Genomic DNA, 54,260 nt, shown 5'->3' on the forward strand with positions numbered 1-54,260 from the left:
CACGGGGCTGCGCGGCGGACACGCCAACGTCACCGCTGAATGCCACGCCATTTTTGCAGAACTTGACGCACACAACTTTATCGGGCCTTTGTCGAGTCGCCCGCGATGGGAGGACTCTGCTTTGCCTCTCAATCCCACCCGGGAATAAATCCCCCGCCGCCAGCGTTATCTTGTTGCTTGGGTGGCCGGGCGGCGGACCGCTTCGCGCTGGCCGCTTGCGCCGCGCCGTGAAGGCGCGTTCAATCGGATGAACAAGGGCGACCTCAGAACCAGCGGTCATGGACCACAAGAAGGCAGCAATCCTGGGCGAGATACCACGCCTGCGCCGTTATGCGCGCTCGCTGCTGCGCGATCGCGATTCCGCCGACGATCTCGTTCAGGACTGTCTCGAACGGGCGCTTGTGCGGCTCGACAATTGGCAGACTGGAGAAAGCCCCAGGAGGTGGCTGTTTACGATCATGCATCATTTGTTCATCGACCAGATGCGCAAGGTGAACCGGCGCGGCGAAGCAGCGATCCTGCCGCTGGAAGCGCGCGAGGCGCAGGCAGCGCCCGCTGAGCAGGTGGAGAGCATCGCTTCGCGCGAGATCATCGACGCGTTGCAGGCGATCAGCCCCGATCGGCGCGCAGCACTGGTCATGGTCGCCATCGAAGGCTTTTCCTATGCCGAGGCCGCCAACATCCTCGGCGTCCCGGCCGGCACGCTGATGTCGCGCATCGCGCGCGGGCGTGACGAATTGCGCGGGTTGCTGGATGATGCCGCGCGTCGCCGGGCGATAAGGATCGTCGAGAAATGACCCGGCGCGACTTTTCCGAACGCGACATCCATATGGCCCTCGATGACGAGCTGCCGGTTGACGAGCGCGTGGCTTATGATGCCTGGCTCGAGGCCAATCCTGAAATGAAGGCGAGGAGCGTCCGCTATGTCGCCGACCGCGCAGCGCTGCGCGCCGCCTTCGCCGGCGTGCTCGACGAGCCGGTGCCGGCGCGGTTGCAAAATATCGTGTTCGGTGAGGCGCCGGTCAAGACGGCGGCATCGAGCTCGCGCTGGTGGCGGGCGGCTGCCGCAGCGGCGATGTTGGCCATCGGCGGTGTCGGCGGTTATGTCGCCGGCATCGACCATCTCGGTGTGGAAGACCCGGCCGAGGATCAACTCGCCGAGCAGGCGATCGCAGCCCATGTCCTCTATGCCGCCGAGCAGCGGCATGCGGTGGAAGTGCCGGCCAGCGACAAGGATCATCTGCAGACCTGGCTGTCCAACAGGGTCGGCCTGAAGCTGGTCGCACCGGATCTGGCGGCGCAAGGATTCCAGCTCGTCGGCGGTCGGTTGCTGCCCGCTGGCGAGAGCAAGGCCGCGATGTTGCTTTATGAGGACGCCAAGGGCGAGCGCATCTCGCTGTTCGTCACAGCGGAATCGGCCGAGAAGACCAAGGGCACTTATGGATCGGAAGAAGACGGCCCCGAGGCGATCTACTGGTTGGACAAGGGCTATGGCTGCGCCGTCGTCGGCTCGCTGCCGCGCGCGCAGCTGACTGCAGTGGCGAAGAGCGCCTACAGCCAGCTTGTCGCCGGGCTTGCCAGCTGAGCTGCGCTGTTTTTCAAAGCTTGCGTCTACAGCGCCGCGCGTCTTTGGACACGCAAAGGACGCTGTAGCACTTTAATTTGCGCATCATCCTTTCCGCAAATCGATTTCGATTTTTTGGGGATCATGCGCCGCCGAAACTGTAAAATTTCAGCCCGAACCGAGGTGCGATAGCGCTTGACGGATGCTGGCGCTTCGGCTGTGTTGTCGACACTTCTGACCAGGCCTTTCCAAGAATCCAATCGAGGTTTTCCAAGCCCGCATGCCTGCCGAGATCCGCACGGCCCGCGCGTCCGACGTCGATGACCTCGCGGCGATCGAAAAAGCTGCTTTCTCTGGCGACCGCATTTCCCGCCGCTCCTTTCGTCAGTTGATCGAACGCGAGACCGCCGAGATGCTGGTTGCCGAAAACGACGGCCGCATCGCCGGCTATGCGGTCGTGCTGTTTCGCAAGGGCAGCGGAGTCGCGCGGCTCTATTCCATTGCCACCGGACCGCTTTTCGGCGGGCTCGGCATTGGCCGCATGCTGTTGAAACGGGCCGAGGAAGCCGCCTTCGAGCACAACCGCATGATGCTGCGTCTCGAGGTGCGCGAGGACAACAGCCGAGCCATCCGCATTTACGAGCAGAGCGGCTACCGCAAGATCGGCCGCGAACCGGGCTATTACGAGGACGGCGCCACGGCGCTGCGCTACGAAAAGACCTTGCGCGGCGACATTCCGGTCGCCACTAGGGTGCCGTTCTACCAGCAGACCTGCGATTTCACTTGCGGCCCGTGCTGCCTGATGATGGCGATGGCCAATTTCGATGCCGGCTTCGTGCCCGACCCGGTGATGGAAATCCGTTTGTGGCGCGAGTCGACAACCGTTTTCATGATGTCGGGGCCGGGCGGCTGCGAGCCGTTCGGCCTCGCCGTTGCCGGCCACGAAAGCGGGCTCTCTGCCGAGATATATGTCTCCTTCCATGGTGCGCTGTTCCTGCAGTCGGTGCGCAGCCAAGACAAGCGCCGGGTGATGGAACTGGCGCAGGTCGACTTTCGCCGGCGCGCGGAACGTTACGGCATCCCGGTGAATTACCGTCCATTCGCCATCGACGATATCCGCACCGCAATCGCAGAAGGAAAACTGGTGTTGGTCCTGATCAGCGGCTTCCTTATGTTCGGCAAGAAGGTTCCGCACTGGGTGCTGGCCATCGGCGACGATGGCGACCATATCCTGATCCACGATCCCTGGGTCGAAGACGAGAGGCAGGAGACCATCCTTGATGCCGCCAACATTCCGGTGCCTTACGGCATCTTCATGAACATGGCGCAATTCGGCCGCGATGGATTGCGTGCCGCCATAATCCTCGGAAAGCGCTGAAGACAATGACCTGGGTCATCCTTACCGGCCGGCAGAACGATCTCGATCAGGTGGCGACACCGCACAAGATCATCACCAATCGCGACTATCTTGCGCATCCGGCGCTGTTTCGCGGCCAACGGCCGAAAGTCATCAACCTGTCGAACAATTACGGCTACCAAAGCCGCGGCTACTATGCCTCGCTGCTCGCCGGTTCGCGCGGTCACAAGGTCATTCCGACGGTCGAGACGATGATCGACCTGTCCGAGCGCAAGCTCTACGAGCATGCGCTGCCGGAACTGGAACTCGCGCTCAACAAATGCCGCAAGGATCTGGGCGGAGCCTTTCCGCAAAAAGTCTGCATCTTTTTCGGCATCGGCTCGTCGAAGATATGGGATCGCTTCGCCAAGCTTTTGTTCGACTGGTTCCGGGCGCCGGCGTTGGAAGTCCACATCACGGACAGCGCCGAATGGGCGTCGATCCGCAAGATCGGCTTCCATCCGCTGGCCAGGATGACCGAGGAGGAAGAAAAGCGCTTTCTTCAGTGCCTTGAGACCTACACCAGCCGCGAGTGGCGTGACACCAAGGGCCGCACGCCGGCTCGCTACACCTTCGCCACGCTGGTCGATCCGCATGAGGAGTTGCCGCCATCGGAGATCTCGTCGCTACGCTATTGGGCCAAGATCGCCGAGAAGATGGGCGTCGAAATCGAGCCGATCACCAAAAAGGATCTGGCCAAGCTCGCCAACTACGACGCGCTGTTCATCCGCGAGACGACTTCGATCTCCAATCACACCTATCGCTTCGCGCGCCGCGCCCAGCAGGAAGGCATGCCGGTCATCGATGATCCGCTGTCGATGATCCGCTGCACCAACAAGGTCTATCTCAACGAGCTGATGACCTACAACAAGGTGCCGGTGCCGCCGACGGTGATGATCGCCGGCATCTCGGACCTTGAAGTGGCGGCGCAGACGCTGGGCTTTCCGCTGGTGCTGAAAATCCCGGACTCGTCGTTTTCACGCGGAGTCAAGAAATGCGCTACCTTTGAGGAGCTGAAGACGCTTGCCACCGAATGGCTGGAGGATTCCGATCTCCTGATCGCACAGAAATTCATTCCGACCCAATATGACTGGCGCGTCGGCGTGCTCGGCGGCCAGCCGCTGTTTGCCGTGCACTACCTGATGGCCAAGAAGCACTGGCAGATCGTCAACCACAAGGCCAACGGCAAGCCCGACCAGGGCGGCATCAAGACCTTCACCTTGAAGGAGGCGCCGGTCCATGTCGTCGAGACGGCGGTGAGGGCGGCGCGCTGCATCGGCGATGGCCTCTACGGCGTCGACCTCAAGGAGACCAAGGACGGTGTCTTCGTCATAGAGGTCAACGACAATCCCAACCTCGACCATGGCTGGGAGGACTCTGGCGAAAAAGACGAGGTCTGGGTGCGGCTGACGCAGTGGTTCCTGGAGCGGCTCGACCGACAGGGACGGTAGCAGGGGGGTGTTTCCGATCGACGCCCCAGCTTTCTATCCGTCGCGGCGGGCACACTCCTTCGGCTCCCCGCCCGAGGACGGCGCAGTTATCCCCTCAGCATTTTTCAGTCGGCCGGCTGCACTGTTTGGCGCCGCGATTTCTCGATTGCCGCATACCGTTTGAGGAACGCGTTTTGCGCCCAGGTCACCGAACGCGGGGTGAAATCGAAGCGGTCGGCATTGAATCCGCGCGGCCGGCCGAAGAATTCGGTCGCCTCGGCGATCGAAAAGCCGGCAAGCAGCGTCGCCTCGAAATAGGCGGCGATCTGGTCCGCGCGCTTGATCTCCTTGCGCAGGCCCGCAACCGGTTCGACCGGCAGCGAAAACCGCAGATGGATGGCGTGCTGCAGCCTCAGCTCGCACTCCTTGTAGCTGCCGCCCATCACCGATTTGAACGGTGAGATCATGTCGCCGATGACATATTCCGGCGCGTCGTGCAGCAAAGCCGCCAGCCGCGCATCGGCTGGGGCGTCCGGCGCCAGCTCGCCGAAAAGCGCCTCGACCAGCAGCGAATGCTGGGCGACGGAAAAGGCGTGATCGCCGATGGTCTGGCCATTCCAGCGGGCGACGCGGGCAAGCCCATGGGCGATGTCCGAAATCTCGATGTCGAGCGGCGAGGGGTCGAGCAGATCGAGCCGCCGGCCCGACAGCATGCGCTGCCAGGCGCGCGGCGGCGCGCCGGGACGGTCGGCCGCCATCAGGCCTCCTCCGCGCCGACGGATTCCTGCGGGCCAACGGTTTCCATCGGAAAAGTGAATTTCGCCCAGGCCGGGATGGTGAGCGACACCGGGACGTCATCCGCCATGATCGGCTGGCCGGAGTCGAGCGCTGCCTTGACGCGGTCGACGCGGGCTATGGCGAGGCCCGCCGTGCCGGCAGCCGTGCCAAGCGTGCCGACCGGTCGCCCTGCAACTGTCAACTCTGTGCCGGGAGCGGGCAGGGGCCGTTCGGCCGAAACGATCAGCACCCGCCGTCTGGCGGTGCCGCGATGCTGCATCCGCGAAACCACCTCCTGGCCGACATAGCAACCCTTCCTGAAGCCGACGCCGCCGGTCTCGTCGAGCAGCACATCATGCGGGAAGGCGTCGCCGAGCTGATAGTCGCTGCCACTTTCGGCAATCCCATGGGCGATGCGCAGAGCTTGCCATGCGGCCGGATCGCCGCCGGCGGCCGTGCCGCCATAAAAGCGCGTCACGGACGCGTCGCGGAACCGCGCATCGGCAACCGAGTTTGAATCGAACTGCGAAGCAGTTGAATCATCCCCCCAAACAACAGCGACAAGCCCCTGATCTGCCTTGGCGATCTCGACCTTGGCGCGCAATTTGTAGAGCATCAGCCGGCGTATGAAATCGTCTGATATATCGGATCGGCATTCGAGGCGGAACAAATTCTCGCCAGCGCGGGAGATCAGGAAGTCGAACAGAATCTTGCCTTGCGGCGTCAGCAAAGCGCCCGGCTTTGCCTCGCCGGCAGGCAGTGCGTCGAGGTCGCTGGTCAGAATGTTCTGCAAAAAACTCTCGGCATCCGGTCCTGACACGGAAACGAGCGCGCGGTCTTTCAACTGGGCAAAGGGCATGGGCGGAAAAGAACCTGATCTTGCAAAACGGTCGGCCATTACGTAAGCCGCTGGCACTCCCCCCGCAAGAGACCGGATCAGCATGGCCACGACCTACGACCTCATCCTGACAGGCGGCACGGTGGTCAACCACGACGGCGAAGGCCGGCGCGACATCGGCATCAACGGCGGGCGCATCGCCGCTATCGGCGATCTCGGCCAGGCTTCCGCTGGCGAAACGGTCGACTGTCGCGGCCTGCACATCCTGCCGGGCGTCGTCGACAGCCAGGTGCATTTCCGCGAGCCGGGGCTGGAGCACAAGGAAGATCTGGAGACAGGTTCGCGGGCAGCGGCGCTGGGCGGCGTCACCGCCGTCTTCGAGATGCCCAACACCAACCCGCTGACCACCAGCGAAGCAGCGCTTGCCGACAAGGTTCGGCGTGCCACCGGCCGCATGCATTGCGACTTTGCCTTCTGGGTCGGTGGCACCCGCGAGAACGCAAAGGACGCCGGCGACCTTGAGCGGCTACCCGGTGCTGCCGGCATAAAAGTGTTCATGGGCTCGTCGACCGGTGACCTTTTGGTCGAGGACGATGAAAGCGTTGCCTCGATCCTGAGGAATACCCGCCGCCGTGCGGCCTTCCATTCCGAGGACGAATTCCGGCTGCGCGAGCGGCTCGGCGAACGCATCGAGGGCGACCCGGCCTCGCATCCGGTGTGGCGCGACGAGATCGCCGCCTTACGCTGCACCGAGCGCCTGGTGCGCATTGCGCGCCAGGTTCGCGCCCGCATCCACGTGCTGCACATCTCGACCGCCGAGGAGATTGTTTTCCTCGAACAGCACAAGGACGTCGCGACCTGCGAGGCGACGCCGCATCATCTGACGCTGAGCGCGGACGATTATGCGCAGCTTGGCACGCTGATCCAGATGAACCCGCCGGTGCGCGCATCGCGCCACCGCGACGGCATCTGGCGCGGCATTGCGCAAGGCATTGTCGATGTGCTGGGTTCCGACCACGCCCCGCACACGCTGGCCGAGAAGGCGAAACCCTACCCGGCCTCGCCGTCGGGCATGACCGGCGTGCAGACGCTGGTGCCGATCATGCTCGACCATGTCAATGCCGGCCGGCTGACGTTGCAGCGTTTCGTCGACCTGTCCAGCCACGGCCCGCAGCGTATCTTCGGCATGGCCAGGAAAGGCCGCATCGCCGCCGGCTACGACGCCGATTTCACGATCGTCGATCTGAAGCGCCGCGAGACCATCACCAATGCGCAGGCAGGCTCGAAGGCCGGCTGGACACCCTATGACGGCCGGCAAGTCACCGGCTGGCCGGTCGGCACCGTCGTGCGCGGCCGGCGTGTGATGTGGGAAGGCGAGATCGTCACCCCCGGACAGGGCAGTGCGGTGGAGTTTTCCGAGGCGCTGGCGGTATAGAGCGGCGGACTTTCAAATCGCATCGTCCCGCCGCTTATCTTCTGTTTGAGCATCGGATTTTCCCAAAACCGGTATCCACTCCGATGCTCTGGGCGGGCTTGAGGGTAGGAGAGGCTATGCCGCTCAGTCTCCGGCGACGAAAAACGTCCACTGTCCATCCGGGGTGATGCCGACGCGGTAGAAGATGTAGGCGCCGAACTGCTTCATGCTGTCATAGTCGCCGGCGGTGACGATCTTGAACAGCTCGACCCGCTGCCTGGCGTCGAGCTTGTCCAGCGGCAGCGCGAAGAAATATGGCCAGACATAGAGCTCCTGCGGCGTGCCGACATCGACATGGACATAGCCGGCACTGAGCACCTCTTCCAGGATGGCGAGGATTTCCTGGCCTTCCGCGTCGCCCGAAAGCCCTTTCAGGAAGGTGATCGGATCGCCTTCGATCTCGGCCAGCGACAATTGGGTCATCGCATCGCCCTGGCCGATCAGCGGCCGGAGTTTTTCGATGTCGCCGCTCTTGCAGGCCCCGATAATCAAGTCGTGCATGCGCCTGACCGGCTCCGGCAGCTTGCCGAGATCGTAGACGACCTCGGGCAAGGGTTCATCCGGGTCGACTTGCGGATTGGCTATGCCACCATCGTCTGTTGGCCCGCCCGGTTCGACCTGTTCCCGTTCGTCGGGTGGCGTCGGTTGGCTCGCCGCAGGCGGCGTCGCGCCGAGCGGGCCGGGCGTCGGCACCGCGGTTCCGGGCGGCGACATGTCGTCGTCGGCGGGCGGCGTGACTGGCGAGGGCAGGTCCTCGCGCTTGATTTCACTCAAAGCATAGGCGGGGCTGATTGCGAGGCAAAGCGCCAGCGGAAACGCGGCGCAAAAAGCGGCAAGCCGGATGCTGAGGGCCAAGCCACGCGGCTGGCCTGACGTCGAAAAATTCACCGCCTGCCTCTCCATGATTCCGTCCAGGTGCCCGGGCCCTTACAGGTGCCCAGGCCCGCCCAGGTGCCCGGGGCATGACGCCCAAGCGGCACGCCGTCATCGAAGAGCCTGATGCCAATCAGTGCCGCAGCCGTCCCGGCTCGAAGGCCCCAGCTATCACCTTTTCACGCATGCGGTCGAGCAAGGCAAGGGCTGAGGTCTCGCCATTGGCGCGCAGCATCTCGCCGAACGCGGTTTCGAGGGCCGCCTCGGCGATGATTTCCGTCTCGATTCCGGCCGAAAGCCCTTCCGCCCAGGCCTCGCTGTGGCTTTCCACTGCAGTCAGGCGCTTTTCTTCCCTGACCAGCGCGTCGATGTCGTTGACGCCATGTTCCATTGCGATGTCCACCCTTTTCAAGCGGCGATCCGGCGGATGCGGATCAGGCTTGGGCTGTCCCTTTTACTCGCAGGTTAAGTAAGTACTTGTAAATACGACATTTCTGGGGTCGTTTCGACAAGGGTTCGTCACGTTTTGCAAACCTGCGTTCGATCCGATTCAAAACTTAGCCGATTAGGCCGGCGAGCGGGATGAAAACCTTCAGTTTGAGTTAATTCCACATCCGCGCCGTAACCTTTTGTTAACACCGTTGCAGAAGTGCAACACAACAATTGCACCAAGACGCCACCAGACACAAGCGGGCCGGGACACAAGCAGGGGGAGCCAGGCTCAGTTGCCGTAGCGCGAGGCGATGTCGCGCGACAGCGTCTCGCCTTCCTTCATGTAGCGGCTGATGGCTTCGGTCGCCGAGGCGGTACACTGTGTATAGGTGCCGCCAAAGGAGCGGTAGCCGCGGTTGAAGCTGGCGATGAAGCGGGCGCGCCGCTCCGGGTTCGGGTTTTCCGAAGCAATCAGCTTCTCCATCTCGACCCGCCATTGGTCGCCCTTCTCGCCGCACAGATTACGCAGGAAATGCAGCGACCCAAGCACCTCGGCCAGCCGCATCAGCCCCGGCTCGAACGGCGACTCGGCGGCCATGGCCGGCCGCGCCCCGATTGCCGTACTGGCGGCGAGGCAAGCTGCAAGGAAAACCGATGCGCGGATCATAAATCTATGTGGCCAAACAATTTGTCGCCTGCAAGGCGATTTTGGAGGTTACGCGCCTGTATTCCTGAGCAATTCGTCGGCAACAGCAAACACCGAAGCGGCAATCGGCAGCGCCGTCATTTCGCTGAGTGTATAGAAGGCGGCGGTCTCGGCGTCGTCGCTGGCCACGGGCTCGCCGCCGGCATAGGTGGCGCCGAATACCGTCAGCAGATAGTCGACCGGGTGCCCGTCGCTGCCGCCGTCGATGTGGATTTCCCGAAGGCGGCGGTAGTTGTGCGCATGCAACCCGGTTTCCTCCAGCAATTCGCGCTGCGCGGCTTGTTCCAGCGTTTCGCCGGCCTCGACCTTGCCGCCTGGAAACGCGTAGAATCCTTGCGAAGGCTGCCGCGCCCGCTTGACCAGCAGCATCGTGTCGCCGCGGACAATGGCGACAGATACAGCTGGGAGTATTTTGCGCATCTCGTCCATGGATCTCCGATCGCCATTTGCCGCAGCCGGTTGTGGACCGGTCGGCGAGAGCAAGCATTAGCGGTTGCGCAACGCCGGTTCCATCGCCACCTTCACATCCGACCAATCTAACGAGTTTCAGCTTATGTGCGGACGCTTCGCCTTGACCGCCACGCCGGACCGGGCCGCCGCTTTTCTCGGTCTGCCAGAACTGGAGGATTTCCCGCCCCGCTACAACACCGCACCGACGCAGCCGGTGCTGATGGCGATTGCAGGCGTGCCGCGGGCGCCAGGCTCGAACCTTCCAGACCGGCAGCCGATGCTGGTGCGCTGGGGGCTGATCCCGGCATGGGTGAAGGACACGCGTGCGTTTCCTTTGCTGTTCAACGCGCGCTCGGAGGGAGCCGCGCAAAAGGCCTCGTTTCGCGCCGCCATGCGCCACCGCCGCGCTTTGGTGCCGGCTTCCGGCTTCTACGAATGGCGTCAATCAGGCGGCAAGCGGGGACAGCCCTATTGGGTGCGGCCGAAGCATGGCGGGCTTGTCGCCTTCGCCGGACTGATCGAGACCTATGCCGAGCCGGGCGGCTCGGAGATGGACACCGGCGCCATCCTGACCGTCAACGCCAATGCCGACATTGCCCATATCCACGACCGGATGCCGGTGGTGATAGATCCGCAGGATTTCGCCCACTGGCTGGATTGCCGCACGCGCGAGCCGCGCGACGTGGCCGACCTGCTCAGACCGGCACAACTCGATTTCTTCGAGGCCGTCCCGGTTTCCGACCTCGTCAACAAGGTCGCCAACACCGGACCGGAGATTCAGGAAAGGTGGCCGGAGTTCAAGAAGGCCAGGCGCCGGAAGCCGGGCGCCGACGACAGTCAGATGAGCTTGTTTCAGCAGTAGCTGCTATTTTCTGGAGCGCTTCAGCGCCTTCATTGCCGGCGCTGCCATTTCCTGGCGAACCCGCCGGCCGCACGTCACATCAGGCAGCGCGCGGCGAGGTGATCTTCTGCACCGGCTTCTTCTTCTTCGCTGTGTGGAGAAGGGCGGCGACGATCGCGGCCGGGCCGATCGCCCGGTATTGGCTGGCGAGCGCCGGTTGCTTGGCGCTGCTGGAGTCCTGCTTGGCTCGAGGCATCTTTCTCTTCCCTGGTAACGTCTTCGTGTCCGCGTTTGCTGGTCGAATCCGACCAAATCGTGACATCTGCTGATCTAGCCGGTGAATGTTTCATGACTGTGCCGAGATGTTTAATAAAATGTTTCGCCGCGTCATTAGCTGTGATCCAGCGGCTCTTTTGCCGAAAGTTGCGACTTGACGGCAACACTGGCTGAGGCGATAAAGCCGCTCATGAGAACGTCTTTCGCCATTTGTGGCATCTGCATTATTGGCTAGCTTCGCGCTGGTCCGGACGTTTTCGCCTATCTTCCTTCTAGAGTGGACAAACGCCCCGGCCAGCAGGCTGGTGGCTGATTTGCGTCTCGGCGCAAGTGGCCCCAACCAAAAAGTAACGCACCGGGAAGGCACGAATGTCTGACGCATCGAAGGGCCTGCGCCTCTACAACACGCTGACGCGGACCAAGGAGGATTTCTTCCCGATCGATCCGCGCAATGTGCGCATGTATGTCTGCGGCCCGACGGTCTACGACTTTGCCCATATCGGCAATGCGCGGCCGGTGATCGTCTTCGACGTGCTGTTTCGTCTGCTGCGCCATCTCTACGGGCAAGCGCACGTCACCTATGTGCGCAACATCACGGATGTCGACGACAAGATCAACGACCGCGCGCTGCGCGATTTCGGCACCGAGATTGCCTCGGGAAAGCTGTCGCTGAACGAGGCGATCCGGCGGGTCACCGAAAAGACCGCTGACCAGTTCCACAAGGATGTGGCGACGCTCGGCTGCCTGCAACCTACGGTCGAGCCGCGGGCCACTGAATTCGTCGAGCCGCGCGCAGATGGCAAAGTCGACATGATCTCCTTGATTCAACGCTTGATCGAACGCGGCCATGCCTATGTTGCGGCAGGCGAAGTTCTGTTCGACACGGCCTCGATGCCGGCCTACGGCCAATTGTCGAAACGCAATCTCGACGAACAGCAGGCCGGCGCTCGCGTCGCCGTCGATCCGCATAAGAAGAGCCCTGGCGATTTCGTGCTGTGGAAGCTGTCCTCGCCGGAAGAGCCGGGCTGGGACAGCCCGTGGGGCAGGGGCCGGCCGGGCTGGCACATCGAGTGCTCGGCGATGTCGGCCGCCTATCTCGGCGAGGTCTTCGACATTCATGGCGGCGGGCTCGACCTGATCTTCCCGCACCACGAGAATGAAATTGCACAGTCGCGCTGCGCCCATGGCACCGAGGTGATGGCCAAGGTGTGGATGCACAACGGCTTCCTGCAGGTCGAGGGGCAGAAGATGTCCAAGAGCCTGGGCAACTTCTACTCGATCAACGAGTTGCTGGAGACGGAGACGTTTGGCGGCCGCAAATGGCCGGGCGAGGTGCTCAGGCTGGCGATGCTGATGACGCATTATCGCGAGCCGATCGACTTTTCCGTGCGCAAGCTGGAAGAGGCGGAAAATACGCTGCGCAAATGGAAGCGGGCGGCGGATCTGGCACCGGCGGCGGCCAATCAATTGCCGGTCGAAGTGGTGGAAGCCTTGTCGGACGATCTCGCAACCTATTCCGCGTTCCAGGTGCTGACGCAACTGGCCGGCGAGGCTGTGGATTCCAATGCTGCCGGTGGCGGCAACGCCGCCGCGGGCAACGATGCTGCCGCTTCGCTGAAGGCGGCACTGTCGTTCCTCGGCTTCGACGTTGCGCCGGCCAAGGTCGATGAAGATGCCATCGCCAGGGCCATCGCCAGGCGCCTGGAACTGATCGCCGCCAAGAACTGGGCCCAGGCCGACCGCATTCGCGACGAGCTTTTGGCGCAGGGCGTGCAACTGAAGGACGGAAAGGATCTGGTCACGGGCGAGCGCGTGACGACGTGGGAGGTAAAGCGGTGAAGGTGGCGCGAGGCACCCCCCTCTGTCCTGCCGGACATCTCCCCCTCAAGGGGGGAGATTGGCAGCTTCGCCGGAGGCGCCCAATCACCAACGACGGCGATTGGCGAAAGCCGAAGTGCCGTCCAATCTCCCCCCTTGAGGGGGAGATGTCCGGCAGGACAGAGGGGGGCGAACCGCGATGACGCATTTCCCAGTACCCGCCAACAACCGCAGCAATGCGCGCAAGATGCGCAGCGCTATGACCGAACCCGAGCTGAAGCTTTGGAATGAAATCAGAGCGCACAGGCTGATGGGACTAGCCTTCAGGCGGCAGATGCCTATCGCCCACTATATCGTCGATTTCGCCTGCCCCGCCAAAAAGCTGATTGTCGAACTGGACGGCTCCCAGCATGCCCGGTCTGAAGCTTCGGCATCCGATCTGGCAAGAAGCGCGAAGCTAGAGGCGCTGGGCTGGACCATCCTGCGTTTCTGGAACGACGACGTCATTCGCGACATCGACAACGTCTGCCAGCACATCGTCATCGAAGCCGGCCTGGCCGCTGCCGAAATGCCGGCCGGCGAAGCAGCGAGGGAGGTAGTTCCATGATCGACCATCTTGGCATCACCGTTTCCGATTTCGACGTGTCGAAAGCTTTCTACGACAGGGCGATGGCGCCGCTCGGTGCCTCGCTGCTCTACATGGTGCCGCAGGAATACACTGGTGGCGCCAAGGTCGGCGGCTATGGCCGCGACCGGCCGGTGTTCTGGCTGCATCAAGGCAAGGACAAGCCGAAGGACCGCCAGCATGTCGCCTTCACCGCGCGCAGCCGCGCTGAAGTCGATGCCTTCCACGCCGCCGCCATCGCCGCCGGCGGCAAGGATAATGGTGGGCCGGGCCTTCGTCCGCACTATCACGCGAACTACTATGGCGCCTTTGTCTTCGACCCCGACGGCAACAATGTCGAAGCCGTCTGCCATGCCCCGGAGTGAAGTGATGAGCCTGGATAACAGACCGGTCTACACAGGCGGCTGCCAGTGCGGCGCCGTGCGTTTCCGTGTCGAAGGCGCGCTGGGCGACGCCTCCGTCTGTCATTGTCGCATGTGCCAGAAAGCAAGCGGCAATTTCTACCTGCCGCTGGTGTCGGTGCGTGGCGCAAAACTCGACTGGACGCGCGGCGCGCCCAAGCGCTTTCGTTCCTCCAACGCCGCGTGGCGCGGTTTTTGCGCCGATTGCGGCACGCCGCTGACTTTTGAGGCGCCCGACGGCATCGCACTCGCCATCGCGGCCTTCGACCATGCGGAGGAGATCGCGCCGACCATCCAGTGGGGCACCGAAGCAAAACTCCCCTATGTCGATCACATCCACGAATTGCCTGGCGAGGACACGATGGCCGATGTTTCGTCGTCCTCCTATCTCGCCGATCTCGTCTCTTACCAGCACCCCGACCACGACACCGAACAATGGCCGCCGGAGGAAAGATCATGACCGAAACCGTTCGAACCGGCGGCTGCCAGTGCGGCGCCGTGCGTTTCCGCATTCGTGGGGCGCTTGGACGCCCTTCCATCTGCCATTGCCGCATGTGCCAGAAACAGTTCGGTTCCTTCTTCGGCGCGCTGGTGACGGTGCCGAAGGACGGTGTCGAATGGGTGCGCGAGGAGCCGAGCTATTTTCAGTCGTCGGTCAACATCGATCGCGGCTTTTGCAGCCGCTGCGGCACGCCGTTGACCTACAGGCAGCCTGGCGGGCTTGAGATCGCCATCGGCGCCTTTGACGATCGCTCCGACCTCGCACCGCAGATCCAGATCAACTATGCCGCCCGGCTGCCTTGGGTGGAGAAGATCTTCGACGCGCCGGTCCATGACGATCCTGACTACTACACAAGGCAAGAATCGATCATCTCCTTCCAGCATCCGGATCACGAGACGGCCAATTGGCCGCAGCAGGGCCTGAAATTATGAGCAATGACCTGCGCACCCTCTATCCGGAGATCGAGGCCTTCGACTCAGGCATGCTCGATGTCGGCGATGGCCATCAGGTCTATTGGGAGCGTTCCGGCACCAGGGGCGCCAAGCCGGCCGTGTTCCTGCATGGCGGACCGGGCGGCACCATTTCGCCAAAGCACCGACGGCTGTTCGATCCGAAGCTTTACGATGTCATCCTGTTCGACCAGCGCGGCTGCGGGAAGTCGACGCCCAACGCCTCGCTCGAGGCCAACACTACCTGGCATCTGGTCGCCGACATCGAGCGCCTGCGCGACATGTGCAGCTTCGACAAATGGCTGGTGTTCGGCGGCTCGTGGGGCTCGACCCTGGCGCTGGCGTATGCCGAGACGCACCCCGAGCGGGTCAGCGAACTGGTCGTGCGCGGCATCTACACACTGACGCGCGCGGAGCTCGAATGGTATTATCAGTTCGGCGTCTCGGAAATGTTTCCCGACAAATGGGAGCGCTTCCTGGCGCCGATCCCTGAGGCCGAGCGCGGCGACATGATGGCCGCCTATCGCAAGCGGCTGGTCGGCAGCGACCGCAAGGCGCAGGTCGAGGCCGCCCGGGCCTGGAGCCTGTGGGAAGGCGAGACGATCACGCTGTTGCCCGATCCGGAAACCAGCAGCCGGTTTGGCGAAGATGATTACGCCGTGGCCTTCGCCCGCATCGAGAACCATTATTTCGTCCATGCCGGCTGGCTTGAGGAAGGGCAACTGCTGTGTGATGCCTTCAAGTTGAAGGACATCCCCGGCACCATCGTCCATGGCCGCTACGACATGCCGTGCCCGGCGCGCTACGCCTGGGCGCTGCACAAGGCGTGGCCGAAGGCGGACTTCCACTTGGTCGAGGGCGCCGGCCATGCCTATTCGGAGCCGGGCATCCTCGACCGGCTGATCCGGGCGACGGATAAGTTTGCGGGGAAATGATCATGGGCCGCGAGCGCCTCTATCTCTTCGACACCACACTGCGCGATGGCCAGCAGACGCCAGGCATCGACTTTTCGGTCGAGGACAAGATCGCCATTGCCGGGCTGCTTGACGCGTTCGGCGTCGACTATATCGAAGGCGGCTATCCCGGTGCCAACCCGACCGACACCGCCTTCTTTGCCAAGCACCGCACGGCAACCGCCAAATTCGTCGCCTTCGGCATGACCAAGCGGGCAGGGGTGTCGACCTCGAACGATCCAGGCCTTGCCGCACTGGTCCAGTCGAAGTCGGACGCCATCTGCTTTGTCGCCAAGAGCTGGGACTACCATGTCCGCGTCGCGCTGGGCTGCACCAACGAGGAAAACCTCGAGGCGATCAAGGCGTCGGTCGAGGCGGCGGTTGCTGCCGGGAAGGAAGCACTGGTCGACTGCGAGCATTTCTTCGACGGCTTCAAGGCCAATCCCGATTATGCGCTGGCTTGCGCCAGGACCGCTTACGACGCCGGCGCGCGCTGGGTGGTGCTGTGCGACACCAATGGCGGCACGCAGCCGTCGGAAGTGCGCGTCATCGTCGAGAAGATCATCGAGGCAGGCATACCGGGCGACCATCTCGGCATCCATGCCCATGACGACACCGGCCAGGCGGTGGCAAATTCGCTGGCCGCCGTCGAGGCCGGCGTGCGCCAGATCCAGGGCACGCTGAACGGCATCGGCGAGCGCTGCGGCAACGCCAATCTGATCTCGATCGTGCCGACGCTGGCGCTGAAGCCGGCCTTTTCCAGCCGCTTCGAGACAGGCATCTCGGCCGACGCGTTGGCCGGCATATCGCGCCTGTCCCGCGCCTTCGACGAATTGCTGAACCGCGCGCCGGAAGCGCAGGCGCCCTATGTCGGCGCTTCCGCCTTCGCCACCAAGGCCGGCATCCATGCCTCGGCGCTGGCCAAGGAGCCGGCCACCTACGAGCATGTGCCGCCGGAAGCGGTCGGCAACCGCCGCCGGGTCATGGTCTCGGACCAGGGCGGCAAGGCCAATTTCCTCGCCGAGTTGAAACGGCGCGGCATAGAAATGCCGAAGGACGACCACCGGCTCGACGCGCTGATATCAGTGGTCAAGGAGCGCGAGGCCGAGGGCTATGCCTATGAAGGCGCCGATGCCAGCTTCGAGCTGCTGGCGCGCAAGATGCTGCACGGCCTGCCGGAATTCTTCAGCGTCACCTCGTTCCGCTGCATGGTCGAGCGCCGCTTCGACGCCAATGGCCAGCTGAAGACGGTCTCAGAGGCGATCGTCAAGGTGCTGGTCGATAGCGAGGAGAAGATGTCGGTGGCGGAAGGGCACGGCCCGGTCAACGCGCTCGACATCGCGCTGCGCAAGGATCTTGGAAAGTTCCAGAACGAGATCGCCGACCTCGAGCTTGCCGACTTCAAGGTGCGTATCCTCAATGGCGGCACCGAGGCGATCACCCGTGTGCTGATCGAATCGCACGACGCAACCGGCGCCCGCTGGTGGACGGTCGGCGTCTCCGAAAACATCATCGACGCTTCATTCCAGGCGCTGATGGATTCGATCGTCTACAAGCTGATGAAGAACCGCGAGATGGCCGGGCTGGTCGCGGCGGAGTAGGATTGAACCATCAGCGAAAGTCCATTGATCCATCAGAACTTTGCGATGGTCTTGGCCCGGCGGCTGGCGCATAGCGTCGGGCCATGGCCATGGATGCAATTCAGCTCGAAGCAGACTCAAAGGCCCGGCGTGGATTCCTGCTGGCGCTGGGCGCCTATCTCCTGTGGGGGTTGCTGCCCTTCTATATGAAGGCGGTCGCACATCTGCCGCTGGCCGAAGTCATCGCGCACCGCATCGTCTGGTCGGTGCCCATCGCGGCGGCCGTTTTGATCTGGGCCGGCCGCACGGCGGATTTCAAAGCGGCGTTGCGTTCGCCGCGCATCATTTCCATGGCGGCGCTGACGGCGGCGCTGATTTCGGTCAACTGGGGCATCTATGTCTGGGCCATCGCGGTCGACCGTACTATCGAGACCGCGCTTGGCTACTACATCAACCCGCTTGTCAGCGTCGTTGTCGGCGCGCTGCTGCTCAGCGAACGGCTCGACCGGCTGCAAATCGCGGCGGTGGTGCTGGCGGCCATCGCGGTCGCGGTGCTGACGATCGACGCCGGCAAGCTGCCCTGGGTGTCGCTGGTGCTGGCGTTTTCCTTCGCCGCCTACGCCTTCTTCCGCAAGACGCTGCCGATCGGTCCCAGCCAGGGTTTCTTGCTTGAAGTGCTTTTGCTGTCGGTGCCGGCGCTCGGCTACATCATCTTCCTCATCGTCACCGGGCAGGACCATTTCGTCTCCAGTTCCCTAAACGATACCGCACTGCTGATCGGCTGCGGCCCGGTCACCGCCATACCGCTGCTGCTGTTTGGCTTCGGGGCCAAGCTGCTGCGTCTCTCCACCATCGGCATCATGCAGTATATCGCGCCGACCATTGTGTTCCTGATCGCCGTGCTGATTTTCGGCGAACCCTTCGGCAGCACCCAGGCCATCGCCTTCGGCCTGATCTGGGCGGCGCTGGCGATCTATTCCTGGTCGATGTTCCGCGGCCGCGAGATCCGGCCGGCAATGCGTTAGAGCGAGGATTTTCGATGTACGTGCTGCACATAGCAAACAAGAATTATTCCTCGTGGTCGCTGCGGCCATGGGTGCTGCTGCGGACATTGGGCGTCCCCTTTGAGGAGCGGCTGACACCGTTTCCGACCGGATCGAGCTGGAGCCTCTACCGGCCGTTCTCGCCCAGCGGCCTCGTACCGTGCCTGATTGACGACGGCTGGGCAGTTTGGGATTCGCTCGCCATCACCGAATATCTGACCGAGCGCCACGCTGGCGTCTGGCCCGCCGACGCGAATGCGCGAGCCTGGGCGCGGTCGGCAGCGGCCGAAATGCATTCGAGCTTCACCGCCTTGCGCGGCTCCTGTCCGATGAACTGCGGTGTCCGCGTCGCGCCGGTGCCGATGTCGGATGCGCTGAAGCACGACCTCTTTCGTCTCGGCGATCTCTGGGGCGATGGGCTTCGCCGCTTCGGCGGACCGTTCCTGGCTGGCGATCGCTTCACTGCCGTTGACGCCTTCTTTGCCCCGGTGGCGTTTAGGGTTCAGTCCTACGGACTGTCCTTCGAGGGCGCAGCTGCCACCTATCCGGCGCGATTGTTGGCTCTGCCGGCGATGCGCGAATGGTACACGGCAGCCCTTGCAGAGGAGTGGCGCGAGCCGAACCACGAAGCGGAGGCGCGCGCTGCCGGCACTGTCATCGAGGATTTTCGCGCGACCTTGTAACGGTTGCCGCTACATCCCGCGCCCCAGCCGCCTGACGAACAGATAGACGACCACCGCGACGGCGAGTGATATCGCCGACGCCACCCAAAAGCCCACCGGCGTGTCGACCAGCGGCAGCCCGCCGACATTCATGCCGAACAGGCCTGAGACGATCGTCATCGGCAACAGCACCGCGGTCATCACCGACAGCATGTAAAGCAACTGGTTCGACTGCGTCGTCAGCTTGGCCATCAGCTCGTCCTGCAAGAGCCGGGCGCGGGCCTGCAATTGCTCGCCGTCATGATGCAAGGTATGGGCGCGATGCGAAAGCCGTGCCGCCATGTCGTTGATCGCGTCCGGCAGGTCATTGCGATGCGAATGGTCGAGATGGCGGAACAGGCTGGTCAGCGTCGCCATCTGCCGATGGATCACCACCAGTTGCCGCCTCGCATCGACCAGCGCCTGCCGCTCATTGTGCCATGCATCGCAGACGATGCGGTCCTCGATGCCATCGAGCGTGTCGCCAAGGCCAGCGAGTTCCGTCGTCATGCCGTCGAGCGACTGGCCCATGACAGCCTCGATCAGTTCGGCCGGAGAGCGGAACTTTCGCGATCCGTTGTCGATCGCCTTGCGGATCTTGTCGACCGATTGCAGCGGTTGCTTGCGGCCGCCGATCAGCATCGTGTCGTTGAAGGCGAAGCGGAAATGGCCAAGCCCGCGCGCCTCCGCCGAATAGTCGTGGCGCAGGTCCGGCAAATCGCCGTAGAGCCAGTCGCCCTCGAGGTCGATATGGCAGCCATGGCCGGCCGACAGGAAGGCATCGCGCACCGGCGGCGGCAAAGCCGGCTCGGTGGCGATCTCGTGGCGGGCACGCATGTCGGAAAGCTGGTAGCTGCGCCAGGTCCAGTGTGTGGCGGTCGCGTCTTTGGTTCTCGCGCCTTCGGCGGTGAAGTGATAGACGAAGAACAGCCCGTGCTCGTCCGGCAGGTAAGGCGACAGATCGCTGCCGTCTGGATTGAGAGGGATGTTCATGATCGCGTCGCCAGTCTCTCGAATACGCCGCGTGGCGGCGACCTAGACTGTGATTATTAGCACGGGCGAACCGTTTTCGTGTGACTGTTTTGACGGTCATCCGAGGCGGCGTACCAACGCCGTTGTTTGGAGCCAGTTTGGAATAATACGTCGTTGACTCGCGTTTGCGTAAAGGGCACGACGCAATCCATGCGGAGGACGTCCGATGCATGCCGGCTTCCCACGAAGCCTACTCATAGCGGTATTGGGAGCCGTCATTGCGGGCTGCGCTGGCTTTTCGGCGCAGAAAACGGGGGCAATAACCGGCTATGGCCCCAACCCAACCTTACCGAAACCAAGACCGACGCTGATCCCGACCGTCAACATCGCCGAGGCGAAAGGCTGGCAGAAAGGTGATATGCCGACCCCGGCGAACGGGCTGACGGTGAACCCCTACGCCACCGGCCTCGACCATCCGCGCTGGCTGCACGTGCTTCCGAACGGGGACGTGCTGGTTGCCGAAACCAATGCCCCTGCCAAGCATGACGAAGGCTTCAGCCTTAGAAAGGTCTTTATGGACCTGGCTATGAAGCGCGCCGGGGCCGCGACCAAAAGCGCCAACCGCATCACGCTCCTGCGCGACACCAATGGCGACGGCATTGCGGATGTGCGCAGGACGTTCGCAGAAGGCCTCAATTCTCCCTTTGGTATGACGCTGTCCAAAGGCATTCTCTATGTAGCGAACACCGACGCGCTTGTCGCTTTCCCCTACTCCAATGGCCAGACCCGAGCCACAACGCCGCCGGAAAAGATCGTCGACTTACCGGCCGGAGATCTCAACCATCATTGGACCAAGGATGTGATCGCAAGTCCGGATGGACGCAAGCTCTATGTCACCGTCGGCTCCAACAGTAACGTTGGAGAAAACGGCATGGCCGCGGAGAAGAACCGCGCCGCCGTCCTTGAAGTGGACCGGTCGACCCGCCGTACCCGGGTCTTCGCGTCAGGGCTGCGCAACCCGAACGGGCTCTCCTGGAACCCTGAAACCGGCAAGCTTTGGGTCGCCGTGAACGAGCGTGACGAGATCGGCGACGATCTTGTGCCGGACTATATGACCTCGGTTCGTGACGGCGCTTTTTACGGCTGGCCCTACAGCTATTTCGGACAGAACGTCGACGAACGCGTCAAGCCGCAGCGCCCCGGTCTCGTGGCTAGGGCGGTCAAGCCCGACTACGCGCTGGGTTCCCATACCGCTTCGCTGGGACTGACCTTCTCCAAAGGGGCGTCGCTCGGCCCAGCCTACGGCAACGGCGCGTTCGTTGGTCAGCATGGCTCGTGGAACAGAAGTGTGCTCAGCGGTTACAAGGTGATCTTCGTGCCGTTCCGCGGTGGTAAACCGAGCGGTTCCCCGAAAGATGTGCTCGCTGGCTTCGTCGGGCGTGACGGCAGGGCGATGGGCCGTCCGGTCGGCGTTGCTATCGATCAGAGAGGCGCACTGCTCGTCGCCGACGATGTCGGCAATGTCATCTGGCGGGTCAGTAGGGCAGTAGGGCAGTAGGGCAGTAGGGCAGTAGGGCAGTAGGGCAGTAGGGCAGTAGGGCAGTAGGGCAGTAGGGCAGCGCCTCATGAGCGCGGCATGCACTACATACTCCCCTATACCCTAAAGCTTGTCGATCACCGACTGCACGCCTTCGGTCGGTGCGTCGACCGACGATCCCGCGACCATGATGGCAGCGACGATCGCTTCCGGATCGTCGACCACCAGCGGCCTGACCCGCTGCGCGGTGTGGATGAAGCCTTCGGCCATCATATGGTCGAGCAGCGCCAGCATCGGGTCCCAGAATCCTCCAACGTTGCCGAAGACGATCGGCTTGCGATGATGGCCGAGCTGGCCCCAGGTCATGATCTCGATGATTTCCTCGACAGTGCCGATGCCGCCCGGAAGCGCCACAAACGCGTCGGATTTCTCGAACATCGTATGTTTGCGCTCGTGCATGTTTTCGGTGATGACGAGCTCGTCAAGCCGGTCAAGCGCGGTTTCGGTGGCCTCCCTGTTGATCAGGAAGCGCGGAATGATCCCGGTCACCTTGCCGCCGGCCCGCATTGCGCCCTCGGCGACGGCTCCCATGATGCCCCTGGTACCGCCGCCATAGATCAGACGCAGGCCGGACTTGGCGATCGAACGCCCAAGCAGGTGTCCGGCCTTGGCATAGGTTACATCGCGGCCCGGAGACGAGCCGCAATAGACGCAGATGGATCGAATCGTGTTCATGAGATGATTGGTGATTGGGTCTTTATTCGCGGTCAAGCCCGGGCGGGTTTTTTCTTGTCAGCCCCGTTTATTCGTGTCGGCCCTTTTTCTTGTCGGTCCCCCTTGTTCTTGTCGCCTTGGGCAAAACAGGCTAGACCGCATTAGGTGGCTAAGGGCAGGGAAATATGGCAATTAATCCTTTGAAGGCGTTTTTGTTCGTCGTCGGCGGCTCCGTCGCCGCGGCGGGAACCGCCTATGTGTCGGGCGCGCTCGATCCGTATCTCACTCGCACGCCGCCGGCGGAAGTGGCATCGCTGACGCCGCCGGTGGAGACGTCGCCCGAACCAGTGACCGATGCACCGCCGCCGCCGGCGCCTGCCGCTGGTGCGATGGCACCGGCAGCGCCGGCCACGGCCGATGCGATTGCGCCGACTTTCGACATCGTTCGGGTCGAGATCAAGGGCTCTATTGTCGTCGCCGGCAAAGCCGCACCCAACGCCAAGGTCGAGATTCTCAACGGTTCGACGGTTCTCGGCTCGACGGTCGCCGGTGCCGATGGCGCTTTTGCCATCGTTCTCGACGATGCGCTGAAACCCGGCGATTACACGATCGCGCTGCGCTCGATGACCGGCAATGTCGTGACCCCCTCGGCGCAGACGGCTATCGTCTCGATTCCCAAGAGTCCTGCTGGCCAGGTGCTGGCGATGATCGAGGAGCCGGGCAAGGCCTCCGAATTGCTCACCGTTCCTACACCCGAGACAAAGCCTGAATCGCCTGCCGGCGACAAGGCGGCCGCCCCGGCTTCCGAGGACTCCGCTGCCGAGGACCCCGCTGCCGCAGCACCAGCCCCAGCCGCACCGGCTGCCACGGCGCCGGCCACCGTCGAAGCCGTCCCCGCGCCCGCTCCGGGCGGGCCGGCCGCACCAGCGACACCAGCTGCAGGGCCAAAGGTCGTCGTCGAAGCGATCGAGATCGACGGCAACAAGATCTTCGTCGCCGGGCTCGCCGACCCCGGCCGCAAGGTGCGCGCCTATGCCAACGATATCTTGCTCGGCGACGCGAAAACTTCGCCCGACGGCCATTTCCTAGTCGAGGCGACGCGCAACATTCCGGTCGGCACCTACACGATCCACGTCGATGCGCTCGATGCCGACGGGGTCAAGGTGGTGGCCCGTGCCGCCGTGCCGTTCGAGCGCGAGCCGGGCGAGTCGATCGCCGCCGTGGCGCCTGCCGAGGCAAAGCCGACCGCGCCGGCAACCACGCCTGCGGCGCCCGCGACCGAGGCGCCAGCCGATGTGGCGGCTGCGACGCCTCCGGCTGGAGTGCCCGAGACCGCGGCGCCGAAACTCGAACACGCCGACAGCGCCGTTATCATCCGCCGCCACGATACGCTGTGGCGGATTTCGCGGCGCGTCTACGGCCAAGGCGTTCGCTACTCGACCATCTACCTCGCCAATCAGGATCAGATCAGGAATCCCGACCGCATCTGGCCGGGGCAGGTGTTCAAGGTCCCCGGAAAATCGCAGGAAGGCGAAGCCGCCAACCTCAAGGCGATGGGCGACCAGATGACGACGGCCCCGACAAAGGCCAACTAATGCATGTCGCGCAAAAGTGTGCAGCGGTTTTGCGATAACGACATGCATAAAGCAACAAACTAAAGCGCGTCGCATGAGGTTGGTCGAACGCGACGCGCTTTAGAAATCCTTTCTTCTCTAGCGGGCTCTTGCGGAAAGTTCATTCATCGTCTATCGCCGATAGACGATGAACGCTTCCTTGACCGAGAAGACCTGCGGCTTCGCCGACAGCCAGGCCGTCGCCGCAAAGCTCGCCGCGCTTTCGCATCCGGCCCGGATCGAAATTCTCCGGCACCTTTCGGCCAGCCACTCCTGCTGCTGCCGCGAGGTCGTCGACCATCTCGACCTGGCGCAGTCCACCGTTTCGCAGCACCTGAAGATATTGGTCGGTGCCGGGCTCGTCCGCTACCAGCCGGATCGGCAACGCTCGCGCTATGAAGTCGACAGCGATGCGCTCGAAGATGTTTGCGCATCGCTGGCCGCGCTGGTCAGTTCGTGCTGCTCCGGCCGCTAGACCATCATCCCGAACCGAAGAACCGCGTCAGCGAAAAGCGGAAGCCGGTTCTCGGAAAAGAGATCATGGTCAAGCTAATAAGAAATACGAAAAGGCGATAAAATGGCCGAAAAAACCGTCTCCGCCGATTCTGGCTCGACTTTCAAGACATTGCGCAATCTTTGGCCCTATATGTGGCCGGCCGACCGTGCCGATTTGCGGGCGCGGGTGGTGTGGGCGACCGTGCTTCTGGTCGTCGCCAAGCTGACACTGGTTGCCGGTCCCTACTTCTTCAAATGGGCGACCGATGCGCTGGCTGGTGACGCCAAGTCGGCGCCGCCGCTGCCGGCCTTCCTGCTGGCGCCAGTCATGCTGGTCATCGCCTACAATGTCGTGCGGCTGGTGCAGCTCGGTTTCAACCAGCTGCGCGACGCGCTGTTTGCCCGCGTCGGACAATATGCGGTGCGCCAGCTCGCCTTCCGCACTTTCATCCACATGCATCAATTGTCGCTGCGCTTCCATCTCGAGCGCCGCACCGGCGGCCTGTCGCGCATCATCGAGCGCGGCACCAAGGGCATCGAGACGATCGTCCGCTTCACCGTGCTCAACACCTTGCCGACCATCCTCGAATTCGCGCTGACAGCCGGCATCTTCGCGGTCACCTACGGCTGGAAGTACGTGGCTGTGGTGGCGGTGACGGTCTGCCTCTATATCTGGTTCACCATCAGGGCGAGCGACTGGCGCATCGTCATTCGCCGCGACATGAACGACAGCGACACCGATGCCAGCACCAAGGCGATCGACTCGCTGCTCAATTTCGAGACGGTCAAGTATTTCAACAACGAGGGCATGGAAGCCGAGCGCTTCGACCGTTCGATGGCGCGCTACGAGACCGCTGCCACCAGGATATGGACATCGCTCGGCTGGCTGAACTTCGGCCAGGGCGTCATCTTCGGTCTCGGAACGGTTATCGTCATGTGCCTTTCGGCGCTGGAGGTGCAGGCCGGCACGCAGACGGTTGGCGACTTCGTCTTCATCAACGCCATGCTGATCCAGCTTTCGGTGCCACTCAACTTCATCGGCTTCATCTATCGCGAAATCCGCCAGGGCCTGACCGACATCGAGCAGATGTTCGATCTGCTCGATGTGCCGCAGGAGATCGTCGACAAGCCGGGGGCCAAGCCGCTGGTCGTCGGCTCCGGCAAGGTCGAGTTCCGCGACGTGCAGTTTTCCTACGATCCCAACCGCAAGATCCTGAAAGGCATCAGCTTCGAAGTGCCGGCCGGCAAGACGGTTGCCATTGTCGGGCCATCGGGCGCCGGCAAGTCGACCATTTCGCGGCTGCTGTTCCGCTTTTACGACATCCAGGGCGGCAAGATTCTGATCGACGGCCAGGACATTCGCGACGTGACTCAGGAGAGCTTGCGCGCGGCGATCGGCATGGTGCCGCAGGACACCGTGCTGTTCAACGACACCATCGCCTACAACATCCGCTACGGCCGCGTCGATGCCAGCGAGGAGGATGTGCGCAAGGCGGCAGAACTCGCCCAGATCGGGCCGTTCATCGAGCGGCTGCCCGACGGCTACCGTTCGATGGTCGGAGAGCGCGGACTGAAACTGTCCGGCGGTGAGAAGCAGCGCGTGGCGATCGCCCGCACCATTTTGAAGGCGCCGCCGATCCTGATGCTCGACGAGGCGACCTCGGCTCTCGACAGCCATACCGAACAGGAGATCCAGGCGGCACTCGACCTCGTCAGCAAGGGTCGCACCACCATCGTCATCGCCCACCGGCTGTCGACGGTGATTTCGGCCGACGAGATCATCGTGCTGCAGGACGGCCAGATCGCCGAGCGCGGCACGCATGCCGCCTTGATGCGCAAGGCCGGCCTGTACGCGTCGATGTGGGATCGCCAGCGTGAGGCAACCGAGGCCGAGGAGCGGTTGCGCATTGCTCGCGAGCGCGACGAGTTCGGCGTTGTCGTCCGCCGCCGCCCCTCCGAGGTGTCGTAGCCCCTACGGCCAGCCAGCGCCCGGCGCGGAAGCTTCGATGCTGAGCACCTGGCCAGTGCGCGCATCGCTGATCATGTGCTCGAAGCCGCGCCATTCGGCGGCGACGATGAACAGCGTCTTGCCGTCGGCGCCGCCGAGCATGCAGGCAAAGCAGCCGCGATCGGCATCGACACTGTCGAGCATCGCCCCGCCCTCGCGCACCCGCACGCAGTGCCGGTTGGGGACGTCGGCATACCAGATGGCGCCTTCGGCATCGAGGCAGATGCCGTCGGGAAAGCCGTTGCCGAGGTCGGCCCAGCGCCGCCGGTTGGCAAGGCCGCCATCGGCGGCGATGTCGAAGGCGGTCAGCCTGTTGGCGTGGGACTCGGCGACGATCAACGTCTTGTTGTCAGGCGACACCGCCATCCCATTGGCGAAGGCGATCTTGTCCGCCACCTGCCGCACCGACCCGTCCGGTGCAATCAGCACGATGGTGCCGGGGCCGAAATGCTGGCCGGGAACCGGCGCTGGCCCACCGCCATTGACGTAGATGTTGCCGCGCCCGTCGACGACGATCTCGTTCCAGGCGTTCCCTGAGAGGTGTCGCAGATCGGCGTGGGTGACCAGCGTCCCGTCTGCTTCCTGCCGCAGCACCAAGCCCTCACGCCCGCAGACGACGACCAGGCGACCGTCCGGCAGCCAGTCGACCGAATAGGGCAGGGTGGCCGGCACGGTGAGCATGACCTCACTGTTGCCGTCGGCATCGACGGCGATGATCTGGCCGGTTCCCCAGTTGCAGAACCAAAGCCTGCCATCATGCCAGCGCGGCGATTCCCCGAACGCCAGACCGTTCATCACGACCCGCGCTTCCTTTGCTGCTGATTTCCGTGACAGCATTTTGTTGCCTCCAGCTTTCGTTCGGCGGGCGCTTTGACAAGGCCCGTATCTCCAAGGACGCGTGAGGCCGGTTCGCCCCGACAACAGTCATGCTTTTTTGGACGGGCGCATTGGAACCCTTCCAACGCCCGCGATCGGCTAATGCGGACGAGAACGCCGGATCCGGCGTTCCCTCATTGTCGCGTTGCGGCCACAGGGTGTTTCCGCTATTGAGGCCGGACCTGAAACTAGGCTGTTTCCATTCCATGGACCTCGTCGACACGATCAAGAAAACCTTGGTTCCGATCCATCGCGAAGGCTATCCGTTTATCGCCGCCTTCGCAGCGGTGACGCTTTTCCTCGGCTATTTCTCTTCGATCCTGTTCTGGGTCTGCCTCATCGCGACGGCCTGGTGCGTCTATTTCTTCCGCGATCCCGAGCGCGTCACGCCGGTCGACGACCGGCTGGTGGTGAGCCCGGCCGACGGCATCATCACGGCGGTCGGTCCGGCAGTGCCACCGCGCGAACTTGGCCTCGGGGGCGGCGAGATGACCCGCATCTCGGTGTTCATGGACGTCTTTTCCTGCCACGTGAACCGGGCTCCGGTGCGCGGCCGCATCACAAGGATAGAGCATCGGCCCGGCCAGTTCCTCAACGCCGCACTTGACAAGGCGAGTGCCGACAACGAGCGCAATGGCCTGGTCATCGACAGCCCTAACGGCACGGTGGCCGCGGTGCAGATAGCCGGCCTGGTGGCGCGGCGCATCGTCTGCTGGGCCGAGACCGGCGGCACGATCGGCATCGGCGAGCGCTTCGGGCTGATCCGCTTCGGCTCGCGAGTCGATGTGTTCCTGCCGTCGACCGCCACGCCGCGTGTCGCCGTCGGCCAGACTGCGGTCGGCGGTGAAACCATACTGGCCGAATTCGGCGGCGTTGCCGCAACGCCGCTCGTGCGGGTGTCCTGAGCCGTGGGCGCGCCGTTCAAAAAATTCGAGGCGCATGGCAGCGGCGGCCCGCGCATCCGTGAAATTCCGATGCGCATGGTGCTGCCCAATCTTGTCACGGTGCTCGCCATCTGCGCCGGCCTCTCGGGCATCCGCTTCGGCTTCGAAGGCCGTTTCGAGCCGGCAGTGGTGATGGTGCTGCTGGCCGCCTTCCTCGACGGCATCGACGGCCGTCTGGCACGCATGCTGAAGGCGACGTCCAAATTCGGTGCGCAGATGGATTCGCTGGCCGACATCGTCAATTTCGGCGTAGCACCCGCGCTGGTGCTCTATGCCTTTCTGCTCGACCAGGCCGGCTCGCCGGGCTGGATTGCCGCGCTGCTGTTCACCATCGCCTGCGGGCTGAGACTCGCTCGCTACAACGTGCTCGACGAAGAAACTGATCGCCCGCAGTGGCAGACCGAGTATTTCGTCGGCGTGCCGGCGCCGGCGGGCGCCGTGCTGGTGATGCTGCCGCTTTACCTGTACTTCCTGCGGCTTGGTGTGGAGCCGTCCCGCCCTGCCGCCTTCATCGCCGCCGGTTTCACCGTTCTGATAGCCTTCCTGCTGGTCAGCCGGCTGCCGGTCTATTCCGGAAAAAGCCTGAAAGTCCCGGGCGACAAGGTGCTGCCGATCATCCTCGGTGTCGTCCTCTACATCCTGCTGTTGATGACCTATCCCTGGTACACGCTGACGGCGTCGGTTGCCGGCTATCTGCTCTTCCTGCCGCTCAGCATCCGCGCCTATTCCAGGCGCGCCAAGCGCGAAGGCGAGAAGGTGCCGCCTTCGGACTTCGGCTGACAGATCTGTCGCCAATTCGCTGATAGTTCAATTAGTTCAAGTCGGACGCATCCCGCTCTAGCGGAACCTGCCGGCGTCTTGACCGTTCTGTCTCAGCGGGCGAGGCGAGCGACGTCGCGAACGCCTCGCTATCAGTCCTTGAAGCTGCTGTCCCAGGCGCAGGAGCTTAAAGAAGAGTGAGGAGAAATGGCTGTCGTCCTCATTGGCGCGTTGCTCATTGTCGCTGGCGTTGTGTATATGGCCGGCGCAGCCCTTTGGCGTGGGCGGCTCAGCGATCCGGCGCCTGCTCGCGCGGCGCCGGATCGCTCGACGCCAAATCTTGCAACGCCAGGCCCGACACTTGAGCCGCGGCGGCGCGGCCTCGGTTTCCTCGGCCTGTCGCAGAACTGGCCGGGCCTGCTGATGATGGCGGTCGGGTTCATCCTGCTGTTGTCGGTGGTGGTCCTCTAGGCGCTAGGCCGCCGCGCTGAGCCCCAGTCGGTCAATCGCCAGTTTGCGGGTCGAGACGTAGTCGGTCTTGCCAGAGCCCAGCACCGGGATTTCCTCGACCTTGACGATGTCGTTCGGCACCATCAGATCGGCGGCGCCGGCTTGTCTGCCGAATTTGCGCAATTCATCGGGGTCGGCGTCATCGGCGGTGGTGACCAGCACGATACGCTCGCCGCGGCGCTTGTCCGGCACCGCCACCACAGCGTGGTGCTCTTCCGGCCACAGCGACTGCACCAGCATCTCGACCGCGCCCAGCGACACCATCTCGCCGGCGATCTTGGCGAAGCGCTTGGCCCGGCCGCGAATGGTAATGAAGCCCTCGCGGTCGACAGAAACGATGTCGCCGGTATCGTGCCAGCCGTCGAGCGGCTGCAATTCCCCGGGCCGATCTGAGGTCATGTAGCCCATCATCAAATTCGGCCCCTTGAGCAATAACCGTCCGGCGCCGCTGATGCCCTCGACCGGCTCGAGCTTCATGCGCATGGCCGGCAACAGTCGCCCGACCGTGCCGTCGCGGCCGTGGATGGCGGTGTTGACGGCAACGACGGGCGCTGCCTCGGTCAGCCCGAAACCTTCGATGATCTCGGCCTGGAAGCGCTCCCGGTAGACGCGGCGCGTCTCCGGTTTCACCGCTTCGGCGCCGGCGACGATGAAGCGCAGGCTGGAGAAATCGCCGTCCTTGGCGGTGCGCGCATAGTTGGCGAGGAAGGTGTCGGTGCCGAACATGACCGTCGGCCTTGCCTTGCGTGCGACCTCGGGGATCAGCTTGTAGTGCAGCGGCGAGGGGTAGAGGAACAGTTTCACGCCGGTGACCAGCGGCAGGATAGTGCCGCCGGTGAGCCCGAACGAGTGGAACACCGGCAGCACGTTGAGCAGGATGTCGGCCGGCGAGATGGTGATGCGGGCCTCAGCCTGCATGGCGTTGGCGAGAAGATTTCTGTGCGACAGGACCACCGCCTTCGGCGTGCCTTCCGAGCCTGAGGTGAACAGGATCACCGCTGGTTTGGCCGCATTCTGCGGCTGCAGCGGCCAGCGCCACAGCAAGGCGGCGGCGAGCTTGTCCAGCACGGTTACGCTGGCCCGCACATCCTCCAGCCACAACAGCCTGGCGCCGCCTTCTTCTACCGCCGCGACGATGTCAGCGAGGCTGGCCTTGTCGACAAAGGCGCGCGACGAGACCACGGTGCGGATCTCCGCCGTGCGCACGGCGGCGGTGACGCTGGCCGGGCCTGCAGTGTAGTTGATCATCGCCGCCACCCGGCTCGCTGACAACAGGCCAACGAGCGACAGCACGACACCGTTGGCGTTGGGCAGCAGCACTCCAACCGCTTCATTCCGCGCCGTCACCGCCTCGAAACGGCGGCCCAGCACCCGCGCGCCGATGAACAGCTTTCTGTAATTCAGCGTGCCGCTGACCACGTCTTCGACGATGGGATGCGAAGCGCCGACTCGGTCGGCGGCGTCGCGTATGGCGAGGAACAGGCCGCGGTCAAGATCGCTGCCGAAAAGCCGGGCTTCGGCGAAACGGTCGAACAGCGCATTGGTGTTCGAGGACTGATCAGGGTTTCGCGCCACCAGCTCGGCGATGGTCATCGGCTCCAGCACGCTGATGGACAGGAGCGGAAACCAGCGCCGGGGCGCCTTGTCCGCCGCAGTCAGCGATACCGGCAGAGTGCGCGCGCCGGCGACGAAGACCGGCACGATGCGGGCGTCGGCCTGCATGGCAATGCGGGTGACGGCGCGAAACAGGCGAAATGTCTTGATATCAGGCTCGACCGCATCCGGCAGATAGACGGCAAGGCGGCCCTTGCCCTTCAGCACCCGCACCAGCCGGCGGCTGACGAAGACATGCTCAGCGTTGAAAGCGATAGTGCGGCCAAGCTCGCGCCATGGTTCGAGCCAGGGCGATCGCGCCGAGACCTCGTCGAGGATGTGCAGCGTGTCTTCCGGCAGCAGTGACAGCATCAGCGCCGGTTCGACGCGCGACTGGTGCGAAATGACGTAAATGACCGGGGCGGCTGTTCTGCGGGCGATCTTGATACGATCATCGGCAATCCGGTAGGCGAGCTTGAACGGCACATAGAGCAGCGCCTGCGTGAAGCGCAGGCCGAGGCGGAATTTTTCCACCACGCCGATCAGCAGCCAGGCCGCGACGAGACCCGCAAGCAGCGCCAGTGTCAGGATCATGCCGCGTCTCTCCCAACAGATTTTGACCTCGCGGCTCTTCGTGACCGCTTCGATGAGAACCTAGACGAAGTGGGCTCAACGTCAATGCGGAGGTGCGGTACCTTCGCATTACTGGCCTGGCCGGCCATGAAAAGTGCGGCAGAGAAAGCGCCTGCGGCATGAGCCTGGATTGATGGGGCGGCTCACGCCGCTTTCAGCCTCCCGCTGATGAAGCGGAATTCCTGTGTCTTGCCACCATAGCCATAGGCGGCGGCCGGGACTTCATGCACGAAGGCATAGCTCTCCTCATGCACCTTGCCCAGCAGGCTGCCAAAGCCAAGGAAGAGCGCCTTGAGATAGGCCTCCAGCTCAAGCTTGGTGTTGGTGCCGTCGACCACCTTGATGTCGAGCCAGAAACTGTTGGCGTCATGCTCGGCCAACGACTTGCCGCCGGCGAACCAGTGCTCGGGGTCATGGTAGGAAATGGCCACCGCTGTGATCGTCGCATCCTTGCGCAAATGCGTGGCGGTCAGTTCGGTCACCTGCCTGGCGATAGCGGCGGACAAAGCTGCATCGGGCTTGCCTGTGACGCTGACATTGATGATCGGCATAATTTCTCTCCTCGGGTTACGCGGCGTCTGTTCGCCGTCAGAAATCTTTGCCATCGCTCCTGCGTTATGAAAATCGAATTGTTTTCAGGGAAAACTTTGATACTGTCGAATTATGACAATGCTCGACCCCGACCTCCTCAAAACCTTTCTCGCCTTCGTCGACAGCGGCTCGCTGGCGCAGGCGGCGTCATTTGTCGGGCGCTCGGCGTCGGCGGTGACCACGCAGATGCAGCGGCTTGAGGATATTGTCGGCGAACCACTTCTGGCGCCGCAGGGAAGAGGGCGCGTCCTGACGCCGGCGGGCGAAGATCTGGCCGGTCATGCGCGGCGCATCCTTGCTGTGCATCGCGAAGCGTGGCTGGCCCTCAAGGGCGTGCGAGCCGATGGGCGCGTGGCCATCGGCTCGACACAAGATTTCGCCGACAGCGGCCTCCCGGATTTGCTCAGGGCCTTTGCCGCGAGCTATCCGCGCGTCAGGATCGAACTGCGCGTCGGCCGGTCCGCCGAATTGGCCGAGGCGCTGCAAACCGGCATCCTCGATCTGATGATCGCCATGCGACAGGCTCCGGCGCCGGACGAGATCGGCGTGCTCCGCGAGCCGATGATGTGGCTCTGTTCGCAAAGAGGCTTGGCCACACGCCAGGACGAACTGCCGCTGGCGCTGCTCGATCCGCATTGCGGCTTTCGCGAAGCGGCGATCGCGGCACTCGACAGGGCAGGCCGCCGCTACCGCATCGCAGCCGGCAGTGCCAGCCTGGCCGGGCTGCGCACGGCAGTGCATGCCGGCATTGCTCTGACGCTGCGGACGGCGCGGTTTGCCCATTCCGGCATCGTCGAGGCACCGCGCGAGTTTGGTCTGCCGCAGGTTCCCATCGCCGAGTTCGCCATCCGGCTGCGCCAGGATGCCGAGCCCCCGGCCCAGGATCTGGCTGCGCTGTTCAGCGGCAACCTTGCCTTGCCAGGCGCACCGAGCTGATTTCGCAAAAGAAAAAGCCGATCTTGCGATCGGCTATAGGTTAGACGGGCCGAGGGGTTTGGGGGGACTTGGATGACCCGTCAAAGTCAACAATGCCTGAACCTGTTGATGGTTCCATGACCTTGCTAATTTATTTGCACCCGCAGTTTTATTTTCGGGGGCAAATTTTTCTCAGGCAGAGCGCTGCCTGGCCGCTTGCCAGTCGCGCCCGCCATGGGCGAACACCGCACAGAGCACGATGGCGCCGCCGATCATGCTGGCGGCTGGCGGGACCTCGGCCAGGAACAGGAAGGCGAACAGGATCGCGAACGGTACTTCAGCCGAGCCCAGCAGGCCGGATTCGGCAGCCGGAATGAGCCGCGCGCCCTCCGTCCACAGAATAGAGGCCAGCGCGAACGACGTGCCGAAGGCGACGAGCAACACTGCGTCCCTGGCCGAGACGGCCAATGGATCGGTGACGAACCAACCGAGCACGAACAAAAGGAATGCCGACACCGCCCCGGCCCACACTACCGGCGTGTCGCGGAAAGCGCGCACCATGATCATGTAGAGCGCGCTGCCGATTGTCATCAGCAGCGCCAGCCCGTCGCCGAACAGATGGCCGGTGCCGAAGCCGGACCAGACCATGATCGCCACGCCGCTGAGCGACACGGCGGCGGCGGCAAGCGTCTGCAGCCGGAAGCGCTCACGAACCAGAATGAAGGCAAGCAGCGCGGTGACGAAGGGCGCAGTGGCGTAGATGATCGCAACATTGGCGACGAAGGTGAACTTGAACGCCGAGATGAAGGCGATGCTGGCTAGCGCGCCCTCGCTCGCCAACAGCCAGCCGCGCCAGCCGAGGCGCAGGCTTTCACGCCCACCGGATTGACGGCGCCGCCAAAGCACATAGAGGGTGATCAGGATCGAGCCGACGAAGCCCCGCCAGCAGGTGATGGTCAGCGGATCGGCATGGATCGACTTGGTTAGCACGCCGGTGAGGCCGAACACCGCTGCCGACGCCGAAACCAGGATGATGCCAAGGGTGCGCTCGGCGGCGGTGTCAGGCATGGTTGGGAATCCGGTCATGTCACCAGACTATGCTGCCCTGTCCTGACACCGTACTGTCAGCAGGGGTTGCCGTATCCTGCAGCCGCTGCGGAAATGCCCTTTTGCAAGTCGATTCATCTCATCAAAGCCGATGTGTCAGCTCGACACGAAGTGATCTTGCCTCTCCCACGGCTCCTGCGGACCGCGAACATCCCTGTTGACTCGGCCCCAGGATCAGCCCCGATAGAAAGGCGGTCAACAGCAACAAGGTGATTCATGAACTCTTCCGCCCAGTTCCTGAACGCTTCCGAAGCCGCCGGCCGGCTCGGGGTGTTGGCCAAGGCCCTGCGGCTTTATGAGCAGCGCGGCCTGATCGCTCCGATCCGCACTGCGGCCGGATGGCGCGCCTACGGTCCTGTCGAAATGAGCCGCGCCGCCGAGATCGCGGCCCTGCGCGCGCTTGGCTTCAGCCTGGCCCAGGTGGCGCGGGTGATGGAGGGTGACTCCCGGGGCATGGAGCCGGCCTTGGCCGCACACCAGGCAGTACTCGAGAGCCGGCTGCGCCAGCTTGTCGGCGTAATAGAGAAGATCGGTAGCCTGCGGGACGACCTTGCTCGAGGCGAAGCGCCAAGCGCCGGGGAACTGGCGCGCCTGCTGGCGCCAGAGGCTACGCTCGCTTTCGACCTTCCCTGGCCTTGGAGAGGCGAGCGGTTCGAACTGGGACAGATCCGACCGCTGAACTACATCATCGGCCCGCTGGGCAGTGGCAAGACCCGGCTGGCTCAGCGCCTGGCCGAGACATTGCCTGAAGCCGCCTTCCTTGGCTTGGATCGACTGGCGAATGGCTGTGCGGCGGCTCTGGCTCGTGTGGACGCCGACCCAGCTCTCAGGTCGCGGGTCGATCAGACGCTGGCCTGGCTCGTCGAGGACGGTGCCGCAGTGTCAGACGCAATGATCGCTCTACTCGTCGGATTGGAAGCCGAAGGTCCGGCCATCCTGGTCGTCGACATGATCGAACAGGGGCTGGATCAAGCCTCGCAAGAAGCCCTGATTGCCCATTTGCGTCGCCGCGGCCCCCGCGGTCGACCGCTTTTTCTGCTCACGCGCTCCTGCGCGATACTCGACCTGGCGGCTGTCGGCACCGACGAAGCGATCATCCTCTGCCCCGCCAATCACAGCCCGCCAACGTACGTCGCCCGGTACCCCGGCACTCCCGACTACGAGGCCGTCGCCACCTGCCTGGCCTCACCCGAGGTGCGGGCGCGGACGGACGGCGTCATCGCTTGGCGGCCCCAGGCCGCATGAAAGGCATCAAGTCTAACGACGCAGCAATGTCTGGACAGCTTGTCACTCCGATCCAAATGTCGTGAAATCAAGGTTTAGGCCGTACCGGTTCTATTCGAGTATCGTGACGAGCGATGAAAATGACTGCCGAAAAGGGTTGGACATGGACACCACCGGACTGAAGGCCATGCAGGCGCCGCTCAAGGAGGCGTATCGCGACGACGCATCGCGCGCGCTGATCACGCTTCGGGCCAAGGGCTCGGTCGACGACCAGTCGATCGCCTGCAAGGTCGAGACCGGCAGGGCGCTCGCCGTTGCCGGTCTGCATCCGGCTACCGGCGGTTCCGGGCTCGAACTGTGCTCGGGCGACATGCTGCTGGAGGCGCTGGTCGCTTGCGCTGGCGTAACGCTGAAGGCAGTGGCGACGGCGCTGGAGTTCAAACTCGGCGCCGCCACCGTGGAGGCCGAAGGCGATCTCGATTTTCGCGGCACCTTAGGCGTGGCAAAAGATGCGCCGGTCGGCTTCCGCGCCATCCGGCTGAATTTCAACCTCGACAGCGACGAGCCACAAGACCGCGTCGACACACTGCTCAAGCTGACCGAACGCTATTGCGTGGTGTTTCAGACCATCAATACCAGGCCGGAACTGACGGTCAGCGCTCAGCGCTGAACGCGCGCCGCCGGCTACTCGCTTTCGCCCTCGTCGGCGAACGGCGAGGCGCTCGGCACGCACTGCACCGACCAGCCGGCCGGCGTTGGCTGCTTCTGATATTCGGTGACGGCGAAGGCGCACTGTTCGCGAGTGTCGAACGTGCTGGGCAGCACCACCATGCCGCCTTGCGGGCCGGCAATCACCAGATACCAGACCAGCGCTACGCTCGAAGCCATGGAAATTTCCTCGCTTGTTGTGGGAGTCGGGTGATCCTATCAATTCTGGGCGATCGGCGAAAGCGCGGCCTGGCGCGGTGGGTCGCCACGCCAGCGTGTTCTGCATTTGTTAGGCCGCCTCAGTTCACGGCAAAGCAGTAGAACAGGCCGTCGCCGCCGGTGCTCCTCAGTGCCTCCTGACTGCAGCCGCCGCGTGAAGCGTGCGAGGAATTCCACGATTTGGCAGCGGCCGAATCGTCGAGACCGGTGCGGTCGTGATGGCCCGTCATTGCCGCACCTTCCGCTCCGCTGAGCGTCCAGTCGCCGCAGGTCTGGTCGGCAATTTTCGTGCCGTCGGGCTTGGACCCGGTCAGCACGTCGTGGCGGTTGGGCTTGTCGCCGCGGCCGTTGACCACTTCGCCCTTTTCGTTGAGCGCCGTCTGCTTGGTGATGGCGTTGGCATCGCTATGCAGCGAAGCGACATCGTCGGCGATCTTGACGCCCTTGGCGTTGAACCACGGTCCCGTGCCAATGCGATCGCGTGCATCGGTGTCGCTGGTCGAGAGGTAGGCGTGCCATGTCTTGCCCGTAACGCCCGCGGCTTCAGCCAGCGAGGCGCAATGCGCATCGGCGCCCGCGAGGCCGCCGAGATCGGCGCCCTTGCCCGAGCCGACGCTGGTGACGAAGAAGCTCATCGTCGCATCCTGCGAGGATGCGACGCCGATGGCTGCCAGCGATGCAGCGGCGGTGACGAGAAGCAGTCTGCGCATGGTGGTCCTCCGTTTCGGAAATTCTGGCATTCCAATAACGTCGGCGGCGGCGCAATTCTTCCGTCGAAATGCGCGATGCGTCTACTCCGGCTGCCGGTAGGCAACAAAGCGGTTGTGCTTGGCCTGGAAGATCAGCCCGGTCTCCGTAAGCGCCGGGCTGGCCAGCGGCACGATGCGTTTGGCGATCTCCTGGGGATGCGGCAGCGTCTCCGGATCCTCACCGGGCACCGCCTGCGCACGCATGGCGGTGCGGGTGGCGCCGGGATCGGCGGCATTGACCCTGAGGGCCAGGTTTTCCGTCTCATGCGCCCAGGAACGCATCATCGTCTCGACTGCCGCCTTCGACGCCGCGTAGGGCGCCCAGAAGGCCCGCGCCGAATGGGCGGCATTGGAGGAAAGCACGATGGCACGGCCAGCGTCGGAGAGCCTGAGCAACGGGTCGACCGAGCGGATCAGCCGCCATGTCGAGGTAACGTTGATGGTCATAACTTTCTCGAAAGTCTTGGCCTCGACATGGCCGATCGGGGAGATGACGCCGAGCACCGCCGCATTGGCGACCAGGATGTCGAGCTTGCCCCATCGCTCATGGATGGCGCCGCCCAGCCGGTCGATGCCGGCCATGTCGGCAAGGTCGAGCGGCACAAGCGTGGCTTGTCCGCCCGCCGCCTTGATCTGGTCGTCGAGTTCCTCCAGCCCACCGACGGTGCGGGCAACGGCGATGACGTGTGCGCCGGCGGCGGCAAGTTCCAGGGCGATGAAGTAGCCGATGCCGCGCGAGGCACCGGTGACGACCGCGACGCGGCCGGAAAGGTCGAGGGCAGGGGTCATGAGTTATTCTTGGCTTGCTGGTCTAAGAACGACAGCTGAAGGAAGGAAATCAACTGCTTGGCGGAGTTCTCATCAAGAGGAACAAAAACTGTTGAATCACCGCCGATAGCTTTGACGACGACGTATCTGTTTTGGGTCTCCCTTGACTCTCTCACTTGGCAAAAAAGAAACCCGCTACCAAGAGGCGTCTCAATATCGACCTCGGAATCTATCTGATCTTTGAGCAAGGATTTCGCAAAAGAGAATGAATCACTGAGGTTCTTCCACAAGCCCCTTGGAGTGCTCATGTCTCACCTCGCTCCGGAGTTGGAATTCTACGCCCCGCCCGCCGCCAGCAGCGACAGCGTGCGCACATTGTCCGAACCTTCGAAATCGGCAAGCCGGGTCGGATATTGCCCGGTGAAGCAGGCGTCGCAGAATTGCGGCTGCTCATTGTCGCGGCCGGCCTCGCCGACGGCGCGGTAGAGCCCGTCGATCGACAGGAAACCGAGCGAATCGACGCGGATGAACTCGGCCATCTCTTCCACCGACATGCGCGACGCCAGCAGCTTCGACTTCTCCGGCGTATCGACGCCGTAGAAACAGGAAGCGCGCGTCGGCGGCGAGGCAATGCGCATGTGCACTTCCTTGGCGCCGGCATCGCGCACCATCTGCACGATCTTCTGGCTGGTGGTACCGCGCACGATCGAATCGTCGACCAGCACCACGCGCTTGCCTTCGATCATGCGGCGGTTGGCGTTATGCTTGAGCTTGACGCCCATGTGGCGGATCGAATCGCCGGGCTGGATGAAGGTGCGGCCGACATAGTGATTGCGGATAATGCCGAGCTCGAACGGGATGCCCGCGGCTTGCGAAAAGCCGATCGCCGCCGGAGTGCCGCTGTCCGGCACCGGCACGACGATGTCGGCCTCGACCGGGCTTTCGAGCGCCAGCTCGGCGCCGATGCGCTTGCGCACCTCGTAGACGTTGCGGCCCTCGACCGACGAATCCGGACGCGCGAAATAAACATATTCGAAGATGCAGAAGCGGGTTTTCTGCGGCTCGAACGGAAACAGACTCTCTATGCCCTTGGCGGTGACGACGACCATCTCGCCGGGCTTCAGGTCGCGCACGAAACGCGCGCCGATGATGTCGAGCGCGCAGGTTTCGGAAGCCAGGATCCAGGCGCCGTCGAGATCGCCGAGCACCAGCGGCCGGATGCCGAGCGGATCGCGGCAGCCGATCATCTTCTTTGAAGTCATCGCCACCAGCGAGAAGGCACCTTCGACCTGGCGCACCGCATCGATGAAGCGCGAGTTGAGATCGCGTTCCCTGCTGGTGGCGACCAAATGCAGCAGTGTCTCGGTGTCGGAGGTCGACGAGAAGATCGCGCCCTGTTTCTGAAGCGCGCGCTGCACCGTCATGGCGTTGGTGAGGTTGCCGTTGTGGGCGACGGCGAAGCCGCCATCGGCGAGCTCGGCGAAAAACGGCTGGATGTTGCGCTGGCCGGCGCCGCCGGTGGTGGCGTAGCGCGTGTGGCCGATGGCGCGGTTGCCTTGCAGGCTGTCAATGACGCGCTGTTTGGTGAACGTATCGCCGATCAGGCCGACATGATGTTCGACATGGAACTGGGTGCCGTCATAGGAAACGATACCGGCCGCTTCCTGGCCGCGGTGCTGCAACGCATGCAGGCCGAGCGTGACGATAGCCGCAGCGTCCTGCCGGCCAAAAATACCGAACACGCCGCATTCGTCATGGAAATGATCGTCAGCCTCGGCGGAAAGCACGTCGTCTGCGTCTGCCATCTTCAGCTCCGCTAAAGTCGCTATATAGTGTGATGACGGCTCGAGAGCAACGTAGAGTTTGGGGCCTTCACATGATCGTCAGTTTGCCGGCGCCGGATTGGCCGGTGCATTGTCGGCCGGTGGCGCGTCGGTCTCGCTGCCGTCGGGCGCCGGAGCATCGTCGCCGGTCGCCGGTGCGTCCGCCGCGGGTGCATCCGCTGCCGGAGGTGTCTCGGCGCCGGTCTCGGGTGCCGGCTGATTCGGATTGAGCCTGTTGAGGATCGCGTTTTCCGGATCCTCGGGCAGCAAGCTTTCGAGCTTGGCGCCGATCGATTCGAGCAGCGGCCGCGACTTGGCATCGGCGACCCAGCCCGGAGCCTTGGGGCCGGCCAGCCAGTTGAAGAACAGCAGGGCCACCGCGACGACCAGGATGCCGCGCGCCGCGCCATAGAGGAAACCAAGCGTGCGGTCGAGCGCGCCGACCCTGGAATCGATGATCCAGTCGGCGAGCTTCATGGTGATGATGGAGACGACGATCAGTGCGACGATGAAGACGATGCCGGCGGCCACCACCATGGCAATCTTCTCATTGTCTACATAGGGCTGAACGTAAGGCAGGACCGGTTGATAGAAAAAGAACGCTGCCGCGGCCGCCGCTATCCAGGAGATGACGGATAGGACCTCGCGCGAAAAGCCGCGAACCATGGCGAGCATCGCCGAGACCAAGGTGAAGCCGACGAGAATTCCGTCAAGCAGCGTAATCGGCATGTCTTTTGCCCCACTTCATGAGCCGCGTCATTCTTGCTCGTCGGCGCGGCTGCGCCGTGAGCCGGCTATGCGCGCCACGAGATCGCCAAGCTCGGTGGGCTGGAAAGCGCCGGCCCCTATCCCCCCGGCAAGTTCCTCGCTGCCCAAGGGCAGAACCGCGCTTCCAAAACCCAGCTTTTCGGCTTCCTTCAGGCGCTGCTGCGCGTGCGCAACCGGCCTCACGGCGCCCGAAAGGCTGATTTCGCCGAAATAGACGCAATCGGCGGGAAGGGCAAGACCGGTGAGCGAGGAAACCAGTGCGGCCGCCACCGCCAGATCGGCGGCAGGCTCCGAGATACGGTAGCCGCCGGCGACGTTGAGATAGACGTCATGCGTGCCAAAGCGGACTCCGCAATGGGCTTCGAGAACGGCGAGGATCATCGACAGCCGGGCACCGTCCCAGCCGACGACGGCTCGACGCGGCGTGCCCAGCGACGACGGCGCCACCAGCGCCTGGATCTCGACCAGCACCGGCCTGGTACCTTCCATGCCGGCGAAAACCGCGGCGCCCGGCGCTTTCGCATGGCGTTCGCCGAGAAAAAGCTCGGATGGATTGGCGACCTCGCGCAGGCCCATGTCAGACATTTCGAACACGCCGATCTCGTCGGTCGGTCCGAAGCGGTTCTTGACCGTGCGCAGGATGCGGTAGTGGTGGCCGCCTTCGCCCTCGAAATAAAGCACCGCGTCGACCATATGCTCGACGACGCGCGGCCCGGCGATCTGGCCTTCCTTGGTGACGTGGCCGACGAGCACGATCGCCGCGCCTGTGGATTTGGCATAGCGGATCATCGCCTGGGCGGCGGCACGCACCTGGGTGACGGTGCCGGGCGCCGAATCGGCCATGTCGGTCCACAAGGTCTGGATCGAATCGAGGATCACCAGGTCCGGCCGCTTGCCGTCGGCGATGGTGGCGAGGATGTCCTCGACATTGGTCTCGGCGGCAAGCTCCACCGGAGTATCGGCGACGCCGAGCCGCTGCGCACGCAGCCTGATCTGGGCAACCGCCTCTTCGCCCGAGACGTAGACGATGCGGTGGCCCTTGGACGCCAGTGCTGCGGCCGCCTGGGTCAACAGCGTCGACTTGCCGATGCCGGGATCGCCGCCGACCAGCAGGGCCGAGCCGCGCACGAAACCGCCGCCGGTGGCGCGGTCGAGCTCGCCGATGCCGGAAACGATGCGCGGCGCGTCCTCGATGTCGCCGGACAAAGTCGTGAGCACCACGGCGCGGCCCTTGCGCGCATTGCGGGTATTGACCGGCCCCGACCCGATGCCGCCGGAGGTGCCTTCCTCGACCAGCGTGTTCCACTCGCCGCAGGCATCGCATTTGCCAGCCCAGCGCTGATGCACCGATCCGCAATTCTGGCAGATGAACTGGACGCGGGACTTGGCCATCAGGTTGATGACGCTCCAAAGCGGCCTGAGGCTGGTGATCCCGCCCACCCCCCTCTGTCCTGCCGGACATCTCCCCCGCAAGGGGGGAGATTGGATGTCACGAATGCTTTCGCCAATCTCCAATGTTGAAGAAGAGACGCCAACGCAGAAGCTGCCGATCTCCCCCCTTGCGGGGGAGATGGCCGGCAGGCCAGAGGGGGGTGTGACGGAGCACGGCGGTAAGTCAAAAGCTACTCAAACCTCTCCGCAATATGATGCTCCTCGGCGAGGTCGGAGAAGCGGGTGAACTCGCCCTGGAAGGCGAGGCTGACCGAGCCGGTCGGTCCATGGCGCTGCTTGGCGACGATGACCTCGGCCTTGCCGCGCATCTCGTTCATCTCGTGTTCCCATTTGATGTATTCGTCGGTGCCCGGCTTCGGCTCGCGGTTCTTCAGGTAGTATTCCTCGCGGTAGACGAACATCACCACGTCGGCATCCTGCTCGATCGAACCCGATTCGCGCAAATCCGAGAGCTGCGGGCGCTTGTCGTCGCGGCTTTCGACCTGACGCGACAGCTGCGACAGCGCGATGATCGGCACGGCAAGCTCCTTGGCCAGCGCCTTCAGGCCGGTGGTGATCTCGGTGATCTCCTGCACGCGGTTCTGCGAGGATTTGGCGCTCGACCCTTGCATCAGCTGGATATAGTCGATGACGATGACGTCGAGGCCGCGCTGGCGCTTCAGCCGCCGCGCCCGCGCCGACAGCTGGGCGATCGAGATGCCGCCGGTCTGGTCGATGAACAGCGGGATCTTCTGCATGGTCTGCGAACAGGCGACCAGCTTTTCGAAATCCATTTCGCTGATCTCGCCGCGGCGGATTTTCGACGACGGGATTTCGGTCTGTTCGGAAATGATGCGGGTGGCGAGCTGTTCCGACGACATTTCGAGCGAGAAGAAGCCGACGACGCCGCCATTTGCCGCCTTGAACGAACCGTCGGCCTGTTGTGCCGGCACATAGGCTTCGGCGATGTTGAAGGCCATGTTGGTGGCAAGCGAGGTCTTGCCCATGCCCGGGCGGCCGGCGATGATGATCAGATCGGACGGCTGCAGGCCGCCCATGCGGCGGTCGAGATCGCGCAGGCCCGTGGCGACGCCCGACAGGTGCCCGTCGCGCATATAGGCGGCGTTGGCCATGTCGACGGCGGTCTTGACCGCGTCGGTGAAGCTCTCGAAGCCGCCATCGTAGCGGCCGGTCTCGGCCAGTTCGAACAGGCGCCGCTCGGCATCCTCGATCTGCTCGGATGGCGACATGTCGACCGGCGCGTCGTAGGCGATGTTGACCATGTCTTCGCCGACGGTGATCAGTGCGCGTCGCGTGGCGAGATCATAGATGGCGCGGCCGTAGTCGGCGGCATTGACGACGGTGACCGCCTCGACGGCCAGCCGTACCACATATTGCGCAACCGTCATGTCGCCGACCCTCTCGTCGGCCGGCAGAAAGGTCTTCAGCGTGATCGGCGTCGCTATCTTGCCCATACGAATGAGCTCGGCGGCGACCTCAAAGATCTTTCTGTGCAGCGGCTCGTAAAAATGGCCGGATTTCAGGAAATCCGACACGCGGTAGAAGGCGTCGTTGTTGACGAGGATGGCGCCGAGCAGCGCCTGCTCGGCTTCGATGTTGTTCGGTGCCTCGCGATAGAGCGGTGTTTCCGCCACGCCGAATTTTCGTGCTGCCTCTGCCATTACGTCCCCGATTTCGATGCCGGTCTCTCGATATCAGTAACGGGATAGGTCGGTGATGACTTATCTGCATCAGTCTTCATTCAATCAGCTTCGGTGCCCGCGATTCACAGCCAAGATTTTTCGGTGGAAAGAATCTCGATTGACTCGAATCAAGACGGCGAGCCTAGCCGTTCTCGGGCGAGAACAAAACAGGAAAATAGCTGCCAATCACTCCGGCAGTGCGTCGCCCCAGTCGAGCCGCCGCGCGGCCTTGAACACATCGCCGTCGCGTTTGGTGAACAGTTTCTCGTCGGCGCTGCCGTCCTTCTCGCAAAGTTTCAGCAGGACCTTGCCTGAGCCCGATTTCGGCGGTGCGATCACACGCGCCTGCGGCGGGGCAGCAGCGTGGCGGGAGGCAGCGACATAGATGAATTTCTCGTCCTCCCATGGCACGTCGGCGTCCTTGGCCAGCCGGTGCAGGCGCGAACGCGCGACACGGCGCGAAAAATGGCACCAGTCGGGCGGCGCGAGCGGGCAGGGTGACTTATGCGGGCAAGGCGCAAGCACGTGCGCACCCGCCTCGATCAGCTGCCGGCGCACGGCAAGGATGCGCTGCCATCCGGCCGGCGTGCCCGGCTCGACGACCAGCAGCGTGTCGTCGGTCAGGTGCCAGAGCCGGTCGATCAGTTTTGGCAGCGACGCTGGTACGATCTCGTCCAGCACATAGGCGCAGGTGACCAGCTCGGCCGGCTTGAGATCGGCGAGATCGAGGCTGACATCGCCAGCCAGCCAGGCGACCCTGGCCGTCATCGCTTCAGCGGCAAGCGCCGCGCCGACCCGGCGCACCGCCGCGCTCGCCTCGATCAGCACCGCTTGCTCAAGGTTGGGCCAGAGATCGAGCGCAGCCCACAGCACGGTCCCGGGGCCGGCGCCGACGTCGAGCAGGGTTTTGGGTGCATGATCGGGCCTTGCCTCGCTGACCGCATCGAGACTGGCACGGACAGCGGCATAGGTCGCCGGCAGCCGCGTCGCCAGATAGGCCTTGACCGCGATCTCCTCGGCCATATGCAGGCGGCCGTCGCGCAGTTCGGCGCGATAGCGGTCCGACAGCGTTTTTGCCGCTTGTTTCAGCGTCGGCAGCGGCACTTTTTCGAGGAGGCGCTCAACGCCCTGTCGAAGCGGGATAGGCAGTTCCATAGCTCAGGCACCCCGAGGTGCGAGCAGGATGACGGAGGCGCCAACGATGCAGAGCGCGGAACCGGCAAGGTCCCAGCGGTCGGGGCGCACGCCTTCCACCAGCCACAGCCATCCGAGCGAGGCGGCGATGTAGATGCCGCCATAGGCGGCATAGGCGCGGCCCGCAGCACTGATGTCTACCAGCGCCAGCAGGAAGCCGAACAAAGCGAGCGAGACCAGGCCTGGCGCCAGCCACAGCGGCGACTTTTCCAGCCGCCACCACGCCCAGATCGAAAAGCAGCCGGCAATCTCGGCAAGGGCAGCAACGATGTAGATGAGATAGGTCATGAAAAAAGTCTCGCGGCGACGGCGAGACCTTTTTCAGCGTGTGGGCCGCCAATGGCAAGCGGCAATGGCGTGATCGCCGGCGGTCTATTCCATATCCGCCACCTTGCGGCGCCGGGCGGGCTTGGCGGCAGGGGCTTTTGGACGATGCCCCATGTCGCGCAGCTGCAACGCCTTCTCGCATTTGGCCATATAGTCACGAGACATCGGCAGCGTGTCGTTCTTCTTGGCGATCTGGATTTGGAAGACCACCAGATCCTGCCAGCGGAAAGCGGCTTCCGAGGCTGCCAGATAGAACTCCCACATGCGGCAAAACCGTTCGTCATAGATCGCCTTGGCCTTGTCGCGGTTGGCGGCAAAGCGCTGGCTCCAATGTCTCAGCGTCTCGGCATAGTGTAGCCGCAGGACTTCGATGTCGGTGACGATGAGGCCCGACTTTTCGATCGCCGGCATCACTTCCGAGAGCGAGGGGACATAGCCGCCCGGGAAAATGTATTTGCGGATGAAGGCGCTGGTTGCCCACGGCGCGCCGGAGCGGCCGATCGTGTGCAGCAGCATGACGCCGTCCGGCTTCAAGAGCGTCGCCGATTTGTCGAAGAAGGTGCGGTAGTGGTTGACGCCGACATGCTCGAACATGCCGACCGAGACGACGCGGTCGAAGCGCTCGTTGAGCTCGCGGTAATCCCTCACTTCGAAATGCACGCGGTTCTCCAGGCCTTGCGCATGGGCGCGGTCGGTGGCGACGCCATGCTGCTCTGTCGACAACGTCACACCTTGCACGTCGACGTCGAAGGACTTGGCGAGATAGAGACCGAGCCCACCCCAGCCGGAGCCGATGTCGAGCACCGTCTGGCCGGCCTTCAGCCTGAGCTTGGCGGCAATATGGCGCTTCTTGGCTGCCTGCGCCTCGTCGAGCGTCATGTCCGGCTGCTCGAAATAGGCGCAGGAATACTGCATGTCGTCGTCGAGGAAGAGCCTGTAGAGCTCGCCTGACAGATCATAGTGGCGCTGCACGTTGCGGCGCGCGCGCGCCGCCGTGTTGATCTGCTGCAGGCGGCGGAAAGCGTGACGCAGGCCTTCTATCGCCTTCGACCAGGTGGCATCGATGCCGCCGCTGTCCATGTTCTGGAAGGCGATGCGCATCACCCCCAGCACGCCGCCCTCGAGTATGTCGAGCTCACCGTCCATATAGGCTTCCGGCACCGCCAGCATCGGATCGAAGCTGATGGCGCGCTCGGCATGCGTGGTCTTGATGTGCATGTGCACCAGATCGCCGCTGCCGTCACCGAAAGTCACGGAGAGGCCTTTCGGTCCGGTGACCTTGAGATTGCCGGTACGCACCAGGCGGTCGAGAATGCGTTTCAGCAGAATATTCATGAACAAATGTCCCCTCTCGGTCAAACAGGCTGTCTCGGCGCATGACCCGACAATCGAAATCGATTTCGGAAAGGATCATGCGCCGAACCAAAGTCCTGCAGCGTCCTTTGCGCGTCCAAACGACGCGCGGCGCTATAGTCTGCATCAAGATATAGGGGGTCGAAAAGTTCCGTTTGGCACAAAAAAGCCCGGGCGAGGCGCCCGGGCGTTGGTCCAGAAATGACTGGAAGCCGACGAAACGTTTTAAAGCGCCGCTCTGACGCCTTGTGACGTGCAATCAGCCGTTGTCTTCGCCGCCTTCGAACTCGGCATTGGGATCGAAGAAGTTGTCCGGGCGCGCATTGTCGTTGATGTCGTCGCCATAGATGGCTTCGGCTGTGGTCAGCGTCTCGCCCTTGGCCTGGCGCTCGGCTTCGTCGGCCGTGCGGGCGATGTTGAGCGTGATGGTGACCTCGACTTCCGGATGCAGCGCGATCGCCACATTGGTCAGGCCGATGGTCTTGATCGGCTGGTTGAGCAGGATCTGGTTGCGGTTGACCGAGAAACCTTCCGCCGTCAGCAACTCGGCGATGTCGCGGGTCGACACCGAGCCGTAGAGCTGGCCGGTTTCGCCGGCCGAACGCACGGCGATGAAGCTCTTGCCGTCCAGCTTCTCCGAAATCTGCATCGCCTCGGACTTGCGCTCGAGGTTGCGGGCTTCGAGCTGGGCGCGCTGGCCTTCGAATTTCTTCTTGTTGGCTTCGTTGGCGCGTAGCGCCTTGCCCTGCGGCAGCAGGAAGTTGCGGGCGAATCCATCCTTGACCTTGACGGTATCGCCCATCTGGCCGAGGCGGGAAACGCGTTCGAGAAGAATGACTTCCATGGTTTTGTTCCTTCGTTTGGGGCGCCAAATCACTGGCATCGACGCCGAATTTGTCTGGAACAGGTCAGGAAGCTGAGGGCGTCGCCGCCGATGTCGCTGTCCTGCCTGTCGCGGCAGTTAGAGGTCTTCACCTCAACCCGGGATTTGATGGCAACCCTGCGGCGCCCGTCGCCGTGGGAAAAGCGGGCGGCGAACCGCCCGCTGGCTAGACCATGATCCCGAAAAGTGGAAACCGGTTTTCGGAAAAGATCATGGTCTACTAGTCAGTTTGTCCATGATCTCGAAAAGTGGAAACCGGTTTTCGGATAAGATCATGGTCACCTGATCAGTGTTAGCGAACCACGTAGGGCAGCAGGCCGAGGAAGCGGGCGCGCTTGATCGCCTTGGCGAGTTCGCGCTGCTTCTTCTGGCTGACGGCGGTGATGCGCGACGGCACGATCTTGCCGCGCTCGGAAATATAGCGCTGCAGAAGACGCACGTCCTTGTAGTCGATCTTGGGCGCGTTGGCGCCGGAGAACGGGCAAGTCTTGCGGCGGCGGTGAAACGGGCGCCGGGTCGGGATCTGGTTGATGTCGACCATTATTCTGCTCCCCCTTCAACAGCTTCGCGCGGACGGCGCGGGCCACGGTCTGCACCATCGCCACCGAAGCTGCGCGGCGGGCGATCGCCACGGTCGCCGCGATCGCGGTCGCCGAACGAGCGCGGGCCACGGTCACGATCGCCGAAGCCGCCGCGTTCCGAGCGCTCTTCGCGCTTCTGCATCATTGCCGACGGGCCTTCCTCATGCGCATCGACCTTGATGGTGAGGAAACGCAGCACATCCTCGGACAGGCCCATCTGGCGCTCCATCTCGTTGAGCGCGGCCGGCGGGCAGGTGATGTCCATCAGCGTATAGTACGCCTTCCGGTTCTTGTTGACCCGGTAGGTGAGGGACTTCAGTCCCCAGTTCTCGACCCGGCCGACGGACCCGCCATTCGCGGAGATGACGCCCTTGTACTGTTCGACAAGCGCATCGACCTGCTGCTGCGAGAGGTCCTGCCGGGCAAGAAACACATGTTCGTAAAGAGCCATATTGTTCTTTGCCTTTCTTCGTTTCTCTCCCGGTCCCGGCGGCAAAAGCCTCTGCAACTTCTCTGACCCGGCGATCCCTGGCGGGGCGGGGAAGAAAGGAGCATGACGAGACGGTCGAGAGCGGAGACACGGGAGGCGGAAGCGCTTCTGGCTCCACACGAAGGTTCGAAAAACCTCCGGCCCTCCGTTCAGCCCCCAGCAAGGACCGGCAGATTGCGGGCGTCTATACAGGAATTTGGCCGCAAGACAAGGGCGAGCCGAAAAACCGCCGCGCTCAGGACGACATGTCGCGGCATCTTCAGCTTGTATGCGGGACCCGCTTGTTCACCGTTTCCGGGAAGAAATCGGGCGCTGCACGGCGCTTGCCGAACATCATGTCGTATTGCAGCAGGCGGAAATCGCGAATCGCCGGGTCGATTTGCTTCTTGCGCGCCCAGTCGGGCGTGTCCTCGCCCATCGGCGTCAATAACAAATTGCGGTCGACGACGCTGTAGCGCTCGCGCATCTGGCCGAGGAAGCCGGTGTAATAGGGGTGGCTGATCCCGGCCGTGGTCAGAATATGGTAGGGCAGGAAAGCCGGGCTTACCGCACCCATGTCCGCGGCCGGCCCGGTGCGATTGGACCATACCACCAGCGGCGTCTTGTGATGCAGCAGCATCTGGTCGGGCGGCTCCTTGCGTGGCGCGACGTTATCCCTGAGGAAGCCGGTCTCGACATAGACCGGACCGAGCGGCGGCAAATGGTCGCCGAAGAAGGCGATGACCGTCGGTCGCCGCCGGTTCTTCGCCCATTCGATGAGGCGCTCGAGGCTCTTGTCGGCGTCGGATGCGCCTTCCGTGAAGCTCAGCAGCGAATCCTTTGCCCACTGGCTGGTCGGAGCCTGCACCTTGTGGGTCGGATTGTAATAGCGATTCGGTTCATAGGGTCCGTGGTTTTGCAGGCTGACGGCGAAGTAGAAGAACGGATCGTCCGTGGCGTCGGCTTCGCGGATGATCTCGTCGGTCATCGCCGCGTCCGACGTCAGCGGCCCGCGCTTTTCGAGATATGGCATGTTTTCTTCGGACTTGAAGTCGTCGAAGCCGAAATCCGCATAGACCGGCGTTCGGTTCCAGAACCAGCTTGTGCCCGGATGGATGGCGCGCGTCTCATAGCCCTGGCTCTTCAGGAACGTCGCCATCGACGGCACCGGCGCGCGGACATATTGCTGGTAGGGGATGCTGCCGGCCGGCAGGAAGGCGTTGGAAAAGCCGGTCAGCGCCTCGAACTCGACATTGGCGGTCATGCCGCCGAATTCGGGCGAGAACACGTGGCCGGAGCGCAGCGCCCGCACGTTGGGAATCGGATCGGGCGTGATGGTGACGCCGGGCAGTTCGGTCGGATCCCAGAAGGATTCGCTCATGACGATGATGATGTCTGGCTTCTCGGCCGGCACCGATGCCTTCACATCAGATCTTTCGATCGCCGCGATCGCCTTGTCGGAGTAGCCGGCAGGCGCCGGGACATGGGCCATCGGCACGTTGAGGGCGAAGGCCAGTGCGAAGCCGTTGGAGGCGTAATTTTCCTTCTGGTCCCACATGATCGGGATGATTTGCAGCCGGTCGCGGGTCCACGAGAACGTCGCGTAATCCATGATCGACACGAAGAAGGCGAGCAGCGGCACGGTCAGCGTCAGCCGGGCCAGGCGCCCCTTGCGACCGAGCGCCGGTACGCGGCGGCGCCACAGCCGCCAGCCATAAACGAGCAGCGAGAGGCTGCCGACGATGCCGACCGCCAGAGCGATGGCGGTTCCCGGACGTTCGCGCACCAGCAGCGGCATCAGCGCCACGATCTGACGTGAATAGAGGAAATCGGTCGGATAGAGCGGATCGCCGAGATAGAGCGATTTCTGGTGGCCGACAAAGGCCAGCGCCAGCGTCAGCGGCGCGACGATCATCAGGCTCTGGTGGCTGCGGCCGAGCACGGCATCGAGGCCGATCAGGATCAGCGCGAAGATGATGATGGTGGTCCAGCCCGGCTTGAAGGGCTGCAGGAAGAAGCCGACGGTGCCGGCAAAGTCGCCGCGCACGATCAGTTCGATGGCAAAAACCAGGATGGTGGCGACGAGAAGGCTGACGAGGCCATAGCGGATAACAGGCCATTTCCGGCCTGGCAGATAGCCGGTGGCCGGATCGCCTTCCAGAAACTGCGGCGCGGATTTGCCAACGCCTTTCTTGATCCTTGCCACCTTACAATTCCCCCGACCATACACAAAAAGTGTCATTCAGCTGTCATCGATATGTCACGAAAAGCTAGCGTCTGTGGCTGAAATAAGAAGAGCCAGCAAACGAATCGTGAGCGATTTTCATCATGAGTGATCGAAAAAAAGCCTTTTGGAACAGGTACTCGGCCAGCGATACCGAGCCGGAGCGGCCCGGGTCGGGCTGCTAGCGGACTTGACTTGTCAGCCCGCCTTGCGTCACAGGCAGGAAAAATCAGCCGCTTGGGAGGCACGCATGGCCGTCGCATTCACCTTTCCGGGACAGGGCAGCCAGGCTGTCGGCATGGGCAAGGACCTCGCCGACGCCTTTCCGGAATCGCGGAAGATCTTCGAAGAGGTCGACGACGCGCTCGGCGAAAACCTGTCGAAGCTGATCTGGGAAGGGCCGGAAGAGAGGCTGACGCTGACCGCCAATGCCCAGCCGGCGCTGATGGCTGTGTCGCTCGCCGCCATCCGGGCGCTGGAATCGCGCGGCCTCTCGCTGAAACACAAGGTCGCTTATGTCGCCGGCCATTCGCTCGGCGAATATTCGGCTCTTGCCGCCGCCGGTTTCGTTTCGGTCGCCGATGCCGCCCGGCTCTTGCGTATCCGCGGCAATGCCATGCAGGCGGCCGTGCCGGCCGGCGAGGGCGCCATGGCGGCGATCATCGGGCTGGAACAGGCCGATGTCGAAGCCGCCTGCGCTGAAGCGGCCAAAGAGTCGATTTGCCAGATCGCCAACGACAATGGCGGTGGCCAGCTGGTGATCTCCGGCGCCAGGGCGGCGGTCGAGCAGGCGGCGAAGCTGTGCACGGAAAAGGGCGCCAAGCGGGTGCTGATGCTGCAGGTCTCGGCGCCCTTCCATTCGGCGCTGATGGCACCGGCGGCCGAGGTCATGCGCGAGGCGCTGGCCGGCGTGACGAAGAACGTGCCGTTCGTACCCGTGGTTTCCAACGTGTCGGTCACGCCGTCCAGCGATCCGGATGCAATCGCCCACCGCCTGGTCGAACAGGTGACGGGGCGCGTGCGCTGGCGCGAAACGGTGGAATGGTTTGGCGCCAACGGCATTGCGACGCTGTACGAGGTGGGTGCCGGCAAGGTGCTGTCGGGACTGGCGCGGCGCATCAACCGCGACATCGCCACCGGCGCGGTCGGCACGCCGGCCGATGTCGAGGCGGCGCTGGCGGCGCTCGATTGAACCATGCGCGTCCGGCTGATGCGGGCGCTTGAATTCTTAGCCTTGTCGGGATATGTGAATACATGTATTCACAGGAGATCGGAATGCCGACATCAATCCGACTTGCCCCCGAAATCGAAGAGCGTCTGGATTTTCTCGCGGCCAGGACTGGCCGCAGTAAAGCTTATTATCTGCGCGAGCTCATCGAGCGCGGTCTTGAGGACGTGGAAGACTATTACCTCGCGGCCGAAGTGCTGGAGCGGATCAGAAGTGGCGAGGAGGACGTCATGACAGCCGAGGACTTCTGGCGTGGCCTGGACGCTTGAATATGCCCGCTCGGCGCGCAAATTTATTGAAAAACTGGATCCGCAGACACGTCACCGGCTCCGCGACTTCATCGAGAACCGTATTGCCGCCCTCGACAATCCGCGTGAAGCCGGCAAGCCGCTGAAGGGACCGTTAGCGACTTTTTGGAGGTACCGGGTTGGGGATTATCGAATTATCTGCGATGTGCAGGACAAGCGGCTCGTCATTCTGGTGGTTACAATAGGCCACCGCAGTGATCTCTACAGGTAGCCACATTCGCCGGCCTGTCCGATTTGGAAGAGGATCAAAGACATGTTCGAATTGACCGGCCGCAAGGCGCTCGTCACAGGCGCATCGGGAGGCATCGGCGAGGCGATCGCCAGGGTGCTGCATGCGCAGGGCGCTGTCGTCGGCCTGCACGGCACCCGCGTCGAGAAGCTGGAAACGCTGGCGGCCGAGCTCGGCGACCGGGTCAAGCTGTTCCCGGCGAACCTTTCCAATCGCGACGAGGTCAAGGCGCTCGGCCAGAAGGCCGAGGCCGATCTCGAAGGCGTCGACATTCTCGTCAACAATGCCGGCATCACCAAGGACGGGCTGTTCGTGCGCATGGCGGACGCCGACTGGGATTCGGTGCTCGAGGTCAACCTGACCGCCGTGTTCCGGCTGACCCGCGAACTCACCCATCCGATGATGCGGCGCCGGCATGGCCGCATCATCAACATCACCTCTGTGGTTGGCGTCACCGGCAATCCCGGCCAAACCAACTACTGCGCCTCCAAGGCCGGCATGATCGGCTTTTCCAAGTCGCTGGCGCAGGAGATCGCCACGCGTAACATCACCGTCAACTGCGTCGCCCCGGGCTTCATCGAATCGGCGATGACCGACAAGCTCAACGACAAGCAGAAAGAGGCGATCATGGCGGCGATTCCGACACGGCGCATGGGCACCAGCGCCGAAGTCGCCTCCGCCGTCGCCTACCTGGCTTCCAACGAAGCCGCCTATGTCACCGGCCAGACCATTCACGTCAATGGCGGCATGGCGATGATTTGACAGTTGCGGGAAAACACCCCTTTTCGCCTTGGAGCCCGGCCGATTTTCGTGTAATGCGGCCCGCAACCCGGCGGTTCGGGCAAAAACCGGTCCGGTGCCGTTGCGTTTCCGACAGGACCATCTTTCAGCTTGATTAGCGGCATTCTGCCCGCTAACGAAGACAGACAAACAAAAGACGAGGATGCCCAAATGAGTGACACCGCAGAGCGCGTCAAGAAGATCGTTATCGAGCACCTTGGCGTCGATGCCGACAAGGTGACGGAGCAGGCGAGCTTCATCGATGATCTGGGCGCGGACAGTCTCGACACGGTCGAACTCGTCATGGCGTTCGAAGAAGAATTCGGCGTCGAAATCCCGGACGATGCGGCCGAAACCATCCTGACTGTCGGCGATGCGGTGAAGTACATCGACAAGGCTTCGGCCTGACGCTATTTGCAGTCATCACCGAGGAGGACCTGCGATGAGGCGTGTCGTCGTCACGGGCCTTGGGCTGCTTTCGCCGTTCGGCGTAGGCTTTGAGCATGGCTGGAAGGAACTTCTGACCGGCCGCAGCGCAGCCAAGCGCATCACCGAGTTCGAGGTGGAGGATCTTGCCTGCAAGGTCGCCCACGTCATCCCGCGCGGCAATGGTGAGAATGCCACCTTCAATCCCGAGACCGTTCTCGAGCCGAAGGAACTGCGCAAGATCGGCGACTTCATCCTCTACGGGATCGCGGCCGCCGACGAGGCGCTGAAGGATTCGGGGTGGGCGCCGAAGACGCATGAAGAGCAGTGCGCCACCGGCGTGCTGATCGGCTCCGGCATCGGCGGCATCGAAGGCATCGCCGAGAACGCGATGATCCTGAAGGAGCGCGGTCCGCGCCGCATCAGCCCGTTCTTCATCCCCGGCCAGATCATCAATCTCGTGTCCGGC

At 63.4% G+C, this 54,260-nt stretch carries 59 protein-coding genes (1 of these 59 running past the window's edge); 31 read left to right on the forward strand and 28 right to left on the reverse strand.

What is annotated here, in order from left to right; all coding sequences use genetic code 11:
- Positions 1–278 precede the first annotated feature (278 nt).
- The 4 genes from AC0L17_RS11945 to AC0L17_RS11960 all read left to right on the forward strand — a co-directional run bounded on the left by AC0L17_RS11945 (position 279) and on the right by AC0L17_RS11960 (position 4,411).
- On the forward strand, positions 279–797 hold the full coding sequence (locus tag AC0L17_RS11945) for a sigma-70 family RNA polymerase sigma factor (protein WP_473515978.1): 519 nt from the start codon (positions 279–281) through the stop codon (positions 795–797).
- Positions 794–1,585: an anti-sigma factor family protein gene (locus AC0L17_RS11950; protein WP_473515979.1), complete on the forward strand. Its 792-nt coding sequence runs from the start codon at positions 794–796 to the stop codon at positions 1,583–1,585. The genes AC0L17_RS11945 and AC0L17_RS11950 overlap by 4 nt, the downstream gene beginning before the upstream one ends.
- 259 nt (positions 1,586–1,844) lie before the next feature.
- Positions 1,845–2,942 (forward strand): peptidase C39 family protein, encoded by a 1,098-nt coding sequence (locus AC0L17_RS11955; protein WP_473515980.1) that lies wholly within the window; start codon positions 1,845–1,847, stop codon positions 2,940–2,942.
- Between the two features lie 5 nt (positions 2,943–2,947).
- Positions 2,948–4,411 carry a RimK family protein gene (locus AC0L17_RS11960; RefSeq protein WP_473515981.1) on the forward strand — a complete coding sequence of 488 codons (1,464 nt, stop codon included), beginning with the start codon at positions 2,948–2,950 and terminating at the stop codon, positions 4,409–4,411.
- A gap of 104 nt (positions 4,412–4,515) precedes the next feature.
- Here the strand turns inward: AC0L17_RS11960 and AC0L17_RS11965 are convergent, their stop codons facing one another.
- Both AC0L17_RS11965 and ygfZ read right to left on the reverse strand, forming a co-directional pair.
- Complete coding sequence (locus tag AC0L17_RS11965; RefSeq protein ID WP_473515982.1) at positions 4,516–5,148, reverse strand: HD domain-containing protein; 633 nt, start codon at positions 5,146–5,148, stop codon at positions 4,516–4,518.
- Entirely contained in the window at positions 5,148–6,026 is an 879-nt protein-coding gene (ygfZ, locus tag AC0L17_RS11970; RefSeq protein WP_473515983.1) for a CAF17-like 4Fe-4S cluster assembly/insertion protein YgfZ, read from the reverse strand. The genes AC0L17_RS11965 and ygfZ overlap by 1 nt, the downstream gene beginning before the upstream one ends.
- Before the next feature lie 82 nt (positions 6,027–6,108).
- Between ygfZ and AC0L17_RS11975 the strand changes: the two genes are divergently transcribed.
- A complete protein-coding gene (locus AC0L17_RS11975; RefSeq protein ID WP_473515984.1) occupies positions 6,109–7,440 on the forward strand; it encodes a dihydroorotase in 1,332 nt (443 codons plus the stop codon).
- A 123-nt stretch (positions 7,441–7,563) separates the two neighbouring features.
- On the opposite strand, the gene AC0L17_RS11980 is transcribed toward AC0L17_RS11975, so the two are convergent.
- The 4 genes from AC0L17_RS11980 to AC0L17_RS11995 form a co-directional block, all read right to left on the reverse strand.
- Positions 7,564–8,367 carry a hypothetical protein gene (locus AC0L17_RS11980; protein ID WP_287229971.1) on the reverse strand — a complete coding sequence of 268 codons (804 nt, stop codon included), beginning with the start codon at positions 8,365–8,367 and terminating at the stop codon, positions 7,564–7,566.
- Between the two features lie 118 nt (positions 8,368–8,485).
- Positions 8,486–8,743, reverse strand: a complete 258-nt coding sequence (locus AC0L17_RS11985) for a hypothetical protein (RefSeq protein WP_023800747.1) — start codon at positions 8,741–8,743, stop codon at positions 8,486–8,488.
- Between the two features lie 330 nt (positions 8,744–9,073).
- Positions 9,074–9,451 (reverse strand): TIGR02301 family protein, encoded by a 378-nt coding sequence (locus AC0L17_RS11990; protein WP_027152710.1) that lies wholly within the window; start codon positions 9,449–9,451, stop codon positions 9,074–9,076.
- Positions 9,452–9,499: 48 nt separating this feature from the next.
- Positions 9,500–9,919, reverse strand: a complete 420-nt coding sequence (locus AC0L17_RS11995) for an NUDIX hydrolase (RefSeq protein WP_473515985.1) — start codon at positions 9,917–9,919, stop codon at positions 9,500–9,502.
- A 124-nt stretch (positions 9,920–10,043) separates the two neighbouring features.
- Between AC0L17_RS11995 and AC0L17_RS12000 the strand changes: the two genes are divergently transcribed.
- The gene (locus AC0L17_RS12000) at positions 10,044–10,802 is read left to right on the forward strand and encodes an SOS response-associated peptidase (RefSeq protein ID WP_473515986.1); all 759 of its coding nucleotides are present in this window, start codon (positions 10,044–10,046) and stop codon (positions 10,800–10,802) included.
- A gap of 79 nt (positions 10,803–10,881) precedes the next feature.
- On the opposite strand, the gene AC0L17_RS12005 is transcribed toward AC0L17_RS12000, so the two are convergent.
- Positions 10,882–11,037, reverse strand: a complete 156-nt coding sequence (locus AC0L17_RS12005) for a hypothetical protein (RefSeq protein WP_023800743.1) — start codon at positions 11,035–11,037, stop codon at positions 10,882–10,884.
- 389 nt (positions 11,038–11,426) lie between these two features.
- On the opposite strand from AC0L17_RS12005, the gene cysS reads away from it, so the two are divergent.
- From cysS to AC0L17_RS12050, 9 genes are all read left to right on the forward strand, one after another.
- A complete protein-coding gene (gene cysS / locus AC0L17_RS12010) occupies positions 11,427–12,896 on the forward strand; it encodes a cysteine--tRNA ligase (RefSeq protein ID WP_473515987.1) in 1,470 nt (489 codons plus the stop codon).
- A gap of 178 nt (positions 12,897–13,074) precedes the next feature.
- The gene (locus AC0L17_RS12015) at positions 13,075–13,482 is read left to right on the forward strand and encodes an endonuclease domain-containing protein (protein ID WP_473515988.1); all 408 of its coding nucleotides are present in this window, start codon (positions 13,075–13,077) and stop codon (positions 13,480–13,482) included.
- Positions 13,479–13,865, forward strand: coding sequence for a VOC family protein (locus AC0L17_RS12020; RefSeq protein ID WP_236386570.1), 387 nt, complete (start codon positions 13,479–13,481; stop codon positions 13,863–13,865). The genes AC0L17_RS12015 and AC0L17_RS12020 overlap by 4 nt, the downstream gene beginning before the upstream one ends.
- A gap of 4 nt (positions 13,866–13,869) precedes the next feature.
- Positions 13,870–14,361, forward strand: a complete 492-nt coding sequence (locus AC0L17_RS12025) for a GFA family protein (RefSeq protein ID WP_287120892.1) — start codon at positions 13,870–13,872, stop codon at positions 14,359–14,361.
- A complete protein-coding gene (locus tag AC0L17_RS12030) occupies positions 14,358–14,834 on the forward strand; it encodes a GFA family protein (RefSeq protein WP_023800738.1) in 477 nt (158 codons plus the stop codon). Before AC0L17_RS12025 ends, AC0L17_RS12030 begins: the two co-directional genes overlap by 4 nt.
- Positions 14,831–15,787 (forward strand): prolyl aminopeptidase, encoded by a 957-nt coding sequence (gene pip / locus AC0L17_RS12035; protein WP_473515989.1) that lies wholly within the window; start codon positions 14,831–14,833, stop codon positions 15,785–15,787. Before AC0L17_RS12030 ends, pip begins: the two co-directional genes overlap by 4 nt.
- 2 nt (positions 15,788–15,789) lie before the next feature.
- Complete coding sequence (gene cimA / locus AC0L17_RS12040) at positions 15,790–17,406, forward strand: citramalate synthase (RefSeq protein WP_473515990.1); 1,617 nt, start codon at positions 15,790–15,792, stop codon at positions 17,404–17,406.
- 83 nt (positions 17,407–17,489) lie between these two features.
- Positions 17,490–18,410: an EamA family transporter RarD gene (rarD, locus tag AC0L17_RS12045; protein ID WP_023800735.1), complete on the forward strand. Its 921-nt coding sequence runs from the start codon at positions 17,490–17,492 to the stop codon at positions 18,408–18,410.
- 14 nt (positions 18,411–18,424) lie between these two features.
- On the forward strand, positions 18,425–19,111 hold the full coding sequence (locus AC0L17_RS12050; RefSeq protein WP_473515991.1) for a glutathione S-transferase family protein: 687 nt from the start codon (positions 18,425–18,427) through the stop codon (positions 19,109–19,111).
- Between the two features lie 9 nt (positions 19,112–19,120).
- Here AC0L17_RS12050 and AC0L17_RS12055 read toward each other — a convergent pair whose 3' ends face one another.
- On the reverse strand, positions 19,121–20,122 hold the full coding sequence (locus AC0L17_RS12055; RefSeq protein ID WP_473515992.1) for a transporter: 1,002 nt from the start codon (positions 20,120–20,122) through the stop codon (positions 19,121–19,123).
- A 205-nt stretch (positions 20,123–20,327) separates the two neighbouring features.
- Between AC0L17_RS12055 and AC0L17_RS12060 the strand changes: the two genes are divergently transcribed.
- Complete coding sequence (locus tag AC0L17_RS12060) at positions 20,328–21,659, forward strand: PQQ-dependent sugar dehydrogenase (RefSeq protein ID WP_473515993.1); 1,332 nt, start codon at positions 20,328–20,330, stop codon at positions 21,657–21,659.
- Positions 21,660–21,761: 102 nt separating this feature from the next.
- Here AC0L17_RS12060 and AC0L17_RS12065 read toward each other — a convergent pair whose 3' ends face one another.
- A complete protein-coding gene (locus tag AC0L17_RS12065) occupies positions 21,762–22,373 on the reverse strand; it encodes an LOG family protein (protein ID WP_027152697.1) in 612 nt (203 codons plus the stop codon).
- Between the two features lie 164 nt (positions 22,374–22,537).
- Here AC0L17_RS12065 and AC0L17_RS12070 point away from each other — a divergent pair, with 164 nt between their 5' ends.
- The 3 genes from AC0L17_RS12070 to AC0L17_RS12080 all read left to right on the forward strand — a co-directional run bounded on the left by AC0L17_RS12070 (position 22,538) and on the right by AC0L17_RS12080 (position 26,429).
- Positions 22,538–23,947: an Ig-like domain-containing protein gene (locus AC0L17_RS12070; RefSeq protein ID WP_473515994.1), complete on the forward strand. Its 1,410-nt coding sequence runs from the start codon at positions 22,538–22,540 to the stop codon at positions 23,945–23,947.
- A gap of 166 nt (positions 23,948–24,113) precedes the next feature.
- On the forward strand, positions 24,114–24,440 hold the full coding sequence (locus AC0L17_RS12075; RefSeq protein WP_473515995.1) for an ArsR/SmtB family transcription factor: 327 nt from the start codon (positions 24,114–24,116) through the stop codon (positions 24,438–24,440).
- Positions 24,441–24,542: 102 nt separating this feature from the next.
- On the forward strand, positions 24,543–26,429 hold the full coding sequence (locus AC0L17_RS12080; protein ID WP_473515996.1) for an ABCB family ABC transporter ATP-binding protein/permease: 1,887 nt from the start codon (positions 24,543–24,545) through the stop codon (positions 26,427–26,429).
- Positions 26,430–26,432: 3 nt separating this feature from the next.
- On the opposite strand, the gene AC0L17_RS12085 is transcribed toward AC0L17_RS12080, so the two are convergent.
- Positions 26,433–27,305, reverse strand: coding sequence for an SMP-30/gluconolactonase/LRE family protein (locus AC0L17_RS12085; protein WP_473515997.1), 873 nt, complete (start codon positions 27,303–27,305; stop codon positions 26,433–26,435).
- Between the two features lie 245 nt (positions 27,306–27,550).
- Here AC0L17_RS12085 and AC0L17_RS12090 point away from each other — a divergent pair, with 245 nt between their 5' ends.
- The 3 genes from AC0L17_RS12090 (at position 27,551) to AC0L17_RS12100 (ending at position 29,518) form a co-directional block, all read left to right on the forward strand.
- Positions 27,551–28,249: a phosphatidylserine decarboxylase gene (locus tag AC0L17_RS12090; protein WP_236371635.1), complete on the forward strand. Its 699-nt coding sequence runs from the start codon at positions 27,551–27,553 to the stop codon at positions 28,247–28,249.
- A 3-nt stretch (positions 28,250–28,252) separates the two neighbouring features.
- Positions 28,253–29,068, forward strand: coding sequence for a CDP-alcohol phosphatidyltransferase family protein (locus AC0L17_RS12095; RefSeq protein ID WP_023800727.1), 816 nt, complete (start codon positions 28,253–28,255; stop codon positions 29,066–29,068).
- Positions 29,069–29,254: 186 nt separating this feature from the next.
- On the forward strand, positions 29,255–29,518 hold the full coding sequence (locus AC0L17_RS12100) for a hypothetical protein (protein WP_023800726.1): 264 nt from the start codon (positions 29,255–29,257) through the stop codon (positions 29,516–29,518).
- Between the two features lie 3 nt (positions 29,519–29,521).
- Here AC0L17_RS12100 and AC0L17_RS12105 read toward each other — a convergent pair whose 3' ends face one another.
- Both AC0L17_RS12105 and AC0L17_RS12110 read right to left on the reverse strand, forming a co-directional pair.
- On the reverse strand, positions 29,522–31,744 hold the full coding sequence (locus AC0L17_RS12105) for an AMP-binding protein (RefSeq protein WP_473515998.1): 2,223 nt from the start codon (positions 31,742–31,744) through the stop codon (positions 29,522–29,524).
- Positions 31,745–31,926: 182 nt separating this feature from the next.
- The gene (locus tag AC0L17_RS12110) at positions 31,927–32,334 is read right to left on the reverse strand and encodes a tautomerase family protein (RefSeq protein WP_091590519.1); all 408 of its coding nucleotides are present in this window, start codon (positions 32,332–32,334) and stop codon (positions 31,927–31,929) included.
- A 112-nt stretch (positions 32,335–32,446) separates the two neighbouring features.
- On the opposite strand from AC0L17_RS12110, the gene AC0L17_RS12115 reads away from it, so the two are divergent.
- Entirely contained in the window at positions 32,447–33,310 is an 864-nt protein-coding gene (locus AC0L17_RS12115) for a LysR substrate-binding domain-containing protein (RefSeq protein ID WP_473515999.1), read from the forward strand.
- Positions 33,311–33,481: 171 nt separating this feature from the next.
- Here the strand turns inward: AC0L17_RS12115 and AC0L17_RS12120 are convergent, their stop codons facing one another.
- Entirely contained in the window at positions 33,482–34,357 is an 876-nt protein-coding gene (locus AC0L17_RS12120; protein ID WP_167366307.1) for a DMT family transporter, read from the reverse strand.
- A gap of 255 nt (positions 34,358–34,612) precedes the next feature.
- Between AC0L17_RS12120 and AC0L17_RS12125 the strand changes: the two genes are divergently transcribed.
- Positions 34,613–35,641 carry a MerR family transcriptional regulator gene (locus tag AC0L17_RS12125; RefSeq protein WP_473516000.1) on the forward strand — a complete coding sequence of 343 codons (1,029 nt, stop codon included), beginning with the start codon at positions 34,613–34,615 and terminating at the stop codon, positions 35,639–35,641.
- Positions 35,642–35,783: 142 nt separating this feature from the next.
- On the forward strand, positions 35,784–36,290 hold the full coding sequence (locus AC0L17_RS12130) for an OsmC family protein (protein WP_023800720.1): 507 nt from the start codon (positions 35,784–35,786) through the stop codon (positions 36,288–36,290).
- Between the two features lie 14 nt (positions 36,291–36,304).
- On the opposite strand, the gene AC0L17_RS12135 is transcribed toward AC0L17_RS12130, so the two are convergent.
- From AC0L17_RS12135 to AC0L17_RS12205, 15 genes are all read right to left on the reverse strand, one after another.
- Positions 36,305–36,508: a hypothetical protein gene (locus AC0L17_RS12135; RefSeq protein WP_027152685.1), complete on the reverse strand. Its 204-nt coding sequence runs from the start codon at positions 36,506–36,508 to the stop codon at positions 36,305–36,307.
- A gap of 119 nt (positions 36,509–36,627) precedes the next feature.
- A complete protein-coding gene (locus tag AC0L17_RS12140) occupies positions 36,628–37,257 on the reverse strand; it encodes a hypothetical protein (protein WP_027152684.1) in 630 nt (209 codons plus the stop codon).
- Positions 37,258–37,338: 81 nt separating this feature from the next.
- Positions 37,339–38,085, reverse strand: coding sequence for an SDR family NAD(P)-dependent oxidoreductase (locus AC0L17_RS12145; protein ID WP_473516001.1), 747 nt, complete (start codon positions 38,083–38,085; stop codon positions 37,339–37,341).
- Entirely contained in the window at positions 38,082–38,372 is a 291-nt protein-coding gene (locus tag AC0L17_RS12150; RefSeq protein ID WP_473516002.1) for a hypothetical protein, read from the reverse strand. Before AC0L17_RS12150 ends, AC0L17_RS12145 begins: the two co-directional genes overlap by 4 nt.
- Before the next feature lie 27 nt (positions 38,373–38,399).
- Entirely contained in the window at positions 38,400–39,869 is a 1,470-nt protein-coding gene (gene purF, locus AC0L17_RS12155) for an amidophosphoribosyltransferase (RefSeq protein WP_023800717.1), read from the reverse strand.
- 78 nt (positions 39,870–39,947) lie between these two features.
- Entirely contained in the window at positions 39,948–40,616 is a 669-nt protein-coding gene (locus AC0L17_RS12160) for a CvpA family protein (RefSeq protein ID WP_023800716.1), read from the reverse strand.
- Positions 40,617–40,643: 27 nt separating this feature from the next.
- A complete protein-coding gene (gene radA / locus AC0L17_RS12165) occupies positions 40,644–42,047 on the reverse strand; it encodes a DNA repair protein RadA (RefSeq protein WP_473516098.1) in 1,404 nt (467 codons plus the stop codon).
- Positions 42,048–42,277: 230 nt separating this feature from the next.
- Entirely contained in the window at positions 42,278–43,768 is a 1,491-nt protein-coding gene (locus AC0L17_RS12170; RefSeq protein WP_023800713.1) for a replicative DNA helicase, read from the reverse strand.
- A 207-nt stretch (positions 43,769–43,975) separates the two neighbouring features.
- On the reverse strand, positions 43,976–44,944 hold the full coding sequence (locus tag AC0L17_RS12175; protein ID WP_473516003.1) for a small ribosomal subunit Rsm22 family protein: 969 nt from the start codon (positions 44,942–44,944) through the stop codon (positions 43,976–43,978).
- 3 nt (positions 44,945–44,947) lie between these two features.
- Complete coding sequence (locus AC0L17_RS12180; RefSeq protein WP_091590534.1) at positions 44,948–45,271, reverse strand: YnfA family protein; 324 nt, start codon at positions 45,269–45,271, stop codon at positions 44,948–44,950.
- An 84-nt stretch (positions 45,272–45,355) separates the two neighbouring features.
- The gene (locus AC0L17_RS12185; protein WP_473516004.1) at positions 45,356–46,645 is read right to left on the reverse strand and encodes a class I SAM-dependent methyltransferase; all 1,290 of its coding nucleotides are present in this window, start codon (positions 46,643–46,645) and stop codon (positions 45,356–45,358) included.
- A gap of 277 nt (positions 46,646–46,922) precedes the next feature.
- On the reverse strand, positions 46,923–47,507 hold the full coding sequence (rplI, locus tag AC0L17_RS12190; protein ID WP_027152677.1) for a 50S ribosomal protein L9: 585 nt from the start codon (positions 47,505–47,507) through the stop codon (positions 46,923–46,925).
- Positions 47,508–47,838: 331 nt separating this feature from the next.
- Positions 47,839–48,087 (reverse strand): 30S ribosomal protein S18, encoded by a 249-nt coding sequence (rpsR, locus tag AC0L17_RS12195; RefSeq protein ID WP_006203718.1) that lies wholly within the window; start codon positions 48,085–48,087, stop codon positions 47,839–47,841.
- Entirely contained in the window at positions 48,087–48,578 is a 492-nt protein-coding gene (rpsF, locus tag AC0L17_RS12200) for a 30S ribosomal protein S6 (RefSeq protein ID WP_236371601.1), read from the reverse strand. Before rpsF ends, rpsR begins: the two co-directional genes overlap by 1 nt.
- A gap of 298 nt (positions 48,579–48,876) precedes the next feature.
- Positions 48,877–50,838: an LTA synthase family protein gene (locus AC0L17_RS12205; RefSeq protein WP_473516005.1), complete on the reverse strand. Its 1,962-nt coding sequence runs from the start codon at positions 50,836–50,838 to the stop codon at positions 48,877–48,879.
- A gap of 232 nt (positions 50,839–51,070) precedes the next feature.
- Here AC0L17_RS12205 and fabD point away from each other — a divergent pair, with 232 nt between their 5' ends.
- From fabD to fabF, 6 genes are all read left to right on the forward strand, one after another.
- The gene (fabD, locus tag AC0L17_RS12210) at positions 51,071–52,012 is read left to right on the forward strand and encodes an ACP S-malonyltransferase (protein ID WP_473516006.1); all 942 of its coding nucleotides are present in this window, start codon (positions 51,071–51,073) and stop codon (positions 52,010–52,012) included.
- A gap of 83 nt (positions 52,013–52,095) precedes the next feature.
- Positions 52,096–52,317, forward strand: a complete 222-nt coding sequence (gene relB, locus AC0L17_RS12215) for a type II toxin-antitoxin system RelB family antitoxin (protein ID WP_091590868.1) — start codon at positions 52,096–52,098, stop codon at positions 52,315–52,317.
- A complete protein-coding gene (locus AC0L17_RS12220; RefSeq protein WP_473516007.1) occupies positions 52,301–52,567 on the forward strand; it encodes a type II toxin-antitoxin system RelE family toxin in 267 nt (88 codons plus the stop codon). Before relB ends, AC0L17_RS12220 begins: the two co-directional genes overlap by 17 nt.
- Before the next feature lie 42 nt (positions 52,568–52,609).
- The gene (gene fabG / locus AC0L17_RS12225; protein WP_292545697.1) at positions 52,610–53,347 is read left to right on the forward strand and encodes a 3-oxoacyl-[acyl-carrier-protein] reductase; all 738 of its coding nucleotides are present in this window, start codon (positions 52,610–52,612) and stop codon (positions 53,345–53,347) included.
- Between the two features lie 189 nt (positions 53,348–53,536).
- On the forward strand, positions 53,537–53,773 hold the full coding sequence (locus AC0L17_RS12230) for an acyl carrier protein (RefSeq protein WP_006203723.1): 237 nt from the start codon (positions 53,537–53,539) through the stop codon (positions 53,771–53,773).
- Between the two features lie 34 nt (positions 53,774–53,807).
- Positions 53,808–54,260 carry the start of a beta-ketoacyl-ACP synthase II gene (fabF, locus tag AC0L17_RS12235; RefSeq protein ID WP_473516008.1) on the forward strand. 810 nt of this gene lie beyond the right edge of the window, so 453 of the gene's 1,263 nt are visible here — the first part of the coding sequence; the start codon lies at positions 53,808–53,810; its stop codon lies off the right edge, out of view.

The sequence above is a fragment of the Mesorhizobium sp. WSM4829 genome, assembly GCF_055811475.1.

What these genes read in the sequence shown, in the direction of transcription:
- AC0L17_RS11945 (WP_473515978.1), top strand. Translation starts at nt 279, where the DNA reads ATGGACCACAAGAAGGCAGCAATCCTGGGCGAGATACCACGCCTGCGC.
- AC0L17_RS11950 (WP_473515979.1), top strand. Translation starts at nt 794, where the DNA reads ATGACCCGGCGCGACTTTTCCGAACGCGACATCCATATGGCCCTCGAT.
- AC0L17_RS11955 (WP_473515980.1), top strand. Translation starts at nt 1,845, where the DNA reads ATGCCTGCCGAGATCCGCACGGCCCGCGCGTCCGACGTCGATGACCTC.
- AC0L17_RS11960 (WP_473515981.1), top strand. Translation starts at nt 2,948, where the DNA reads ATGACCTGGGTCATCCTTACCGGCCGGCAGAACGATCTCGATCAGGTG.
- AC0L17_RS11965 (WP_473515982.1), bottom strand. Translation starts at nt 5,148, where the DNA reads ATGGCGGCCGACCGTCCCGGCGCGCCGCCGCGCGCCTGGCAGCGCATG.
- ygfZ (WP_473515983.1), bottom strand. Translation starts at nt 6,026, where the DNA reads ATGCCCTTTGCCCAGTTGAAAGACCGCGCGCTCGTTTCCGTGTCAGGA.
- AC0L17_RS11975 (WP_473515984.1), top strand. Translation starts at nt 6,109, where the DNA reads ATGGCCACGACCTACGACCTCATCCTGACAGGCGGCACGGTGGTCAAC.
- AC0L17_RS11985 (WP_023800747.1), bottom strand. Translation starts at nt 8,743, where the DNA reads ATGGAACATGGCGTCAACGACATCGACGCGCTGGTCAGGGAAGAAAAG.
- AC0L17_RS11990 (WP_027152710.1), bottom strand. Translation starts at nt 9,451, where the DNA reads ATGATCCGCGCATCGGTTTTCCTTGCAGCTTGCCTCGCCGCCAGTACG.
- AC0L17_RS11995 (WP_473515985.1), bottom strand. Translation starts at nt 9,919, where the DNA reads ATGGACGAGATGCGCAAAATACTCCCAGCTGTATCTGTCGCCATTGTC.
- AC0L17_RS12000 (WP_473515986.1), top strand. Translation starts at nt 10,044, where the DNA reads ATGTGCGGACGCTTCGCCTTGACCGCCACGCCGGACCGGGCCGCCGCT.
- AC0L17_RS12005 (WP_023800743.1), bottom strand. Translation starts at nt 11,037, where the DNA reads ATGCCTCGAGCCAAGCAGGACTCCAGCAGCGCCAAGCAACCGGCGCTC.
- cysS (WP_473515987.1), top strand. Translation starts at nt 11,427, where the DNA reads ATGTCTGACGCATCGAAGGGCCTGCGCCTCTACAACACGCTGACGCGG.
- AC0L17_RS12015 (WP_473515988.1), top strand. Translation starts at nt 13,075, where the DNA reads ATGACGCATTTCCCAGTACCCGCCAACAACCGCAGCAATGCGCGCAAG.
- AC0L17_RS12020 (WP_236386570.1), top strand. Translation starts at nt 13,479, where the DNA reads ATGATCGACCATCTTGGCATCACCGTTTCCGATTTCGACGTGTCGAAA.
- AC0L17_RS12025 (WP_287120892.1), top strand. Translation starts at nt 13,870, where the DNA reads ATGAGCCTGGATAACAGACCGGTCTACACAGGCGGCTGCCAGTGCGGC.
- AC0L17_RS12030 (WP_023800738.1), top strand. Translation starts at nt 14,358, where the DNA reads ATGACCGAAACCGTTCGAACCGGCGGCTGCCAGTGCGGCGCCGTGCGT.
- pip (WP_473515989.1), top strand. Translation starts at nt 14,831, where the DNA reads ATGAGCAATGACCTGCGCACCCTCTATCCGGAGATCGAGGCCTTCGAC.
- cimA (WP_473515990.1), top strand. Translation starts at nt 15,790, where the DNA reads ATGGGCCGCGAGCGCCTCTATCTCTTCGACACCACACTGCGCGATGGC.
- rarD (WP_023800735.1), top strand. Translation starts at nt 17,490, where the DNA reads ATGGCCATGGATGCAATTCAGCTCGAAGCAGACTCAAAGGCCCGGCGT.
- AC0L17_RS12050 (WP_473515991.1), top strand. Translation starts at nt 18,425, where the DNA reads ATGTACGTGCTGCACATAGCAAACAAGAATTATTCCTCGTGGTCGCTG.
- AC0L17_RS12055 (WP_473515992.1), bottom strand. Translation starts at nt 20,122, where the DNA reads ATGAACATCCCTCTCAATCCAGACGGCAGCGATCTGTCGCCTTACCTG.
- AC0L17_RS12060 (WP_473515993.1), top strand. Translation starts at nt 20,328, where the DNA reads ATGCATGCCGGCTTCCCACGAAGCCTACTCATAGCGGTATTGGGAGCC.
- AC0L17_RS12065 (WP_027152697.1), bottom strand. Translation starts at nt 22,373, where the DNA reads ATGAACACGATTCGATCCATCTGCGTCTATTGCGGCTCGTCTCCGGGC.
- AC0L17_RS12070 (WP_473515994.1), top strand. Translation starts at nt 22,538, where the DNA reads ATGGCAATTAATCCTTTGAAGGCGTTTTTGTTCGTCGTCGGCGGCTCC.
- AC0L17_RS12075 (WP_473515995.1), top strand. Translation starts at nt 24,114, where the DNA reads ATGAACGCTTCCTTGACCGAGAAGACCTGCGGCTTCGCCGACAGCCAG.
- AC0L17_RS12080 (WP_473515996.1), top strand. Translation starts at nt 24,543, where the DNA reads ATGGCCGAAAAAACCGTCTCCGCCGATTCTGGCTCGACTTTCAAGACA.
- AC0L17_RS12085 (WP_473515997.1), bottom strand. Translation starts at nt 27,305, where the DNA reads ATGCTGTCACGGAAATCAGCAGCAAAGGAAGCGCGGGTCGTGATGAAC.
- AC0L17_RS12090 (WP_236371635.1), top strand. Translation starts at nt 27,551, where the DNA reads ATGGACCTCGTCGACACGATCAAGAAAACCTTGGTTCCGATCCATCGC.
- AC0L17_RS12100 (WP_023800726.1), top strand. Translation starts at nt 29,255, where the DNA reads ATGGCTGTCGTCCTCATTGGCGCGTTGCTCATTGTCGCTGGCGTTGTG.
- AC0L17_RS12105 (WP_473515998.1), bottom strand. Translation starts at nt 31,744, where the DNA reads ATGATCCTGACACTGGCGCTGCTTGCGGGTCTCGTCGCGGCCTGGCTG.
- AC0L17_RS12110 (WP_091590519.1), bottom strand. Translation starts at nt 32,334, where the DNA reads ATGCCGATCATCAATGTCAGCGTCACAGGCAAGCCCGATGCAGCTTTG.
- AC0L17_RS12115 (WP_473515999.1), top strand. Translation starts at nt 32,447, where the DNA reads ATGACAATGCTCGACCCCGACCTCCTCAAAACCTTTCTCGCCTTCGTC.
- AC0L17_RS12120 (WP_167366307.1), bottom strand. Translation starts at nt 34,357, where the DNA reads ATGCCTGACACCGCCGCCGAGCGCACCCTTGGCATCATCCTGGTTTCG.
- AC0L17_RS12125 (WP_473516000.1), top strand. Translation starts at nt 34,613, where the DNA reads ATGAACTCTTCCGCCCAGTTCCTGAACGCTTCCGAAGCCGCCGGCCGG.
- AC0L17_RS12130 (WP_023800720.1), top strand. Translation starts at nt 35,784, where the DNA reads ATGGACACCACCGGACTGAAGGCCATGCAGGCGCCGCTCAAGGAGGCG.
- AC0L17_RS12135 (WP_027152685.1), bottom strand. Translation starts at nt 36,508, where the DNA reads ATGGCTTCGAGCGTAGCGCTGGTCTGGTATCTGGTGATTGCCGGCCCG.
- AC0L17_RS12140 (WP_027152684.1), bottom strand. Translation starts at nt 37,257, where the DNA reads ATGCGCAGACTGCTTCTCGTCACCGCCGCTGCATCGCTGGCAGCCATC.
- AC0L17_RS12145 (WP_473516001.1), bottom strand. Translation starts at nt 38,085, where the DNA reads ATGACCCCTGCCCTCGACCTTTCCGGCCGCGTCGCGGTCGTCACCGGT.
- AC0L17_RS12150 (WP_473516002.1), bottom strand. Translation starts at nt 38,372, where the DNA reads ATGAGCACTCCAAGGGGCTTGTGGAAGAACCTCAGTGATTCATTCTCT.
- purF (WP_023800717.1), bottom strand. Translation starts at nt 39,869, where the DNA reads ATGGCAGACGCAGACGACGTGCTTTCCGCCGAGGCTGACGATCATTTC.
- AC0L17_RS12160 (WP_023800716.1), bottom strand. Translation starts at nt 40,616, where the DNA reads ATGCCGATTACGCTGCTTGACGGAATTCTCGTCGGCTTCACCTTGGTC.
- radA (WP_473516098.1), bottom strand. Translation starts at nt 42,047, where the DNA reads ATGGCCAAGTCCCGCGTCCAGTTCATCTGCCAGAATTGCGGATCGGTG.
- AC0L17_RS12170 (WP_023800713.1), bottom strand. Translation starts at nt 43,768, where the DNA reads ATGGCAGAGGCAGCACGAAAATTCGGCGTGGCGGAAACACCGCTCTAT.
- AC0L17_RS12175 (WP_473516003.1), bottom strand. Translation starts at nt 44,944, where the DNA reads ATGGAACTGCCTATCCCGCTTCGACAGGGCGTTGAGCGCCTCCTCGAA.
- AC0L17_RS12180 (WP_091590534.1), bottom strand. Translation starts at nt 45,271, where the DNA reads ATGACCTATCTCATCTACATCGTTGCTGCCCTTGCCGAGATTGCCGGC.
- AC0L17_RS12185 (WP_473516004.1), bottom strand. Translation starts at nt 46,645, where the DNA reads ATGAATATTCTGCTGAAACGCATTCTCGACCGCCTGGTGCGTACCGGC.
- rplI (WP_027152677.1), bottom strand. Translation starts at nt 47,507, where the DNA reads ATGGAAGTCATTCTTCTCGAACGCGTTTCCCGCCTCGGCCAGATGGGC.
- rpsR (WP_006203718.1), bottom strand. Translation starts at nt 48,087, where the DNA reads ATGGTCGACATCAACCAGATCCCGACCCGGCGCCCGTTTCACCGCCGC.
- rpsF (WP_236371601.1), bottom strand. Translation starts at nt 48,578, where the DNA reads ATGGCTCTTTACGAACATGTGTTTCTTGCCCGGCAGGACCTCTCGCAG.
- AC0L17_RS12205 (WP_473516005.1), bottom strand. Translation starts at nt 50,838, where the DNA reads ATGACACTTTTTGTGTATGGTCGGGGGAATTGTAAGGTGGCAAGGATC.
- fabD (WP_473516006.1), top strand. Translation starts at nt 51,071, where the DNA reads ATGGCCGTCGCATTCACCTTTCCGGGACAGGGCAGCCAGGCTGTCGGC.
- relB (WP_091590868.1), top strand. Translation starts at nt 52,096, where the DNA reads ATGCCGACATCAATCCGACTTGCCCCCGAAATCGAAGAGCGTCTGGAT.
- fabG (WP_292545697.1), top strand. Translation starts at nt 52,610, where the DNA reads ATGTTCGAATTGACCGGCCGCAAGGCGCTCGTCACAGGCGCATCGGGA.
- AC0L17_RS12230 (WP_006203723.1), top strand. Translation starts at nt 53,537, where the DNA reads ATGAGTGACACCGCAGAGCGCGTCAAGAAGATCGTTATCGAGCACCTT.